Annotated in this window: 52 protein-coding genes and 1 pseudogene (2 of these 53 cut by a window edge); 35 read left to right on the top strand and 18 right to left on the bottom strand. The window is 64.1% G+C overall.

Annotated elements, in window-relative coordinates; all coding sequences use genetic code 11:
- The 6 genes and pseudogenes from RAM80_RS22685 to RAM80_RS22660 form a co-directional block, all read left to right on the top strand.
- Positions 1–1064: the 3' end of a TonB-dependent receptor gene (locus tag RAM80_RS22685; protein ID WP_416422660.1), read on the top strand. The gene continues 1510 nt to the left of window position 1, outside the view; only the last 1064 of its 2574 coding nucleotides appear in the window; the start codon falls outside the window, past its left edge; the stop codon is at positions 1062–1064.
- A 114-nt stretch (positions 1065–1178) separates the two neighbouring features.
- Positions 1179–1793 carry a biliverdin-producing heme oxygenase gene (locus tag RAM80_RS22680; protein ID WP_416422659.1) on the top strand — a complete coding sequence of 205 codons (615 nt, stop codon included), beginning with the start codon at positions 1179–1181 and terminating at the stop codon, positions 1791–1793.
- A 58-nt stretch (positions 1794–1851) separates the two neighbouring features.
- Positions 1852–2247, top strand: a complete 396-nt coding sequence (locus tag RAM80_RS22675) for a YbaN family protein (protein WP_416422658.1) — start codon at positions 1852–1854, stop codon at positions 2245–2247.
- 107 nt (positions 2248–2354) lie between these two features.
- A pseudogene (locus tag RAM80_RS22670) lies at positions 2355–3635 on the top strand (HAMP domain-containing protein); the annotation flags it as partial.
- A gap of 102 nt (positions 3636–3737) precedes the next feature.
- Positions 3738–4493: a methyl-accepting chemotaxis protein gene (locus RAM80_RS22665; protein ID WP_416427539.1), complete on the top strand. Its 756-nt coding sequence runs from the start codon at positions 3738–3740 to the stop codon at positions 4491–4493.
- Between the two features lie 79 nt (positions 4494–4572).
- Positions 4573–5934 (top strand): CoA transferase, encoded by a 1362-nt coding sequence (locus tag RAM80_RS22660; RefSeq protein ID WP_416422657.1) that lies wholly within the window; start codon positions 4573–4575, stop codon positions 5932–5934.
- 93 nt (positions 5935–6027) lie between these two features.
- Here RAM80_RS22660 and arcD (RAM80_RS22655) read toward each other — a convergent pair whose 3' ends face one another.
- The gene (gene arcD, locus RAM80_RS22655) at positions 6028–7455 is read right to left on the bottom strand and encodes an arginine-ornithine antiporter (RefSeq protein WP_416422656.1); all 1428 of its coding nucleotides are present in this window, start codon (positions 7453–7455) and stop codon (positions 6028–6030) included.
- 425 nt (positions 7456–7880) lie between these two features.
- Between arcD (RAM80_RS22655) and arcD (RAM80_RS22650) the strand changes: the two genes are divergently transcribed.
- The 14 genes from arcD (RAM80_RS22650) to RAM80_RS22585 all read left to right on the top strand — a co-directional run bounded on the left by arcD (RAM80_RS22650) (position 7881) and on the right by RAM80_RS22585 (position 23308).
- Positions 7881–9308, top strand: coding sequence for an arginine-ornithine antiporter (gene arcD / locus RAM80_RS22650; protein WP_416422655.1), 1428 nt, complete (start codon positions 7881–7883; stop codon positions 9306–9308).
- A 31-nt stretch (positions 9309–9339) separates the two neighbouring features.
- Complete coding sequence (gene arcA / locus RAM80_RS22645; protein WP_416422654.1) at positions 9340–10596, top strand: arginine deiminase; 1257 nt, start codon at positions 9340–9342, stop codon at positions 10594–10596.
- A 27-nt stretch (positions 10597–10623) separates the two neighbouring features.
- Complete coding sequence (locus RAM80_RS22640; RefSeq protein ID WP_416422653.1) at positions 10624–11634, top strand: ornithine carbamoyltransferase; 1011 nt, start codon at positions 10624–10626, stop codon at positions 11632–11634.
- A gap of 114 nt (positions 11635–11748) precedes the next feature.
- Positions 11749–12678 (top strand): carbamate kinase, encoded by a 930-nt coding sequence (gene arcC / locus RAM80_RS22635; protein WP_416422652.1) that lies wholly within the window; start codon positions 11749–11751, stop codon positions 12676–12678.
- A gap of 60 nt (positions 12679–12738) precedes the next feature.
- Positions 12739–13110: a DUF5064 family protein gene (locus tag RAM80_RS22630; RefSeq protein WP_416422651.1), complete on the top strand. Its 372-nt coding sequence runs from the start codon at positions 12739–12741 to the stop codon at positions 13108–13110.
- Between the two features lie 116 nt (positions 13111–13226).
- On the top strand, positions 13227–13628 hold the full coding sequence (locus RAM80_RS22625; protein ID WP_416422650.1) for an MbcA/ParS/Xre antitoxin family protein: 402 nt from the start codon (positions 13227–13229) through the stop codon (positions 13626–13628).
- Positions 13628–14308, top strand: a complete 681-nt coding sequence (locus RAM80_RS22620; protein WP_416422649.1) for an RES family NAD+ phosphorylase — start codon at positions 13628–13630, stop codon at positions 14306–14308. Before RAM80_RS22625 ends, RAM80_RS22620 begins: the two co-directional genes overlap by 1 nt.
- 139 nt (positions 14309–14447) lie before the next feature.
- Entirely contained in the window at positions 14448–15956 is a 1509-nt protein-coding gene (locus RAM80_RS22615; RefSeq protein ID WP_416422648.1) for a sigma-54-dependent transcriptional regulator, read from the top strand.
- 288 nt (positions 15957–16244) lie between these two features.
- Positions 16245–16622 carry a glycine cleavage system protein GcvH gene (gene gcvH, locus RAM80_RS22610; protein ID WP_416422647.1) on the top strand — a complete coding sequence of 126 codons (378 nt, stop codon included), beginning with the start codon at positions 16245–16247 and terminating at the stop codon, positions 16620–16622.
- A gap of 9 nt (positions 16623–16631) precedes the next feature.
- The gene (gcvP, locus tag RAM80_RS22605) at positions 16632–19481 is read left to right on the top strand and encodes an aminomethyl-transferring glycine dehydrogenase (RefSeq protein WP_416422646.1); all 2850 of its coding nucleotides are present in this window, start codon (positions 16632–16634) and stop codon (positions 19479–19481) included.
- Positions 19482–19622: 141 nt separating this feature from the next.
- Entirely contained in the window at positions 19623–20999 is a 1377-nt protein-coding gene (locus RAM80_RS22600; RefSeq protein ID WP_416422645.1) for an L-serine ammonia-lyase, read from the top strand.
- A 28-nt stretch (positions 21000–21027) separates the two neighbouring features.
- Entirely contained in the window at positions 21028–22149 is a 1122-nt protein-coding gene (gene gcvT, locus RAM80_RS22595; RefSeq protein ID WP_416422644.1) for a glycine cleavage system aminomethyltransferase GcvT, read from the top strand.
- Between the two features lie 371 nt (positions 22150–22520).
- The gene (locus RAM80_RS22590) at positions 22521–22733 is read left to right on the top strand and encodes a cold-shock protein (RefSeq protein WP_007931076.1); all 213 of its coding nucleotides are present in this window, start codon (positions 22521–22523) and stop codon (positions 22731–22733) included.
- Between the two features lie 89 nt (positions 22734–22822).
- On the top strand, positions 22823–23308 hold the full coding sequence (locus tag RAM80_RS22585) for an RDD family protein (protein ID WP_416422643.1): 486 nt from the start codon (positions 22823–22825) through the stop codon (positions 23306–23308).
- Positions 23309–23358: 50 nt separating this feature from the next.
- On the opposite strand, the gene lptG is transcribed toward RAM80_RS22585, so the two are convergent.
- Both lptG and lptF read right to left on the bottom strand, forming a co-directional pair.
- Positions 23359–24420: an LPS export ABC transporter permease LptG gene (gene lptG, locus RAM80_RS22580; protein ID WP_416422642.1), complete on the bottom strand. Its 1062-nt coding sequence runs from the start codon at positions 24418–24420 to the stop codon at positions 23359–23361.
- On the bottom strand, positions 24413–25528 hold the full coding sequence (lptF, locus tag RAM80_RS22575; protein ID WP_416422641.1) for an LPS export ABC transporter permease LptF: 1116 nt from the start codon (positions 25526–25528) through the stop codon (positions 24413–24415). The genes lptG and lptF overlap by 8 nt, the downstream gene beginning before the upstream one ends.
- 301 nt (positions 25529–25829) lie before the next feature.
- Between lptF and RAM80_RS22570 the strand changes: the two genes are divergently transcribed.
- From RAM80_RS22570 to rlmF, 5 genes are all read left to right on the top strand, one after another.
- Positions 25830–27320: a leucyl aminopeptidase gene (locus RAM80_RS22570; RefSeq protein WP_416422640.1), complete on the top strand. Its 1491-nt coding sequence runs from the start codon at positions 25830–25832 to the stop codon at positions 27318–27320.
- 91 nt (positions 27321–27411) lie between these two features.
- Positions 27412–27840 carry a DNA polymerase III subunit chi gene (locus tag RAM80_RS22565; RefSeq protein WP_416422639.1) on the top strand — a complete coding sequence of 143 codons (429 nt, stop codon included), beginning with the start codon at positions 27412–27414 and terminating at the stop codon, positions 27838–27840.
- 7 nt (positions 27841–27847) lie between these two features.
- Complete coding sequence (locus RAM80_RS22560) at positions 27848–28237, top strand: DNA polymerase III subunit chi (protein ID WP_416422638.1); 390 nt, start codon at positions 27848–27850, stop codon at positions 28235–28237.
- 179 nt (positions 28238–28416) lie between these two features.
- On the top strand, positions 28417–31263 hold the full coding sequence (locus RAM80_RS22555) for a valine--tRNA ligase (RefSeq protein ID WP_416422637.1): 2847 nt from the start codon (positions 28417–28419) through the stop codon (positions 31261–31263).
- A 99-nt stretch (positions 31264–31362) separates the two neighbouring features.
- Positions 31363–32301 carry a 23S rRNA (adenine(1618)-N(6))-methyltransferase RlmF gene (rlmF, locus tag RAM80_RS22550; protein ID WP_416422636.1) on the top strand — a complete coding sequence of 313 codons (939 nt, stop codon included), beginning with the start codon at positions 31363–31365 and terminating at the stop codon, positions 32299–32301.
- A 137-nt stretch (positions 32302–32438) separates the two neighbouring features.
- On the opposite strand, the gene RAM80_RS22545 is transcribed toward rlmF, so the two are convergent.
- On the bottom strand, positions 32439–32720 hold the full coding sequence (locus tag RAM80_RS22545; protein ID WP_416422635.1) for an HU family DNA-binding protein: 282 nt from the start codon (positions 32718–32720) through the stop codon (positions 32439–32441).
- Positions 32721–33130: 410 nt separating this feature from the next.
- Between RAM80_RS22545 and yejK the strand changes: the two genes are divergently transcribed.
- Positions 33131–34138, top strand: a complete 1008-nt coding sequence (gene yejK, locus RAM80_RS22540) for a nucleoid-associated protein YejK (protein WP_416422634.1) — start codon at positions 33131–33133, stop codon at positions 34136–34138.
- Positions 34139–34142: 4 nt separating this feature from the next.
- A complete protein-coding gene (locus tag RAM80_RS22535; RefSeq protein WP_416422633.1) occupies positions 34143–34499 on the top strand; it encodes a glutaredoxin family protein in 357 nt (118 codons plus the stop codon).
- A 114-nt stretch (positions 34500–34613) separates the two neighbouring features.
- On the opposite strand, the gene RAM80_RS22530 is transcribed toward RAM80_RS22535, so the two are convergent.
- The 9 genes from RAM80_RS22530 to RAM80_RS22490 form a co-directional block, all read right to left on the bottom strand.
- Positions 34614–35549 carry a glutathione S-transferase family protein gene (locus RAM80_RS22530; protein ID WP_416422632.1) on the bottom strand — a complete coding sequence of 312 codons (936 nt, stop codon included), beginning with the start codon at positions 35547–35549 and terminating at the stop codon, positions 34614–34616.
- A gap of 96 nt (positions 35550–35645) precedes the next feature.
- Positions 35646–36101, bottom strand: coding sequence for a DUF2442 domain-containing protein (locus RAM80_RS22525; protein WP_416422631.1), 456 nt, complete (start codon positions 36099–36101; stop codon positions 35646–35648).
- Positions 36102–36218: 117 nt separating this feature from the next.
- Positions 36219–36524 (bottom strand): GIY-YIG nuclease family protein, encoded by a 306-nt coding sequence (locus RAM80_RS22520; protein ID WP_416422630.1) that lies wholly within the window; start codon positions 36522–36524, stop codon positions 36219–36221.
- 12 nt (positions 36525–36536) lie between these two features.
- Positions 36537–37007, bottom strand: coding sequence for a nuclear transport factor 2 family protein (locus tag RAM80_RS22515; RefSeq protein WP_416422629.1), 471 nt, complete (start codon positions 37005–37007; stop codon positions 36537–36539).
- A gap of 38 nt (positions 37008–37045) precedes the next feature.
- Positions 37046–38272: a CynX/NimT family MFS transporter gene (locus RAM80_RS22510; RefSeq protein ID WP_416422628.1), complete on the bottom strand. Its 1227-nt coding sequence runs from the start codon at positions 38270–38272 to the stop codon at positions 37046–37048.
- A gap of 347 nt (positions 38273–38619) precedes the next feature.
- Positions 38620–39384, bottom strand: coding sequence for an amino acid ABC transporter ATP-binding protein (locus RAM80_RS22505; protein WP_158157103.1), 765 nt, complete (start codon positions 39382–39384; stop codon positions 38620–38622).
- 10 nt (positions 39385–39394) lie between these two features.
- Entirely contained in the window at positions 39395–40492 is a 1098-nt protein-coding gene (locus RAM80_RS22500; RefSeq protein ID WP_416422627.1) for an amino acid ABC transporter permease, read from the bottom strand.
- A gap of 10 nt (positions 40493–40502) precedes the next feature.
- Entirely contained in the window at positions 40503–41681 is a 1179-nt protein-coding gene (locus tag RAM80_RS22495) for an amino acid ABC transporter permease (protein ID WP_416422626.1), read from the bottom strand.
- A gap of 69 nt (positions 41682–41750) precedes the next feature.
- Positions 41751–42779, bottom strand: coding sequence for an amino acid ABC transporter substrate-binding protein (locus RAM80_RS22490; protein ID WP_416422625.1), 1029 nt, complete (start codon positions 42777–42779; stop codon positions 41751–41753).
- Between the two features lie 476 nt (positions 42780–43255).
- Between RAM80_RS22490 and RAM80_RS22485 the strand changes: the two genes are divergently transcribed.
- Both RAM80_RS22485 and rhlB read left to right on the top strand, forming a co-directional pair.
- Entirely contained in the window at positions 43256–43912 is a 657-nt protein-coding gene (locus RAM80_RS22485) for an alpha/beta hydrolase (protein ID WP_416422624.1), read from the top strand.
- A 204-nt stretch (positions 43913–44116) separates the two neighbouring features.
- Entirely contained in the window at positions 44117–45586 is a 1470-nt protein-coding gene (rhlB, locus tag RAM80_RS22480; protein ID WP_416422623.1) for an ATP-dependent RNA helicase RhlB, read from the top strand.
- 105 nt (positions 45587–45691) lie between these two features.
- On the opposite strand, the gene moaE is transcribed toward rhlB, so the two are convergent.
- From moaE to moaC, 3 genes are read right to left on the bottom strand one after another with little or no spacing between them, the layout of a single operon-like run.
- Positions 45692–46150, bottom strand: a complete 459-nt coding sequence (gene moaE, locus RAM80_RS22475; RefSeq protein WP_416422622.1) for a molybdopterin synthase catalytic subunit MoaE — start codon at positions 46148–46150, stop codon at positions 45692–45694.
- A gap of 2 nt (positions 46151–46152) precedes the next feature.
- Positions 46153–46398: a MoaD/ThiS family protein gene (locus RAM80_RS22470; protein WP_416422621.1), complete on the bottom strand. Its 246-nt coding sequence runs from the start codon at positions 46396–46398 to the stop codon at positions 46153–46155.
- Positions 46395–46868, bottom strand: coding sequence for a cyclic pyranopterin monophosphate synthase MoaC (gene moaC / locus RAM80_RS22465; protein ID WP_416422620.1), 474 nt, complete (start codon positions 46866–46868; stop codon positions 46395–46397). Before moaC ends, RAM80_RS22470 begins: the two co-directional genes overlap by 4 nt.
- A 167-nt stretch (positions 46869–47035) precedes the next feature.
- Here moaC and RAM80_RS22460 point away from each other — a divergent pair, with 167 nt between their 5' ends.
- Positions 47036–48202 (top strand): hypothetical protein, encoded by a 1167-nt coding sequence (locus RAM80_RS22460; RefSeq protein ID WP_416422619.1) that lies wholly within the window; start codon positions 47036–47038, stop codon positions 48200–48202.
- 50 nt (positions 48203–48252) lie between these two features.
- Here RAM80_RS22460 and RAM80_RS22455 read toward each other — a convergent pair whose 3' ends face one another.
- Positions 48253–49647, bottom strand: a complete 1395-nt coding sequence (locus RAM80_RS22455) for a PhoH family protein (protein WP_416422618.1) — start codon at positions 49645–49647, stop codon at positions 48253–48255.
- A 360-nt stretch (positions 49648–50007) separates the two neighbouring features.
- Positions 50008–51132, bottom strand: coding sequence for a polysaccharide deacetylase family protein (locus tag RAM80_RS22450; RefSeq protein WP_416422617.1), 1125 nt, complete (start codon positions 51130–51132; stop codon positions 50008–50010).
- A 212-nt stretch (positions 51133–51344) separates the two neighbouring features.
- Here RAM80_RS22450 and yaaA point away from each other — a divergent pair, with 212 nt between their 5' ends.
- The 5 genes from yaaA to algK form a co-directional block, all read left to right on the top strand.
- Positions 51345–52124, top strand: coding sequence for a peroxide stress protein YaaA (gene yaaA / locus RAM80_RS22445; RefSeq protein WP_416422616.1), 780 nt, complete (start codon positions 51345–51347; stop codon positions 52122–52124).
- 829 nt (positions 52125–52953) lie between these two features.
- Positions 52954–54270: a nucleotide sugar dehydrogenase gene (locus tag RAM80_RS22440; RefSeq protein WP_416422615.1), complete on the top strand. Its 1317-nt coding sequence runs from the start codon at positions 52954–52956 to the stop codon at positions 54268–54270.
- A 78-nt stretch (positions 54271–54348) separates the two neighbouring features.
- Positions 54349–55830: a mannuronan synthase gene (gene alg8, locus RAM80_RS22435; protein WP_416422614.1), complete on the top strand. Its 1482-nt coding sequence runs from the start codon at positions 54349–54351 to the stop codon at positions 55828–55830.
- Between the two features lie 35 nt (positions 55831–55865).
- Entirely contained in the window at positions 55866–57032 is a 1167-nt protein-coding gene (locus RAM80_RS22430; protein WP_416422613.1) for a PilZ domain-containing protein, read from the top strand.
- Positions 57033–57053: 21 nt separating this feature from the next.
- Positions 57054–57671: the 5' end (the start) of an alginate biosynthesis TPR repeat lipoprotein AlgK gene (gene algK, locus RAM80_RS22425; RefSeq protein WP_416422612.1), read on the top strand. Its footprint extends 801 nt past the window's final position; only the first 618 of its 1419 coding nucleotides appear in the window; its start codon is at positions 57054–57056; its stop codon lies off the right edge, out of view.

Raw genomic sequence — 57671 nt, 5'->3', positions numbered from 1 at the left:
TCGGCGCGGTGAGCACCAACACCTCCGACACCCTGACGCCTGCCAGCGACTTCCCGGACCCGACCGTCAACACCTACAGCCTGTTCGCCCAGGACGAGATCAAGTGGGACCAGTGGACCTTCCTGCCGGGTATTCGCTACGACTACACGCAGATGAAGCCGCACATCACCCAGGAGTTCCTCAACACTGCGGCCCAGAGCGGCGACGACGTCAGCGCCGAAGAGAAAACCTGGCACAAGGCTACCCCGCGCCTGGGCGTGACCTATGCCTTCAACGAGAACTACACCTGGTACGGCCAGTACGCCGAGGGCTTCCGCACGCCGACCGCCAAGGCGTTGTACGGCCGTTTCACCAACACCTCCCAGGGCTACACCGTGGCGCCCAACCCGAACCTCAAGCCTGAGAGCAGCAAGAGCTTCGAGACCGGCCTGCGTGGCCAGTTCGAACACGGCACCTTCGACCTGGCGGTGTTCTACAACAAGTACCACGACTTCATCGACGAGAACTCGCTGACCCCCGGCTACACCGAGACCACCTTCCAGAGCGTCAACATCAAGAAGGCCACCATCAAGGGCGCCGAGGCCAAGGGCCGCCTGAACCTGGACACCTTCGGCCTGGCCAGCGGCCTGTACACCCAAGGCTCTGTGTCCTACGCCTACGGCCGCAACGACGACACCGGCGAGCCGCTCAACAGCGTCAACCCGCTGACCGGGGTGTTCGGCCTGGGCTACGACCAGGACAACTACGGCGGCCTGCTGAGCTGGACCGTGGTGAAGAAGAAGGACCGCGTGGACAGCAGCAGCTTCCACACCCCGGACGGCACCAGCACCCAGTTCAAGACCCCTGGCTTCGGCATCCTCGACCTGACCGGCTACTACAAGGTCACCAAGGACGTCACCGTCAGCGCCGGCCTGTACAACCTGACCGACAAGAAATACTGGCTGTGGGATGACGTGCGCGGCTACGACAGCGTGGGCGAGGCCTCGGTGACCCAGCCGGCCAACCTCGACCGCCTGACCCAGCCTGGCCGCAACTTCTCGGTCAACCTGGTGTGGGACATCTGATGTCAATCGCGGTACCGTTGCCCTGGGCAACGGTACCGCAGCATTTTTTTTACTGAGTTTGCCCGGCTGATTCGTCTAGTAAGGCAGCCTTTCCCTTTTTTCAGGATCCTGCATATGAGTGCCATCGAAACCAACGCCGCCCCGGCCGCCGAGCAGCCGGCCCTGCGCTCGCTGCGCCTGCGCCAGGCCAGTGCCGTGCTGCACGACCAACTGGAACACGCCGTGGGCGCCCACGCGCCGTTCGAAAGCCGCGAAAGCTACGGCCGTTTCCTGCAGATGCAGTACCTGTTCCAGTCCGAACTCAAGGGCCTGTACACCGACCCGGAACTGAACCAGCTGTTCCCCGACCTGGCCTCGCGCTGCCGCGCCGACGCAGCCCTGGCCGACCTTGCCGACCTGGGCCTGGAGGTGCCGGCCGCCGTGCCGGGCGCCCTGGCGAACCCCAACCGCGCCACGGCGCTGACCTGGATCCGCGTGTCGGAAGGCTCGAAGCTGGGCGCCGCCATCCTGATCAAGCGCGCCGAGGCCATGGGCCTGAGCGAAACCTTCGGCGCCCGCCACCTGGCCGAGCCTGAAGGCGGCCGCATGCGCGGCTGGAAAGCCTTCAACGCCATCTTCGACGCCCTGCCCTTCACCCCAAGTGAAGAAGCCGACGCCGATCGGGCCGCGGTTGACGCCTTCGCGCGCCTGCAAATACTCTTGCAGCACACGTATTCCGCTCACGCTTGAGTCGACACCGGCCGGTGGCGTGCCACCGGCCGGCGAACACCTTTTACACGCTGATTCCATGACCCGCCCACTGCCCTCCAAAACCGCGCGCATCCTGTTTGGCCTGCTCGCCTACGTCAGCCTGGGCATTGGCCTGGTGGCCATCGTCATTCCCGGCCTGCCCACCACCGAATTCATCCTGCTGGCCGCCTGGGCCGCCACCCGCAGCTCGCCGCGCCTGAGCGCCTGGCTGGAAAACCACCGCCTGTTCGGGCCCATCCTCAGCAACTGGCGCAACGGCAAGATCGTCGCGCGCCGGGCCAAGGTCAGCGCCACCCTGAGCATGCTCGCCTGCTCGGTGATCATGCTGCTGACGCTCAAGCACGCCTGGCCAGTGTTCGCCGCCATCGGCTGCATGCTGGTGGTGAACCTGTGGATTTGGTCGCGCCCCGAGCCTTCTGTCAAAAATATTTAAAGTTAGACGCGTATACGCCGATCTCCCGGTATCGCTGAAGTGCTTCGGCGGGCGGGGTCGTGCTCGACCCCCGCTGTCCCGACTGGTCAACTTGTGAGTGCGCGCCCATGTTCGACAACCTTTCGATACGTCTGAAAATAGTATTGCTGGCCGGCCTTTGCCTATTGGGCGTGGCGGGCTTGATCGTCGGGATAAACCTGTACCAGACCAGCCAGAATGATGCGCTGGTGAGCGCGTCCAGCCGCAAGATGCTGACCGAAAGCGTCCAGAATTTGCTACAGAGCAAGGCCGCGGAAAAAGCCGCGCAGATGCAGAAGACCTTCGGCGACAACCTGCTGGTGGCCAACGCCGCCGCCGACCAGATCATGGGCCTGCGCGCCCTGGCGGTGAAGCGTGGCCTGCCGCCGGCGGCCCTGCGTGAAGAGCTCAACCAGGCGCTGAAAGCGGTGTTCGAACGCAACCCGAAAGTGCTGGGCGTGTGGACCTCGTTCGAGCGCCAGGCGCTGGACGGCCACGACGCCGAATTCGTCAACGACGACAAGCGCACCTCCAACGAAAGCGGGCGTTTCGCCCCCTACTGGAGCCGCTCCAACGGCACCGCGCTGAACACCGTCACCTCCGAAGGTGACATGAACAAGACCGAGCTGAACCTCACCGGCACCCCGTACAACATTTGGTACACCTGCGCCCGCGACAGCGGCAAGCCGTGCCTGCTGCAGCCCTACACCGACACCGTGGGCAACAAGCTGATGCTGATGACCAGCATCGCCGTGCCGCTGCTGGACCAGGGCAAGGTAGTGGGCGTGGTGGGCGTGGACCTGGCGCTGGACTCGCTGCAGACCTCGGCGGAAAAAGCCCAGGCCGACCTGTTCAACGGCGCCGGGCGCATCATGATCGCCTCCACCGCCGGCGCCCTGGCGGCCAACAGCGGCGACGCCAGCCTGCTGGGCAAGAAGATCGACCAGGTGCTGGGCGCCGACGGCAGCGAGATCATGCGCCTGATCGCCAGCGACCAGCCCAAGGTGCTGAAACAGGGCGACACCATTCGCGCCGTGTACCCGGCCGCGCCGATCACCGGTGGCACGCCGTGGGGCGTGGTCATCGACCTGCCGGAAAAGGTCCTGCTGGCCGACTCGGTCAAGCTGCAGGGCGTGCTCGACGCCGCCCAGACCCGCGGCACCATCACCGCCATCCTGGTGGGCATCGTCGCCACCCTGGTCGGCCTGGTGCTGATCTGGTTGACCGCCAGCGGCGTGACCCGCCCGATCAACAGCGTGGCGGCCATGCTCAAGGACATCGCCAGCGGCGACGGCGACCTGACCCAGCGCCTGAAATACACCAAGAAGGATGAACTGGGCGAGCTGGTGAGCTGGTTCAACCGCTTCCTCGACAAGCTGCAACCCACCATCGCGCAGATCAAGCAGAGCGTCACCGACGCCCGCACCACCGCCGACCAGTCTTCGGAAATTGCCCGCCGCACCAGCGACGGCATGCAGGTGCAGTTCCGCGAGATCGACCAGGTGGCCACCGCCTCCAACGAAATGAGCGCCACCGCCCACGACGTCGCCAACAGCGCGTCCAACGCTGCCAGCGCCGCCCGTGGCGCCGACCAGTCGGCCAAGGACGGCATGTCGATCATCGAGCGCAGCACCCGCGACATCAACCTGCTGGCCGAGGAAGTCAGCAAGGCCGTGGGCGAGGTCGAGACCCTGGCGGTGAACAGCGAGCAGATCGGCAGCGTGCTGGAAGTGATCCGCAGCATCGCCGAACAGACCAACCTGCTGGCCCTGAACGCTGCCATCGAGGCCGCCCGCGCCGGCGAAAGCGGCCGAGGCTTCGCCGTGGTGGCCGACGAGGTGCGCAACCTGGCCAAGCGCACCCAGGACTCGGTGGAAGAGATTCGCCACGTGATCGAGCGCATCCAGAGCGGCACCCGCGGCGTGGTGCAGACCATGCACTCCAGCCACGCCAAGGCCCAGGAGAACGCCGGGCAGATCCACCAGGCCGTGCAGGCCCTGGGCAAGATCAGCCAGGCGGTGACGGTGATCAGCGACATGAACCTGCAGATCGCCAGCGCCGCCGAGGAACAGAGCGCGGTGGCCGAAGAGGTCAACCGCAACGTCTCGGCCATTCGCACGGTGACCGAGACCCTGACCGGCCAGGCCACCGAGTCGGCCCAGGTCAGCAGCCAGCTGAACGCGCTGGCCACCCAGCAGATGAAATTGATGGATCAATTCCGCGTTTGATGGTCCAACCCTGTGTATTGTTGCTGCAATGCACAGGGACTGTTGCCCCACGGTCCTTCACCTTGGAGGGCCGTTTGCGATGTCCGAACTACTCGCCACTTTCGCCCAGGCGCTGCAGCTGCCGCTGGAGCGACTGCCCGCCACCAGTTTTCCCGGCATGGGCGCCCTGCCCTCGACCTTCGCCGTCAGTGACCTGGCCAGCGCCAGCATTGGCGCGGCAGGCCTGGCCGTGGCCGACCTGCTGCGCCAGCAAGGCGTGCCCGCAGGCAGCCTCAGCGTCGACCGCCGCCTGGCCTCGTTTTGGTTCGCCAGCAGCCTGCGCCCCATGGGCTGGGCGCCGCCACCGCCCTGGGACCCGATCGCCGGCGACTACGCCACCCGCGACGGCTGGATTCGCCTGCACACCAATGCGCCCCATCACCGCGCCGCGGCCCTGCAGGTGCTGGGCCCGTGCGAGGACCGTGACAGCGTGGCCAAGGCTGTCAGCCAGTGGGACGCCGAGGCACTGGAGCGCGCCGTGGTCGAGGCCAATGGCTGCGCGGCGCAGATGCTGCAGTTGGCGCAGTGGGCCGGCCATGCCCAGGGCCAGGCCGTGGCCGGCGAGCCGCTGGTGCAGCTTGAACAGTTCGATGCGCAGGGCGTGCAGGGCTGGCGTGGCAGCCGCGCGCAGCCGCTGGCCGGGATCAAGGTGCTGGACCTCACGCGCATCCTCGCAGGGCCTGTGGCCACGCGCTTCCTCGCCGCAATGGGCGCCGACGTGCTGCGCATCGACCCGCCGGGCTGGGAAGAGCCGTCGCTGGCCCCGGAGGTGACCCTGGGCAAACGCTGCGCGCGCCTGGACCTGCACGACAGCCTGGACCGCATCAGCTTCGAGCGCCTGCTGGCCCAGGCCGATATATTCGTCCACGGTTACCGCGCAGACGCCCTGGAGCGCCTGGGCTTCGGCGCCGAACGGGTGCGCCAGCTGAACCCCGGGCTGATCGACATCAGCCTGAATGCCTACGGCTGGACCGGCCCGTGGCGCAACCGGCGTGGCTTCGACAGCCTGGTGCAGATGAGCACCGGCATCGCCGCCGCCGGCCAGCAGTGGCGCCAGGCGGACAAGCCCGTGCCCTTGCCGGTGCAGGCGCTGGACATGGCCACCGGCTACCTGGCCGCCGCAGCCGCCATCAATGGCCTGCGCGAGCGCCTGGCCAGCGGCCGCGGCAGCGCGGCGCGGTTGTCACTGGCGCGCACCGCCAAGGCGCTGATCGACCATGGCCAGGTCACCACCGACCTGCCCCTGGCCGCAGAAACCGGCGCCGACCTGGCCAGCCAGATCGAGCACACCCCCTGGGGCCCGGCCCAGCGCCTGACGCCGCCGCTGGCCCTCGCCGGCACGCCCATGCAGTGGGCCTGCCCCGCCGGCCAGCTGGGCGCCAGCCCTGCGAGCTTCAGCTGAACCGCGGCGCAGTCGTTGTGGGAGCTGGCTTGCCAGCGAGCTTTACGGGGGCGAAAAACTCGCTGGCAAGCCAGCTCCCACAAAGGCCATTGCTCACAACGCCAGCACCCCGCTGTACAACCCATACGCCGCCAACCCGGCTCCCACCAGCACCGCCGCGAATATCAGTTTCTCCCACCCCGTGAACAACGGCTGCCCCTGCTCGCGCTTGGCCTTGGCGAACAAAATCACCCCCGGCGCGTACAACAGCGCCGACAGCAGCAGGTATTTCAACCCGCCCGCGTACAGCAGCCAGATCGCATACAGCAGCGCCACCGCCGCAATCAGCAGGTCACGCTGGCGCACCGCTGCCAGCCCCTCGTAGGTCTCGCCCCGCACTGCCAGCAGCACCGCATAGGCCGCCGACCACAGGTACGGCACCAGGATCATCGACGACGCCAGGTAGATCAGGCTGTTGTAGGTGCCCGCCGACACCAGGGTGATCAGCAGGAACAGCTGGATCATCAGGTTGGTCATCCACAGCGCGTTCACCGGCACGCCGTTGGCGTTTTCCTTTTTCAGGAAGCGCGGCATGGTGGCGTCGCGTGCGGTGGCGTAGAGGATTTCCGCGCATAGCAGCGCCCACGACAGCAGCGCGCCGAGCAGCGACACCGCCAGCCCCAGGCTGATCAGCAGCGCGCCCCAGCGCCCGACGAGATGCTCCAGCACCGCCGCCAGCGACGGGTTCTGCAGGCCGGCGAGTTCGCCCTGGCTCATCACCCCCAGGCTCAGCACGTTCACCAGCACCAGCAGCGCCAGCACGCCCAGGAACCCCAGCACCGTGGCCCGGCCCACGTCCGCGCGACGCTCGGCGCGCCCCGAATACACGCTGGCGCCCTCGATGCCGATGAACACGAACACCGTCACCAGCATCATGTGCCGCACCTGCTGCAGCACGCTGCCCAGGCCGGGGTTGCCGGCGCCCCAGATGTCCTGGGTGAAGATGTCCGCCTTGAACGCCACGGCGGCGATGACAATGAACATCACCAGCGGCACCACCTTGGCCACGGTGGTCACCTGGTTGATGAACGCGGCCTCCTTGATGCCCCGCAGCACCAGGAAATGCACCGCCCACAGCAGCAGCGACGCACAGCCGATGGCCAGCGGCGTGTTGCCCTGGCCGAACACCGGGAAGTAGTAACCCAGGGTGCTGAACAGCAGCACGAAGTACCCCACGTTGCCCAGCCAGGCGCTGATCCAGTAGCCCCACGCCGACGAGAAGCCCATGTAGTCGCCAAACCCGGCCTTGGCGTAGGCGTACACCCCGGAATCGAGCGCGGGTTTGCGGTTGGCCAGGTTCTGGAACACCAGCGCCAGCATCAGCATGCCCACGGCGGTGATGCCCCAGCCGATCAGCACCGCGCCCACCTCGGCGCGTTCGGCCATGTTCTGCGGCAGGGAGAAGATACCACCGCCAATCATCGAGCCCACCACTAGCGCGATCAATGCGCCCAATCGCAACTTCTGTCCATGTTCCGCCATGCAATTCTCCAGTGGCTAGTTGGGGCTACCCCGCGCAGTTAAATATATAAACAAGGGCCGCGCCGACAGTTTTAAGACTAAAAGAATATTATTTCAATCGCCACCAGCACTAAGAAAAGATAGCCAGCTAATTAACCATTCAGTACGATTTTCTAAGCACTGAACAAATGGTAAAAATTCTCGATAAAGGTTGCGAAATCGAAAAACCGGGCTAACTTGAAAGCTCTCGGCATCGCCAGCCCATGGCGAAGCATCGCACGGAAGCCCCACAGCACAAGGCTTCCGTGCGACCGAGATTCATCTTTCCGCAAAACAAACGAACTTCCATTGCAACATGGAATAAGCACATTAGATGACCTGGATCATGCTCGAAGGTTAGGAACGGACTTACCCTATCGCCTCTTCTCCTAGCGTGGAGTCAAGCAATGTCAGCAGCTAACGACAAACTAAGGCTCGGCGCATTGGTAGCGCTGGTCGTGGGTTCGATGATTGGTGGCGGAATATTCTCACTGCCGCAAAACATGGCCGCCAGTGCCGACGTGGGCGCAGTATTGATTGGTTGGGCAATCACCGCCGTGGGCATGTTGACCCTGGCGTTCGTGTTCCAGACCCTGGCCAATCGCAAGCCCGACCTGGACGGCGGCGTGTACGCCTACGCCAAGGCCGGCTTCGGCGCCTACATGGGTTTTTCCTCGGCCTGGGGCTACTGGATCAGCGCCTGGCTGGGCAACGTCGGCTACTTCGTGCTGCTGTTCAGCACCCTGGGTTACTTCTTCCCGGTGTTCGGCGAGGGCAACACCCCGGTTGCCATCGTCTGCGCGTCCATTCTGTTGTGGGCGGTGCACTTCCTGGTGCTGCGCGGCATCAAGGAAGCGGCGTTCATCAACCTGGTGACCACCGTCGCCAAGGTGGTGCCACTGGTGCTGTTCGTGCTGATCGCACTGTTCGCCTTCAAGCTGGACATCTTCACCGCGGATATCTGGGGGCGCATGAACCCTGACCTGGGCAGCGTGATGAACCAGGTGCGCAACATGATGCTGGTCACCGTGTGGGTGTTCATCGGCATCGAGGGTGCGAGCATTTTTTCCGCCCGCGCGGAAAAACGCTCGGACGTGGGCAAGGCCACAGTCATCGGCTTTATCACCGTGCTGCTGTTCCTGGTGCTGGTGAACGTGCTGAGCCTGGGCATCATGACCCAGCCGGAGCTGGCCAAGTTGCAGAATCCGTCCATGGCCGCCGTGCTGGAGCATGTGGTGGGCCACTGGGGCGCGGTGCTGATCAGCGTCGGCCTGATCATTTCGCTGCTGGGCGCCCTGCTGTCGTGGGTGCTGCTGTGCGCCGAGATCATGTTCGCCGCCGCCAAGGACCACACCATGCCGGCGTTCCTGCGCAAGGAAAACGCCAACCAGGTGCCGGTCAACGCGCTGTGGCTGACCAATGCCATGGTGCAGGTATTCCTGGTGATCACCCTGTTCTCGGCCAGCACCTACCTGTCGCTGATCTACCTCGCCACCTCGATGATCCTGGTGCCCTACCTGTGGTCGGCAGCCTATGCGCTGCTGCTGGCGGTGCGCGGGGAAACCTATGAACAGGCCCTGGCCGAGCGCCGCAAAGACCTGTTCATTGGCGCCATCGCTCTGATCTACGCCATCTGGCTGCTGTACGCCGGCGGCGTCAAATACCTGCTGCTTTCGGCCCTCCTGTACGCCCCCGGGGCGCTGCTGTTCGCCAAGGCCCGGCGCGAGGTGGGCCAAGCCATTTTTACCAACGTGGAGAAATTGATATTCGCCCTGGTGATCGTCGGTGCCCTGTTCGCGGCCTACGGGCTGTATGACGGGTTCTTAACGCTTTAACCCCTGTTTGTGAATCTGGAGGAACACTGCAATGTCCACGGAAAAAATCAAATACGGCGTGCATTCCGAGGCGGGCAAGCTGCGCAAGGTGATGGTCTGCTCCCCAGGCCTTGCCCACCAGCGCCTGACCCCCAACAACTGTGACGAACTGCTGTTCGACGATGTGCTCTGGGTGAACCAGGCCAAGCGCGACCACTTCGACTTCGTGACCAAGATGCGCGAGCGCGGCATCGACGTGCTTGAAATGCACAACCTGCTGACCGATATCGTCGGGCAACCCGAAGCCCTGGACTGGATACTGTCGCGCAAGGTAGTGCCCAACCAGGTCGGCGTCGGCCTGGTGGACGAGGTGCGCAGCTGGCTGCGCAGCCTGGAGCCGCGCAAGATCGCCGAATTCCTGATCGGCGGGGTGTCGGCCGACGACCTGCCCGACAGCTTCGGTGGCAAGACCATACAGATGTTCCGCGACTTTCTTGGCCACTCCAGCTTCATCCTGCCGCCGCTGCCCAACACCCAGTTCACCCGCGACACCACCTGCTGGATCTACGGCGGCGTAACGCTGAACCCCATGTACTGGCCGGCGCGCCGCCAGGAAACCCTGCTGACCAGCGCCATCTACAAGTTCCACCCCGAGTTCACCGACGCCGACTTCCAGGTGTGGTACGGCAACCCCGACGAGGACCACGGCAGCGCCACGCTGGAGGGCGGCGACGTGATGCCTATCGGCAACGGCGTGGTGCTGATTGGCATGGGCGAGCGCACCTCGCGCCAGGCCATCGGCCAGCTGGCGCAGAACCTGTTCAAGCACAAGGCGGTGGAGCGGGTGATCGTCGCCGGCCTGCCCAAGTCCCGCGCCGCCATGCACCTGGACACCGTATTCAGCTTCTGCGACCGCGACCTGGTGACCATCTTCCCGGAAGTGGTGAAGCAGATCGTCGCCTTCACCCTGCGCCCTGACGACAGCAAACCGGGCGGCATCGACATCCGCCGCGAGGAAAAGCCGTTCCTCGACGCCGTGGCCGCGGCCCTCAACCTCAAGGCCCTGCGCGTGGTGGAAACCGGCGGCAACAGCTTCGCCGCCGAGCGCGAACAGTGGGACGACGGCAACAACGTGGTGGCCGTGGAGCCCGGCGTGGTCATCGGCTACGACCGCAACACCTACACCAACACCCTGCTGCGCAAGGCCGGTGTCGAGGTCATCACCATCAGCGCCGGCGAGCTGGGCCGCGGCCGCGGCGGCGGCCACTGCATGACCTGCCCGATTGTCCGCGACCCTATCGACTACTGATCGACCCTGTGCCAAAGGAGATCCATCATGGCTTTCAACATTCGCAACCGCAGCCTGCTCAGCCTGGAACACCACACCACTCGCGAGCTGCGTTACCTGCTGGACCTGTCCCGTGACCTCAAGCGCGCCAAGTACACCGGCACCGAGCAGCAGCACCTGAAGGGCAAGAACATTGCGCTGATCTTCGAGAAGACCTCGACGCGCACCCGCTGCGCCTTTGAGGTGGCCGCCTACGACCAGGGCGCCAATGTCACCTATATCGACCCCAATTCCTCGCAGATCGGCCACAAGGAGAGCATGAAAGACACCGCCCGCGTGCTCGGGCGCATGTACAACGCCATCGAGTACCGCGGCTTCAAGCAGGACATTGTCGAGGAACTGGCAAAATACGCTGGCGTGCCGGTGTTCAACGGCCTGACCGACGAATACCACCCCACCCAGATGATCGCCGACGTGCTGACCATGCGCGAACACAGCGACAAGCCGCTGCATGACATCAGCTACGCCTACCTGGGCGATGCGCGCAACAACATGGGCAATTCGCTGCTGCTGATCGGCGCCAAGCTGGGCATGGACGTCCGCATTGCCGCGCCCAAGGCGCTGTGGCCCCACGAAGACCTGGTGGCGCGCTGCAAGCAGTACGCCGAGGAAAGCGGCGCGCGCCTGACCCTCACCGAAGACCCGAAAGCCGCCGTGAAGGGGGTGGACTTCGTGCACACCGATGTCTGGGTGTCCATGGGCGAGCCCGTGGACGCCTGGGGCGAGCGCATCAAGCAGCTGTTGCCCTACCAGGTGAACGCCGAGCTGATGAAGGCCACCGGCAACCCGCGCAGCAAGTTCATGCACTGCCTGCCGGCGTTCCACAATTCGGAGACCAAGGTGGGCAAGCAGATTGCCGAGCAGTACCCGCACCTGGCCAACGGCATCGAGGTAACCGACGACGTGTTCGAGTCGCCGGCGTGCATCGCCTTCGAGCAGGCGGAAAACCGCATGCACACCATCAAGGCGATCCTGGTGGCGACCCTGGCGGACCTGTAGACACCCGCGTAGCAGCTGCCGCCAGGCTGCGTCCGAACGCACGACCGAGGTGCCTGCGGACGCAGCCTTCGGCAGCTGCTACGAGGGATCATTTGCTGACGAGAGGAATCTTCCATGCGTATCGTCGTTGCACTGGGCGGTAACGCCCTTCTGCGGCGTGGTGAACCCATGACCGCCGACAACCAGCGCGCCAATATTCGCATCGCCACCGAGCAGATCGCCAAGATAGCTCCCGGCAACGAACTGGTGGTGGCCCACGGCAATGGCCCGCAGGTGGGCCTGCTGTCGCTGCAGGCCGCGGCCTACACCTCTGTCACGCCCTACCCCCTGGACGTGCTGGGCGCCGAGACCGAGGGCATGATCGGCTACATGATCGAGCAGGAACTGGGCAACCTGCTGGACTTCGAAGTGCCATTCGCCACCTTGCTCACCCAGGTGGAAGTGGACCGCAACGACCCGGCGTTCCAGCACCCCACCAAGCCCATCGGCCCGGTGTATTCCAAGGAAGAGGCAGAGCGCCTGGCGGCGGAAAAAGGCTGGAGCATCGCCGCCGATGGCGACAAGTTCCGCCGCGTGGTCGCCAGCCCCAAACCCAAGCGCATCTTCGAAATCCGCCCCATCAAGTGGCTGCTGGAAAAAGGCAGCATCGTCATCTGCGCCGGTGGCGGCGGCATCCCCACCCTGTACGGCGAGGGCCGCAAGCTGCAGGGGGTGGAAGCGGTGATCGACAAGGACTTGTGCTCGGCGCTGCTCGCCGAGCAACTGGACGCCGACCTGCTGGTGATCGCCACCGACGTGCAGGCTGCATTCATCGACTGGGGCAAACCCACCCAGCAAGCCATCGCCCAGGCGCACCCTGACGCCCTGGAACAGCTGGGCTTCGCCGCCGGGTCCATGGGGCCCAAGGTGCAGGCAGCCTGCGAGTTCGCGCGCAATACCGGCAAAGTAGCGGTGATTGGCTCCCTGGCCGACATCGACGCCATTGTCCAGGGCAGCGCCGGCACACGCATCAGCACTGCCACGCCGGGCATCCGCTACCCGTAGTCGAACCAGAGGATGGGCCCCAGGGTCTATCCTCTACTTTTTCCGTGAAGGAGCCCCGCCATGGCCCAGTTCGAACCCGGTCACCTGCACATCCAGCGCACCGCGCTGCAACCCACCGACTTCAGCTACGACATCAAGCTCGACTACCAGGTGCTGCACGAGGCCAGCCGCGGCAAATACGTGCAGTTCGACGTCGAAGGCCACATCAACGACAAGACCTTCAAGGACCAGTTCGAACTGGGCAAGGACGACTGGTACAACTTCGCCAGCGCCGCCGACCACATCGCCCGCAAGAACGGCCTGCCCACCACCAGCGTGTTGTCACTGTCGATGCACAGCCATTACGACGCGGTGTTCGAGGACATTCGCAGCAAGATTGGCGCGCAGTCGGGGGATGCGGTGTCGCCTGAGCATCTTGACCCCTATGGTTGATTGAGAAACGCCTGACAAGAATCTGGGACCTTGCCTTCATCCGAATATGAATCATCTGATTTAATTCATTCGTATCGGGAGTATGATCATTTCACCTGTCATATTCGGAGAAGACCATGACCTCCTCGGCCCCCTTGAAACATCCTGCCAGCGACAACGCTGAAATGGGTCGAGTGGCGCTTACATTCTTCTTCAACCTGATGGAGCACTGGCAATGCACGGCCGACCAGCAAAGGGTGCTGCTGGGCAGCATCGGCAACACCACCTACTTCAATTGGAAAAAACGTCCAACCGTGCGGCTGCCCCATGACACCCTGGAGCGTATTTCCTACCTGATGGGCATTCACAAAGCCCTGCGCATTCTGTTCAGCAACCAGCCGGAACGCAGCTATGAATGGCCCAGGCTGGCGAATTCGGCAGCGCCGTTCAACGGTCGCTCCGCGTTGGACTACATGCTGGGTGGGCGCGTGGTGGACCTGGCTGATGTACGGCGCTACCTCGACGCAGTGCGCGGTTGATGGCCCCCCCTGTGCTGCCTGATTGGGACCAGGCCTTTCGCATCGTCAACAGCGCCTTCCCGCCCATCAGCGTTTTCGAGGACACCCTAGATCCCGCAGACCTGGAAACAGCGTTTCTTATCGAGGGGCTGACCAACGATCGTTTGTGTGATGAAGCGGGGCAAATCCAGCGTGTCCCCCCGCAGGACCGAATGTGCGGGCCAGGGGCCACGCCTGTCATGGCGGCGTTCACCCATATCGGCCGGGCGAGCCGCTATACCGATGGAAGTTTTGGCGTTTACTACTGCGCCAATGCGATTGAGGCGGCGATCGCCGAGACTCGCCATCACCAGGAAGCGTTCTGGCGCGCCACCGCGCAGGACAACATCGAGGTGACCATGCGGACTTACATCAACAAGGTCACCAAACCTCTGGTGGATGTAAGAGACCGCGAGGACTTTCATTCCCAGGATGCTTCGAGCTACCCCTCGACTCAAGCACTCGCCCGTCAGCAACGCGATGAACAGGCATGGGGACTGCTGTATCGCAGCGTGCGCTCGCCGCGACATGAATGCGTGGCAGCCCTGCGACCACCGGCACTATCTCCCACCACCCAAGGCCCGCATTTCCGTTACTGCTGGGACGGCAAATCGCAAACCTTCAGCCACGTACTCGAAATCCGAGAGCTCCCCAACCCGTAGCAGCGGCCACAGTCCGCGTCCCCTGCCCCACCCATCAAGTACGTCCGGACGCAGCCTTCGGCAGCCGCCACGGGGGTGCGCGAAGCAGGCCAGACAAGGCATACTCGCCCTCCCTGCTGTCCAGATTCCCTGCCTGCCCATGCGCATTCACGTCAGTTTCATCGATCGAGTCGGTATCACCCAGGAAGTCCTCGCCCTGCTGGGGGCGCGCAATCTCAACCTCGATGCCGTGGAGATGGTGCCGCCCAACGTCTACATCGATGCCCCGACGCTGAGCCCCAAGGTGCTGGACGAGCTGCGCGAGGCGCTGCTGAGCGTGCGCGGCGTGCAGAACGTCAACGTGGTGGACATTCTTCCCGGCCAGCGCCGCCACCTGCAGCTGGACGCGCTGCTGGCGGCCATGACCGACCCGGTGCTGGCCCTGGACAGCGCCGGCAACGTGTTGCTGGCCAACCCGGCGCTGATCAGCCTGTATGGTCGGGAGCCTGCGGGCGAGTCGGTGACCGAGCTGTTCCGCGACCCCAACCTGCTCGACACCCTGCTGGACCAGGGTTTCCGCCTGCCGCTGCGCGAAGTCAGCGTCAACGGCGAGACCCTGCTGCTGGACGCCACGCCCATCACCGACGCCGGCGCGCTGCTGACCCTGTACCCGCCCAACCGCATCGGCGAGCGCCTGGCAGCGCTGCACCACGACCACGCCGAAGGCTTCGACTCGCTGCTGGGCGATTCGCCGCCGATTCGTACCCTCAAGGCCCGCGCCCAGCGCGTGGCGGCACTGGACGCACCGCTGCTGATCCAGGGCGAGACCGGCACCGGCAAGGAGCTGGTGGCGCGTGCCTGCCACGCCATCAGCGCGCGCCACAGCGCACCGTTCCTGGCGCTGAACTGCGCGGCCTTGCCGGAGAACCTCGCTGAAAGCGAGCTGTTCGGTTATGCCCCCGGCGCCTTCACCGGTGCCCAGCGCGGCGGCAAGCCGGGGCTGATGGAGCTGGCGCACCAGGGCACGGTGTTCCTCGACGAAATTGGCGAGATGTCGCCGTACCTGCAAGCCAAGCTCCTGCGTTTCCTCAACGACGGCAGCTTCCGCCGGGTAGGTGGCGACAAGGAAGTGAAGGTCAACGTGCGCATCCTCAGCGCCACCCACCGCGACCTGGAAAAGATGGTCAGCGAGGGCGCGTTCCGCGAAGACCTGTTCTACCGCCTCAACGTGCTCAACCTCGACGTGCCGCCCCTGCGCGAACGCGGCCAGGACATCCTGCTGCTGGCGCGCTCGTTCATGCAGCAGGCCTGCACGCAGATCCAGCGCCCCATCTGCCGCCTGGCGCCGGCCACCTACCCGGCGCTGCTGGGCAACCGCTGGCCGGGCAACGTGCGCCAGTTGCAGAACGTGATCTTCCGCGCGGCGGCCATCTGCGAAGGCTCGCTGGTGGACATCGGCGACCTGGACATCGCCGGCACCGCGGTGGCGCGGCACACCAGCGACGGCGAGGTGGACAGCCTGGAGCAGGCCGTGGGCGATTTCGAAAAGGCCCTGCTGGAAAAGCTGTACGCCAGCTTCCCCTCGACCCGCCAGCTGGCCACCCGCCTGCAGACCTCGCACACGGCCATCGCCCACCGCCTGCGCAAGTACGGCATCGGCGGGAAATAAATCATGGAATGATATCGTTACATCGTACCGATATCATTCCACTTCGTTCCAGAGGCCCATTCCCAAGGGCCTGATCCCCCAAGGCTTTTTTTCTCCGCCGACCCCGTAGCGATTTCGCTACACCCGCAAATTGCCAAACTTCCCCCGAACCCGCTAAAACCCTGATTTCAAAGGCTAAAGCCCGGGTTGGCAACGAACTTGCTATGTAACTCTCAGACCCCGTCCGGTGCCCTGCCCCGGACACATCCATTGCGTAGGCCAGCCGTCATCTGGCCCCGAGGAGTTTCCATGAGCGAGTTGCGTTTTACTGTCGAACACGAATGGCTGCGCGTTGAAGCGGACGGCAGTGTCACAGTCGGCATCACCCCCTTTGCCCAGAACGCCCTGGGTGACGTGGTGTTCGTGCAATTGCCGGAACTGACCACCTACGCCAAGGATGCCGAAGTCTCGGTGCTGGAATCGGTGAAGGCCGCCAGCAGCATCAACATGCCGCTGGACGGCGAAGTGGTCGAAGTGAACAACGAACTCGACGCCAGCCCCGAGCTGGTCAACGAAGACGCCCTGGGCGCCGGCTGGTTCTTCCGCTTCATCCCGGCTGATGCCAGCCAGGTCGGCGAGCTGCTGGACCAGCAGGCCTACGACAACCTGATCGCCGCCCAGGCCTGAGGATTCACGATGACCACCTCGCTGACCACCACCAACGAATTCATCGCCCGTCACATCGGCCCGCGCGCCGCCGACGAGCAGGCCATGCTGGCCACCCTGGGCTATGACAACCTCGACGCGCTGACCGCCAGCGTCATCCCCGACAGCATCAAGGGCACCGCCGTGCTCGACCTGCCGGCCGGCCAGGGTGAAGCCGAGGCCCTGGCCGCCATCAAGGCCATCGCCGCGCAGAACCAGCTGTTCAAGACCTACATCGGCCAGGGCTACTACAACTGCCACACCCCGGCGCCGATCCTGCGCAACCTGCTGGAAAACCCGGCCTGGTACACCGCCTACACCCCGTACCAGCCAGAAATCTCCCAGGGCCGCCTGGAAGCGCTGCTGAATTTCCAGACCCTGATCAGCGACCTCACCGGCCTGCCGATCGCCAACGCCTCGCTGCTGGACGAAGCCACCGCCGCCGCCGAAGCCATGACCTTCTGCAAGCGCCTGAGCAAGAACAAGGGCAGCCACCGGTTCTTCGCCTCCGCCCATTGCCACCCGCAAACCCTGGACGTGCTGCGCACCCGTGCCGAGCCCCTGGGCATTGAAGTGGTAGTGGCCGACGAGGCCCAGCTGGATGACGTCAGTGAGTACTTCGGCGCGCTGCTGCAGTACCCGGCCAGCAACGGCGACATCTTCGACTACCGCGCGCTGGTGGAGCGCTTCCACGCCGCCAACGCCCTGGTAGCCGTGGCCGCCGACCTGCTGGCCCTGACCCTGCTGACCCCGCCGGGCGAGTTCGGCGCCGACGTGGCCATCGGCAGCGCCCAGCGCTTCGGCGTGCCGCTGGGCTTCGGTGGCCCGCACGCGGCCTACTTCTCCACCCGCGACGCGTTCAAGCGCGACATGCCCGGCCGCCTGGTGGGCGTGTCCATCGACCGCCACGGCAAGACCGCCCTGCGCCTGGCCATGCAAACCCGCGAGCAGCACATCCGCCGCGAGAAGGCCACCAGCAACATCTGCACCGCCCAGGTGCTGCTGGCCAACATCGCCAGCATGTACGCCGTGTACCACGGCCCGGCTGGCCTGGTGCAGATTGCCCGCCGCACCCACAGCCTGACCGCCATCCTGGCCCAGGGCCTGAGCGCCATGGGCGTCACCGTCGAGCAGCAGCACTTCTTCGACACCCTCACCCTGGCCACCGGCAGCGCCACTGCCGAGCTGCACGCCAAGGCCCGCGCCGCCGGCCTCAACCTGCGTGAAATCGACGCCCAACGCCTGGGCCTGTCGCTGGACGAGACCACTCGCCAGGCCGACGTCGAAGCCCTCTGGGCACTGTTCCCAGGCCAGCAGCCTGCATTCGACGCCCTGGCTGCCAGCGTCGCCGACGCCCTGCCGGCCGGCCTGCTGCGCCAGTCGCCGATCCTCGCCCACGAAGTGTTCAACCGCTACCACTCCGAAACCGAGCTGATGCGCTACCTGCGCAAGCTGGCCGACAAGGACCTGGCGCTGGACCGCACCATGATCCCGCTGGGCTCGTGCACCATGAAGCTCAACGCCGCCAGCGAGATGATCCCCATCACCTGGCCGGAATTCGGCAGCCTGCACCCGTTCGCCCCGGCCGAGCAGAGCAAGGGCTACCAGCTGCTGACCGACGAGCTGGAAAGCATGCTGTGCAAGGCCACCGGCTATGACGCCGTGTCGCTGCAGCCCAACGCCGGCTCCCAGGGCGAGTACGCCGGCCTGCTGGCCATTCGCGCCTACCACCACAGCCGTGGCGACGAGCGCCGCGACATCTGCCTGATTCCGTCGTCGGCCCACGGCACCAACCCCGCCACCGCCCACATGGCCGGCATGCGCGTGGTAGTGACCGCCTGCGACGAGCGCGGCAACGTCGACATCGAAGACCTGCGCGCCAAGGCCATCGAGCACCGCGAGCGCCTGGCCGCGATCATGATCACCTACCCGTCGACCCACGGCGTGTTCGAGGAAGGCATCCGCGAGATCTGCGCCATCGTCCACGACAACGGCGGCCAGGTGTACATCGACGGCGCCAACATGAACGCCATGGTCGGCCTATGTGCCCCGGGCAAGTTCGGCGGCGACGTCTCGCACCTGAACCTGCACAAGACCTTCTGCATCCCGCACGGCGGTGGCGGCCCGGGCGTCGGCCCGATCGGCGTGAAGTCGCACCTGGCACCCTTCATGCCCGGCCACGGCACCATGGCGCGCAAGGAAGGCGCCGTCTGCGCCGCTCCGTTCGGCAGCGCCTCGATCCTGCCAATCACCTGGATGTACATCCGCATGATGGGCGGCGAAGGCCTCAAGCGCGCCTCGCAGTTGGCCATCCTCAACGCCAACTACATCTCGCGCCGCCTGGAAGAGCACTATCCTGTGTTGTACACCGGCAGCAACGGCCTGGTGGCCCACGAGTGCATCCTCGACCTGCGCCCGTTGAAGGACAGCAGCGGCATCAGCGTCGACGACGTGGCCAAGCGCCTGATCGACTTCGGTTTCCACGCCCCGACCATGTCGTTCCCGGTGGCCGGCACGCTGATGATCGAGCCGACCGAAAGCGAATCCAAGGCTGAACTGGACCGCTTCTGCGACGCCATGATCCGCATCCGCGAAGAGATTCGCGCGGTGGAAAGCGGCGCCCTGGACAAGGACGACAACCCGCTGAAGAACGCGCCGCACACCGCTGCCGAACTGGTGGGCGAGTGGACCCACGCCTACAGCCGCGAACAGGCGGTGTACCCGCTGGCCTCGCTGGTGGAAAGCAAGTACTGGCCGCCGGTCGGGCGCGTCGACAACGTGTTTGGCGACCGCAACCTGGTGTGTGCCTGCCCGTCGATCGAGGCGTATCAGGACGTTTGAGGAAATTGCCTGGGGGCACCCTGCCCCCATCGCAAGGATTGACGATTGTGGGAGCTGGCTTGCCAGCGAGATTTTTGCGCCGCCGAAAAGCTCGCTGGCAAGCCAGCTCCCACAATGCCCGCAAGGCTCTGGAGAACTTGTATGTCCCTAAGCGTTTTCGACCTCTTCAAGATCGGCATCGGCCCCTCCAGTTCCCACACGGTGGGGCCCATGCGCGCCGCCGCGCGCTTCGTCGAGGGCCTGCGCCGCGACGACCTGCTGCTGGCCACCGCCACCGTCAAGGCCGAGCTGTACGGCTCGCTGGGCGCCACCGGCAAGGGCCACGGCAGCGACAAGGCGGTGCTGCTGGGCCTGGAAGGCTCGCACCCCGACACCGTCGACACCGCGACCGTGGACGCCCGCCTGCAGGCTATCCGCGCCAGCGGGCGCCTCAACCTGCTGGGCGAACACAGCATCGCCTTCGTCGAAAAACAGCACCTGGCGATGATCCGCAAACCCCTGCCCTTCCACCCCAACGGCATGATCTTCCGTGCCCTGGACGAACACGGCCTGGAGATTCGCAGCCGCGAGTACTACTCAGTGGGCGGTGGCTTCGTGGTGGATGAGGGCGCGGCGGGTGCCGACCGCATTGTCGAAGACACCACGGTGCTGCCCTTCCCGTTCAAGACCGGCAAGGAACTGCTGGCCCATTGCGCGGCGCAGGGCATGACCATCAGCCAGCTGATGCTGGCCAATGAAAGCGCCTGGCGCCAGGAAGCCGAGACCCGCGCCGGCCTGCTGAACATCTGGCAGGTGATGCAGGACTGCGTCGAGGCCGGTTGCCGCAACGAAGGCATCCTGCCCGGCGGCCTGAAGGTCAAGCGCCGTGCCGCGGCGCTGTACCGGCAGCTGTGCAAGAACCCCGAGGCCGCCCTGCGCGACGCGCTGTCGGTGCTGGACTGGGTCAACCTCTACGCCCTGGCGGTGAACGAGGAAAACGCCTTCGGTGGCCGCGTGGTCACCGCCCCCACCAACGGCGCGGCCGGTATCGTGCCGGCGGTGCTGCATTACTACATGCGCTTCGTGCCCGGTGCCAACGAGGACGGCGTGGTGCGCTTCCTGCTCACCGCCGCCGCCATCGGCATCCTGTACAAGGAAAACGCCTCCATTTCCGGCGCCGAGGTGGGCTGCCAGGGTGAGGTCGGCGTGGCTTGCTCCATGGCTGCCGGCGCCCTGTGCGAGGTGATGGGCGGCAGCGTGCAGCAGGTCGAGAACGCCGCCGAAATCGGCATGGAACACAACCTGGGCCTGACCTGCGACCCCATCGGCGGCCTGGTGCAGGTGCCCTGCATCGAGCGCAACGCCATGGGCTCGGTGAAGGCCATCAACGCCGTGCGCATGGCCCTGCGCGGCGACGGCGTGCACTACGTGTCGCTGGACAAGGTTATCCGCACCATGCGCCAGACCGGCGCCGACATGAAAAGCAAATACAAAGAGACCGCCCGTGGCGGCCTGGCCGTCAACATCATCGAGTGTTGAGGTACCCTTTCGAATTCAGGAGTCAACGATGTCCGAAGCACTGCAACACACCCCGCTGCACGCCCTGCACCTGGAACTGGGTGCCCGCATGGTGCCCTTCGCCGGCTACGACATGCCGGTGCAATACCCGCTGGGCGTGATGAAGGAGCACCTGCACAGCCGCGAGCAGGCCGGCCTGTTCGACGTGTCGCACATGGGCCAGATCCGCCTGGTCGGCAGCGACGCCGCCAAGGCCCTGGAAACCCTGGTGCCGGTGGACATCGTCGACCTGCCCGTGGGCATGCAGCGCTACGCCATGTTCACCAACCCGCAGGGCGGCATCCTCGACGACCTGATGGTCGCCAACCTGGGCGACGACACCCTGTTTCTGGTGGTCAACGCCGCCTGCAAGGACCAGGACCTGGCCCACCTGCGCGCGCACATCGGCGACCGTTGCCAGATCCAGCCGCTGTTCGAGGAACGCGCCCTGCTGGCCCTGCAAGGCCCTGCTGCAGTCACCGTGCTGGCGCGCCTGGCGCCGCAAGTGGCGCAGATGACTTTCATGCAATTTGCCCCGGCGCAGCTGCTGGGCGTGGCCTGCTATGTCAGCCGCTCGGGCTACACCGGTGAAGACGGCTTCGAGATCTCGGTGCCGGCCGCCAGTGCCGAGGCCCTGGCGCGCTGCCTGCTGGCCGAGCCGGAAGTAGCGGCCATCGGCCTGGGCGCGCGCGACTCGCTGCGCCTGGAAGCCGGCCTGTGCCTGTACGGCCACGACATGAACGAGCAGACCACGCCGATCGAGGCCAGCCTGCTGTGGGCCATCTCCAAGGCTCGCCGTGCCGACGGCGCCCGTGCCGGTGGCTTCCCTGGCGCCGAGGCGATCTTCGCCCAGCAACAGGCCGGCGTGGCCCGCAAGCGCGTGGGCCTGCTGCCCCAGGAACGCACGCCAGTGCGTGAAGGCGCCGAGATCGTCGATGCCAGCGGCGCCATCATCGGCACCGTGTGCAGCGGCGGCTTTGGCCCTACCCTGGGCGGCCCGGTAGCCATGGGCTACGTGGACAGCGCCCACGCGGCGCTGGACACCCCGGTGTGGGCCATCGTGCGTGGCAAGAAAGTGGCCATGAAGGTCAGCAAGATGCCGTTCGTGCCGCAGCGCTACTACCGCGGCTGAGGGGCCGGCAATGACAGCTCAGGGCGGGCTGTCATTTTGCCGCAACGTGCAGGGTGTTCTATTCGATTTCGAACTGGCGTTAGACCATTCGAAAATACCTGAATGAAAGAGTCGGAAACCCCCGTAGGAAAAGGCTCGAACGGTCGTAAAAAAGGTGAAAAACCTGCGTGGCTCAGGGCTTGTTTTTCTGGCTGAAGTTAGCGTAGAGTTTCCTCACTGTGTTTGCATGGGTCGCTATGGTTCGTGACCTGGGCAGTAGCTCTGTGTATTGCTACAACCCGTTCGACGTCTCTTACTTTCCTGCAACCAGCCCAGTATCTCTTTCACCTGAAAGAAGCTGTCATCAATTCAAGTTCCAAGGAAATAAGAAAATGTCCCAACGTCAGAGCGGTACCGTCAAGTGGTTTAACGACGAGAAAGGTTTTGGTTTTATCACTCCAGAAAGCGGTCCGGATCTGTTCGTGCACTTCCGCGCTATCCAGGGCAACGGCTTCAAGAGCCTGAAAGAAGGCCAAAAAGTGACTTTCATCGCCGTTCAAGGCCAGAAAGGCATGCAAGCTGACGAAGTACAAGCCGAAGGCTGATTCGTCCAGTTGCGCAAAAAGCCCCTGCCGGGAACGCCAGGGGCTTTTTTGTGCCCGCGATTTGCTCGCACCCACACGGAGAGGCAAGGATGACCCGACGACTGACCCCACAAGGTGACTTCGCCCCCGCCGCCTTTGGCCGGCGCATGGCGGCCGTGCTGTATGACTTCCTGCTGTGCGTTGCGCTGCTGATGGTGACCACGCTGGTGTACAAGCTGATCATGATGGCGTTCATCGGCGAGGCACGCCTGCGGGCGCTGTCGGAGTCCGGCTCGCTGGACGGCGACCCCTTCCTGTCGACCCTGCTGTTCTGCGCCCTGTTCGCCTTCTTCGCCAAGTTCTGGATGCACGCCGGGCAGACCCTGGGCATGCAGGTGTGGGGCGTGCGCGTACAGAACGCCGACGGCACCGCCATCAGCTTGTGGCAGGCGCTACTGCGCTTCATCGTCGCCATTGGCTCGTGGCTGTGCTTTGGCGCCGGGTTCTGGTGGGCCCTGGTGGACAAGCAGAAGCGTGGCTGGCATGACCTGTATTCAGGCACGCAGCTGGTGTATATCCCCAAGAAGGCCCGTTGATGGGCACAAAAAAACCGACCCAAGGGTCGGTTTTTTCATGAGGCGAAGGCTTACCCCGCGCGGCGCAGCAGCCACCAGCCCACCGCCGCACACACCAGCGACGGGATGACCACCGCCAACAGCGGCGGGAAGCCGAACACTAGGCTCGAGGGGCCCAGCAGGTCCTGGACGATGCGGAAGGTGAAGCCCACCAGCACGCCGGTGAACACACGCTGGCCCAGGGTTACCGAACGCAGCGGGCCGAAGATGAACGAGATCGCCATCAGCACCAGCGCGGCGGTCACCAACGGCTGCAGGATCTTGGTCCAGAACGCCAGCCAGTAGGTGGAGTTGCTCAGGCCCTGGTCCGCCAGGTAGTGGATGTAGCTCCACAACCCGGTGATGGACAACGATTCGGGAGCCATCACCACGGTGCTCAGCAGCTGCGGCGTGACGGTCACGTCCCACTGTTCGGTGGGGTTGCTGATGACCTCGGTGCGGTCGTCATGGAACACCGTGGTGGCCACGTCGGTGAGGTTCCAGTGGCCATCGGCGTACTGGGCCTTCTTGGCGAAGCTGGCGGTCTTGATGTGGCGCTCGTTGTCGAAGGTGTAGCGGGTCACGCCATACAACAGGCCGGCAGGCTGCACGGTGTTGATGTGGATGAACTGCTCGCCCTCGCGGTGCCACAGGCCGTGGCGACCGCTTTGCGCGTCGCCGATGCCCTGGGCCAGCGAGCGGTCGGCCTGGGCCTTGGCCTCGGTGACCGGGGCGACGTATTCGCCTATCAGCAGGCCGCAGACCATCAGCACCAGCATGGGCTTCATCACTGCCCAGACGATGCGCGACACCGACACGCCGGCCGCGCGCATGATGGTCAGCTCGCTGTTGCTGGCCAGGGTGCCCAGGCCGATCAGGCAGCCGATCAGCGCGGCCATCGGCAGCATGTCGTAGAGCCGGCGTGGTGCGGTCAGCAGCACGAACCAGGCCACGTCGGCGAGGCCGTAGGTGGGGCTGATGTCGCTCATCTCGTCGATGAAGGCGAACAGCGTGGCCAGGCCGAGGATAACCCCCAGCACGGCGAGGATTGCCATCAGCACGCTGCTGCCGATGTACCGGTCGAGCTTAACCATGGGCCACCTCCGTCGCCGCGCGACGGCTGGCCAGCTTCAGGCGCAGCGGTTCCCAGTACATCAGCGCCAGGCCGATGGCCAGGAACAGCCCGTGCACCCACCACAGCCCCAGGGCGGAATGGATCTTGCCTTTTTCCAGGGCACCACGCGCCGAGATCAGGATGGTCAGGTAGGCCATATACAGGAGAATCGCCGGCAGCAATTTGAGGAAGCGGCCCTGGCGCGGGTTGACCCGGGCCAGCGGCACGGCCATCAGGGTGACGATGAACACCAGCAACGGCAGCGACAGGCGCCATTGCAGTTCGGCAGGGTCATTGACCTCGCCGGAGAACAGCTTGGCGCTGGGGATGGCGTCGCGGTCGGTGACTTCTTCACTGACCTCGGGCTTGGGCAGCATCACGCCGTAGGTGTCGTACTTGATGGCACGGTAGTCGGCCTGGCCGGGGATGCCGTCGTAGCGGTAGCCGTTGGTCAGGATCAGGTAGCGGCTGCCATCGGGGTGGCGGTCCTGGCGGCCCTTCTCGCCCAGAAGCAGGGTGATGCCGCGGTCCTTGGCGTCCTGGCCCAGGCGCTTCTGCGAGATGAACACGCCGCCCAGGTTGATGCGGTCGTCGCTCATGCTCTCGGTGTAGGTCACCCGGCTTTCGTCACGCAGGGCCTGGAAGCGGCCTGGCTCGAGGGTGTCGAACTCGGTCATGGCGTCCTGCTGGTTGAGCACCATGGAGAACTGCTGCGCGCCCAGGGGCGCCAGGCTCAGGCTCAGCCAGGCGACGATGACGGCCACTACCGCGGCAGGTGCCATGGTGATGGCCAGCAGGCGCTGCTGGCTCATGCCGGTGGCCGCCAGCACGGTCATCTCGCTTTCCAGGTACAGCCTGCCGTAGGACAGCAGGATGCCCAGGAACAGGCCCAGGGGCAGGATCAGCTGCAGGAAGCCCGGCAGGCGGTAGCCCATGATGAGGAACAGCACGCCTGGGTCCAGGGCGCCGGAAGCGGCCTGGGCCAGGTACTTGACGAAGCGCCCGCTCATGATGATCACCAGCAGGACCGCGCTGACGGCACTGAGGGTGAGCATGACTTCGCGGGACAGATAACGGAAGACGATCAAACCGGACACTCCAGGGTTGTCAGGCTCAGACGGCCGAACAAGGGATACATAGCTGACACTTCTACGGGTGGATTCGCACCAGGCGAACCGGAAAAAAGTTGGCGCATTATCCTGTGATTGGGCCTGCCTGTCACTTCGCGTGCATACCCAGTTACGCAAAGCCTGCGCGAAGGGTTGTCAGGCTCCGTCGGCAGGGCTCAAACTGGGGACTTTGACCCGGCCCGCCACGGGCAGTGCCGGGGGCTGTATTCGCACGACCAACGCTGCCGTGCACACCAATAGATCATTAGGGGACCCGGAAATGGAACTGGTTGTAAAAAGCACAAGCGCCGAAAGCCTGAAGACCGCGACCCTGGTCGTCGCCGTGGGCGAAGGCCGCACCCTGGGTACCGTCGGCAAGCAGGTCGACGAGCTGAGCAGCGGCGCCCTGACCGCCGTGCTCAAGCGTGGCGACCTGGCCGGCAAGCCGGGCCAGACCCTGCTGCTGCACAACCTGCCGGGCCTCAAGGCCGAGCGCGTGCTGCTGGTAGGCACCGGCGCCGACGAACTGCTGGGCGACCGCGCCTGGCGCAAGCTGGGCGCCGCCGTGCTGGGCGCACTCAAGGGCCTGGGCGGCAGCGACGCCGTGGTGGCACTCGACGAGCTGGGCGTGAAAGGCCGTGACGCCTACGGCAAGACGCGCCTGCTGGCCGAGACCCTGCTGGACGGCGAATACGTGTTCGACCGCTTCAAGAGCAAGAAGGCCGAGCCCCGCGCCCTGAAGAAGATCACCCTGGTGACCGACAAGGCCAGCCAGGCCGACGTCGAGCGCGCCGTGACCCACGCCAGCGCCATCGCCGCGGGCATGAGCTTCACCCGTGACCTGGGCAACCTGCCGCCGAACATCTGCCACCCAAGCTACCTGGCCGAGCAGGCCAAGGAACTGGGCAAGGAACACAAGAACCTCAAGGTCGAGATCCACGACGAGAAGAAGCTCAAGGAACTGGGCATGGGCGCCTTCATGGCCGTGGCCCAGGGCAGCGAGCAGCCACCGCGCCTGATCGTGCTCAACTACCAGGGCGCCAAGAAATCCGAGAAGCCGCACGTGCTGGTGGGCAAGGGCATCACCTTCGACACCGGTGGCATCAGCATCAAGCCGGCCGCCGGCATGGACGAGATGAAGTACGACATGTGCGGCGCCGCCAGCGTGTTCGGCACCCTGCGCGCCGTGCTGGAGCTCAAGCTGCCAATCAACCTGGTGTGCCTGCTGGCCTGCGCCGAGAACATGCCGAGCGGCGGCGCTACCCGCCCTGGCGACATCGTCAGCACCATGAGCGGCCAGACTGTGGAAATCCTCAACACCGACGCCGAAGGCCGCCTGGTGCTGTGCGACACCCTGACCTACGCCGAGCGCTTCAAGCCGGCTTCGGTGATCGACATCGCCACCCTGACCGGCGCCTGCATGGTTGCCTTGGGCGCCCATACCTCGGGCCTGATGGGCAACAACGAGGAACTGGTGGCCCAGCTGCTGGAAGCCGGCCAGCAGGCCGACGACCGCGCCTGGCAGCTGCCGCTGTTCGATGAGTACCAGGAACAGCTGGACTCGCCGTTCGCCGACATTGCCAACATCGGCGGCCCGAAAGGCGGCGCCATCACCGCTGGTTGCTTCCTGTCGCGCTTCGCCAAGAGCTACCCCTGGGCGCACCTGGACATCGCCGGCACCGCCTGGGTCAGCGGTGGCAAGGACAAGGGCGCCAGTGGCCGCCCAGTGCCCCTGCTGACCCAGTACCTGCTGGACCGCGCTGGCGCGTGATGCCCCTGACGCGGCCTGGCGCCCGCTGCTACGCACCTCCGTGTAGCTGCGGCCGCCAGGCCGCGTCACCAGCGCCGCACATGGACCCAACATGACCAAAGTCGACTTCTACATTTTGCCCAGCCCGCTGCCCGCAGCGCGCCTGGACTTCGCCTGCAAGCTGGTGGAAAAGGCCTGGCGCCTGGGCCACCGGGTGTACCTGCACTGCAGCGACGCCGAGCAGCGCGAGCAACTCGACGCCCGCCTGTGGGCCTTCAAGGGCGAAAGCTTCGTGCCCCACAGCCTGGCTGAACAAGACCCGGACGCCGTCATCGCCCTGGGCCTTGCCGACGCACCCGCCAGCCACCAGGACCTGCTGGTGAACCTGGACCTCAAGGTACCGGCCTTCGCCGGCCGCTTCGCCCGCGTGGCCGAGGTGGTGGTCGAAGACCCTGCTATTCGTCAGGCCGCACGGGAGAGTTTCCGTTTCTACCGTGAACAGGGCTATCCTCTGCAAGATCACCGCTTACAGCGACTCTGAGCCAACGATGGACACTGCAAACAAGCTGCCCAAGTCCGTGCACCTGCTGGACGACCTCGAGTCGATCCGCAAGCTGCTCGGCGATGACACCCTGCAACCGCCGCTGCTGACCGACACCGTGGTCAGCGCCGAACAGATCCCGCTGCTCTTCGACCAGCTCGAAGCCCAGCAACGCGCCGAGGCCCAGGCCCAGGCCGCACCACCCGAGCCGCCGCCCGCCGCCGAGCCGGCCACCCCCGCGCAGAACCGCCAGGACACCCTGCTGCACCTGGACGCCGAACTGCGCGCCGCCGCGCAATTGATCATGCAGGACGTGATCGACGACTTCGCGCCGCACATCGAGACCGAGATCAAGCGCCGCCTGGAAGCGCGCATGGAACGGCTGCTCAACCCGTAAGCTCCCATTGCCGTAGCCGCTGCCGCAGGCTGCGCTGGCCCTCTACCTCGCTGAAGATCTCCAGCGCACTCAGGGGCCAGCGCAGCCTGCGGCAGCGGCTACATGCCTACCGATCCCGGCCTATCCCCGTTATACTAATCGGCTTTCCTGAATAAATGCCTATTAGGGTCCCGCCGAGCATGGATAAGACCTACCAGCCGCACGCCATTGAAACTTCCTGGTACCAGACCTGGGAGTCCGAGAACTATTTCGCTCCGCAAGGCGCGGGCGACTCGTACACCATCATGATCCCGCCGCCGAACGTCACCGGCAGCCTGCACATGGGCCATGGTTTCAACAACGCGATCATGGACGCCCTGATCCGTTTCCGCCGCATGCAGGGCCGCAACACCCTGTGGCAGCCGGGCACCGACCACGCCGGTATCGCCACCCAGATGCTGGTGGAGCGCCAGCTCGAAGCCCAGGGCCAGAACCGTCATGACCTGGGCCGCGAGAAGTTCCTGGAGAAAGTCTGGGAATGGAAGGACCAGTCGGGTGGCAACATCAGCCGCCAGATCCGCCGCCTGGGCTCGTCCGTGGACTGGAGCCGCGAGCGCTTCACCATGGACGACGGCCTGTCGGAAGCGGTGAAGGAAGCCTTCGTGCGCCTGCACGAAGACGGCCTGATCTACCGCGGCAAGCGCCTGGTCAACTGGGACACCAAGCTGCACACGGCGATTTCCGACCTGGAAGTGGAGAACCACGACGAGAAAGGCTCGCTGTGGAACCTGCGCTACCCGCTGGCCGACGGCGCCAAGACCGCCGAGGGCCTGGATTACCTGATCGTCGCTACCACTCGTCCGGAAACCATGCTGGGTGACGCGGCCGTGGCCGTGAACCCGAACGATCCGCGCTACCAGGCCCTGATCGGCAAGTTCGTCGAGCTGCCGCTGGTTGGCCGCCGCATCCCGATCATCGCCGACGACTACTGCGACCCTGAATTCGGCACCGGCTGCGTGAAGATCACCCCGGCCCACGATTTCAACGACTACGAAGTCGGCAAGCGTCACAACCTGCCGCTGCTGAACATCTTCGACAAGAACGCCAACGTGCTGCCGGCTGCCCAGGTGTTCAACCTGGACGGCACGCTGAACGACAGCGTCGACGGCACTCTGCCGGCCGAATACGCCGGCCTGGACCGCTTCGAGGCGCGCAAGCAGATCGTCGCCGCCTTCGACGCCGCCGGCCTGCTGGTGAGCGTCGACGACCACGCGCTTAAAGTGCCGAAGGGCGACCGCTCGGGCACCATCATCGAGCCGTGGCTGACCGACCAGTGGTACGTGTCCACCAAGCCGCTGGCCGAGCCTGCTATCGCCGCCGTGGAAGACGGCCGCATCCAGTTTGTGCCCAAGCAGTACGAAAACATGTACTTCTCGTGGATGCGCGACATCCAGGACTGGTGCATCAGCCGCCAGCTGTGGTGGGGCCACCGCATTCCAGCCTGGTACGACGAGTCCGGCAAGGTCTACGTCGGCCGCAGTGAAGAAGAAGTGCGCGCCAAGCACGGCCTGGGCGCCGACGTGGTCCTGAACCAGGACAACGACGTGCTCGACACCTGGTTCAGCTCGGGCCTGTGGACCTTCTCCACCCTGGGCTGGCCGGAACAGACCGAGTTCCTGAAGAAATTCCACTCCACCGACGTGCTGGTCACCGGCTTCGACATCATCTTCTTCTGGGTCGCCCGGATGATCATGCTGACCATGCACCTGGTGAAAGACCCGGATGGCACCCCGCAGGTACCGTTCAAGACCGTCTACGTGCACGGCCTGGTGCGTGATGGCCAGGGCCAGAAGATGTCCAAGTCCAAGGGCAACGTCCTCGACCCGCTGGACATCATCGACGGCATCGAGCTGGAAGCCCTGGTGCAGAAACGCACCAACGGCCTGATGCAGCCGAAACTGGCGAAGAAGATCGAGAAGCAGACCCGCGACGAGTTCGCCGACGGCATCGCCAGCTACGGCACCGACGCCCTGCGCTTCACCTTCTGCTCGCTGGCGTCCACCGGCCGCGACATCAAGTTCGACATGGGCCGCGTGGAAGGCTACCGCAACTTCTGCAACAAGATCTGGAACGCCACCCGCTACGTGCTGGACAAGGGCGAGGACTGCGGCCAGAACGGCGAGGCCTACGAGCTGTCCCTGGCGGACCGCTGGATCATCTCGCAGCTGCAGCGCACCGAAGCCGAAGTGACCCGCCAGCTGGACCAGTTCCGCTTCGACCTGGCCGCCCAGGCCCTGTACGAGTTCATCTGGAACCAGTACTGCGACTGGTACCTGGAGCTGTCCAAGCCTGTGCTGTGGGACGAGAACGCCCCGGTGGAGCGCCAGCGCGGCACCCGTCGCACCCTGGTGCGCGTGCTGGAAGTGGCCATGCGCCTGGCACACCCGTTCATGCCGTTCATCACCGAGGAAATCTGGCAGCGCCTGGCGCCGCTGGTCGGTGCCGAGGGCAAGACCATCATGCTGCAACCTTGGCCAGTGGCCAACGAAGCACGCATCGACGAGGCCGCAGAGCAGGACATCGAGTGGCTGAAAGGCCTGATGCTGGGCGTGCGCAACATCCGTGGCGAAATGAACATCGGCCCGGGCAAGCCCCTGGCGCTGTTCCTGAAGAACGCCAGCGCCGAAGACAAGCGCCGCCTGGTCGAGAACGAAGCCCTGCTGAAGAAGCTGGCCAAGCTCGAAGCCATCACCGTGCTGGAAGCCGGCGCCGAAGCCCCCCTGAGCGCCACCGCGCTGGTGGGCGAGCTGGAAGTGCTGGTGCCCATGGCCGGCCTGATCGACAAGGACGCTGAACTTGCGCGCCTGGACAAGGAAATCCAGCGCCTGCAGGGTGAAGTGGCCCGCGTGGGCGGCAAGCTGTCCAACGCCGCCTTCGTCGACAAGGCACCGCCTGCGGTGATCGACAAGGAGCGCGCGAAGATGGCCGAGGCCGAGCAAGCCCTGAGCAAGCTGGCCGAGCAGCACGCGCGCATCGCCAGCCTGTAAACCCTCCGGCGGCCCCATCGCGACCAAGGTCGGCTCCTACCCTGTAGGAGCCGACCTTGGTCGCGATGGGGCCAGCACGGACAACGGAAGTTTCCCCTCATGTCCGCCCCCAGCAAGCCCACCTTCCACCCCCGCAACCGCCATCAAGGCCGTTACGACTTCCCGCAACTGATCAAGAGCAGCCCCGAGCTTGGCCAGTACGTGATCCTCAACCCCTACGGCAAGGAAAGCATCGACTTCGCCAACCCGGCGGCGGTCAAGGTGTTCAACCGTGCCCTGCTCAAGGCCCTGTACGGCATCCAGCATTGGACGATCCCGGAAGGCTACCTGTGCCCGCCCATTCCCGGGCGCGCCGACTACATCCACGCCGCCGCCGACCTGCTGGCCGAAACCAACGGTGGCGAGATCCCCCGTGGCAGCTCGGTGCGCGCGCTGGACATCGGCACGGGTGCCAACTGCATCTACCCGCTGCTGGGCCACAGCGACTACCGCTGGCAGTTCACCGGCTCCGACATCGACAGCGTGGCCCTTGCCTCGGCCAAGGCCATCGTCCAGGCCAACAAGCTGGACAAGGGCATCAGCCTGCGCCAGCAGGGCAACCCGAAGCACATCCTCACCGGGCTGCTCAAGCCCGACGAGCGCTTCGACCTGACCCTGTGCAACCCGCCGTTCCACGCCTCACTGGAAGAAGCCACCCGCGGCAGCCAACGCAAATGGCGCGCCCTGGGCAAGGCCGACCCCAAGCGCAAGCTGCCGGTGCTGAACTTCGGTGGCCAGAGCAACGAGCTGTGGTGCGAGGGCGGCGAGATTCGGTTCGTCACCCAGCTGATCAACGAGAGCGTGGCGGTGGGCCAACAGGTGCTGTGGTTCAGCACCCTGGTGTCCAAGGCCTCGAACCTGCCACCAATCCAGTCGGCGCTGAAAAAGGCCGGCGCGCTGCAGGTGCGGGTGGTTGAAATGGGCCAGGGGCAGAAGCAGAGCCGCTTCGTGGCCTGGACCTTCCAGACCGACGCCCAGCAGCAAGCCTGGTACCCGTAGCAGCTGCCGAAGGCTGCGTCCGGGGCCACCGCGGTGCCCAGGACGCGGCCTGGCGGCCGCTGCTACGGGGATTGCGGGCACAAAAAAGCCGTGACCGGGTCGCCCCGGTCACGGCTTTTTCATGACGGGTTACAAGATTACTTGTTAACCGAATCAGTCAGCACTTTGGCTGGAACAAACTTGACGACTTTCTTGGCAGCGATTTCGATCGGTGCGCCAGTCGAAGGGTTACGGCCGGTGCGAGCTGGGCGCTCGGAGATTTTCAGCTTGCCAATGCCTGGCAGGGTGATTTCGCTGCCATTTTCCAGCTGGTCGGCAACGATCTGGCCCAGTTGCTCGAGAGCATTGCGCGCGGTGGTTTTCGGCGCGTCGATGGCTTCAGCGATGTCGGCGATCAGTTGGTCTTTGGTCAATGCCATGGTGGTGTTCCTTCCCTATCAAATTCAGTTGGATTGCAGAGTGCAACATCAGTCAAAAACGCCGTAACCCCTGGGGTTCGGCAATCGGTCTACAGTCACGCCAATCGCGAATGTAGATGCACAAATCGGTATTTGGTTCGACCTGACGGCAGCTATCTGCGGGCGATGCGCCCTTGTGGAGCGCAAGACCGGGCAAAACTAGCACACAGAACCAGAAATATCCGCCTCTACCTGGCCATTTGTTCAGGTTTATCACTGGTTTGGTTGAAAAATAGACAAAAGTCTCTAAATCACAGGCTGAAACGGCCCAGCCGGGCCGCCAAACCCCCAGTTGCGTTACACTTGGCGCCTTTGCGCACGGCCGACCTGCTCGCCCCTGCCCTGCCCCTTTCGACGAACCGAGAAGCCCCATGCCGATCCGTCACTGCATTGTCCACCTGATCGAAAAGAAACCCGACGGCACCCCTGCCGTGCTCCACGCCCGCGACTCGGAACTGGCCGAATCCCAGGCCATCGAGAACCTGCTGGCCGACCTCAACGACAGCTACAACGCCAAGCAAGGCAAAGCGTGGGGCTTCTTCCACGCCGAGTCCGGGGCCCACCCGTTCAGCGGCTGGCTGAAGCAGTACATGGACGCCGAGCAGGACTTCACCGCGTTCAGCCGCACGGCGGTGGAACACCTGCAGAAGCTGATGGAAGAGTCCAACCTGTCCACCGGCGGCCACGTGCTGTTCGCCCATTACCAGCAAGGCATGACCGACTACCTGGCCATCGCCCTGCTGCACCACAGCGAAGGCGTGGCGGTGAACGCCGAGCTGGACGTGACCCCGTCTCGCCACCTGGACCTGGGCCAGTTGCACCTGGCGGCGCGCATCAACATTTCCGAGTGGCAGTACAACAAGAACTCCAAGCAGTACATCTCGTTCATCAAGGGCAAGAACGGCAAGAAGGTCTCGGAGTACTTCCGCGACTTCATCGGCTGCCAGGAAGGCGTCGACGGCCCTGGCGAGACCCGCACCCTGCTCAAGGCCTTCAGCGACTTCGTGGAAAGCGAGGACCTGCCCGAGGAAGCCGCCCGCGAGAAGACCCAGGCGCTGGTGGACTACGCCACCACCCAGACCAAGCACGGCGAGCCCGTGGCCCTGGAAGAGCTCTCCGGGCTGATCGACGAAGACCGCCCGCGCGCCTTCTACGACCACATCCGCAACAAGGACTACGGCCTGTCGCCGGAGATCCCGGCGGACAAACGCACCCTCAACCAGTTCCGCCGCTTCACCGGCCGCGCCGAGGGCCTGTCCATCAGCTTCGAGGCGCACCTGCTGGGCTCCAAGATCGAATACGACGAAGAAGCCGGCACCCTGATCATCAAGGGCCTGCCCACCCAACTCACCGACCAGCTCAAGCGTCGCAAGGACTGAGCGGGTGCTGAATAAGACCCTCAAGCGCATGCTGCCCATCCTGCTGGTGGTGGTGATCTTCCAGCAGTGGGGCAAGATCGAGGCCTTCTTCAACCCCACCTCGCAGCTCTCGGCGCAGGCGCGCGCCAACGCCCAGGTCACCCTGTACGCCACCGACTGGTGTGGCTACTGCAAGGACTTCAGGCGCTTGCTGGACCGCCAGGGCGTGGCCTACAAGGAGTTCGACATCGACAAGGACGTGGAAGCACGCAAGCGCTACGAGACGCTGGGCGGGCGTGGGATACCGATGCTGGACGTGAATGGCACGCTACTGCGCCAATACGACGAAGCACAAATCCTGCAAGCCCTCCAGCACCCGTAACACCACACCCTCGTAGCCGCTGCCGTCAGGCTGCGCTGGCCCTGGAGTACACTGAAGCTCTCCAGCGTGGGCGCAGCCTGACGGCAGCGGCTACAGGATAAGCATGAATCGAGATTAATGTTTCTCCAGCTTGAACCCCAGCCGCGGGAAGTGCACGTGCACCACGCCCGCCCTGGGGTCTTCGCGGCGCACTATCAGCTCCTCGGCACCGGCGTACAGCAACTCGCCCACCACCGGGTCGACGCCATAGTCGATGGCCGCAACGCTAACCGGGTCGCCCACCTTGAAACCGTTCGGGTCGATAAAGCCGTCTTCCGGCAATGGCGCCGGCGCAGTGGAGCGGGCAATTTCCAGGGCCTCTTCGGCACTCAGTTCACTATAGGCACCGTGCCCGAAGCCCAGCACCCGGCCCAGCCAGGCATGCACGGCCGGGTACTCATCCACCAGCGGCGAGGTCACCGGCGTGCCCTTGAGGAACCACAGCGGGTGGGCCACGGCGAAGTCTGCAATCGACGGCTCGCCAAACAGGTAGTCGCTCTCCTCGCGCTGCAGCTGCTGCTCCAGGCGCGCCATGAACACCGGCCACTGGTGCTTGGCCTGCTCCAGCGGCAGCCTGCTGGCAGTGCCGCCGCTAAACAGCTGGGCACGGTCGGCGACGAACGCCTTGATCGCTTCCGGCGGCAGGCGGGCAAAGCGCACCGCCACCGACTCGGGCTGGAACACCAGGCTGACGGCGTGCTGGAACAGCACCGAATCGGCCCAGGCGGCAAAGGTGGCGACGGTAAATTCCTGGCCTTCGGGGAAGAACGCCGGCAGGGCTTTTTCCTGGTCCAGGCGACGGGCGATCAACGCCGTGTCACAGTAGATATCCGCGCCCACCTGCAGCACCGGAGTCTTGCGGTAGCCGCCGGTCAGCGCCACCAGGTCAGGCTTGGGCATCACCGGCGAAATCAGCACCGAGCGCCATGACAGGCCCTTGAAGCCCAGCATCAGGCGAGTCTTTTCGGCGAACGGGGATGTTGGGTAGTGATGCAGGATCAGCTCGGTCATCGTCGGCTCCGCCACGAGGGGTAAACCCCAAGCTTACCCGTGTGGGCGGGGATGGCCTACCTGATCAGGCTGATAGGGGGTCATCACTTCCAGTGATCAGGCAGCGTGCGCATGCTCAAGCGTTTCCCAGCCCAGGCACGCTAAAGCCAATGTCCTCGGAACAGGCTCGCGTCCACTGCTATACCGGCTGATGCTACGCGAACTCACGCCTAAAGCTTCTGCGGCCTGTTCCAGCGTCATTCGGTGCCGCAGCCGCCAGCGAATGAACAGACGGGTATTTTCATCTGGCGCCGCTTGGGCAAGGGCATCAAGAAACAGCGTATCGGCACCTATTTGAATATCGAGCTCGGGCCACTCCACTGTCCAGCCAGCGTCGCCCAGGACTGCACCGCTGAATGCCTCGGCATCGGACAGGGGCTTGAGGCCTGGATAACACTTGAGGCTATCACGCATATCCAGCTTGAACTGCTGCCCATTGGTAAAGGTCAGTGCCAGGGCTGCACCGGAAAGTGCCTGCACAGCCCGCAGGCGGGGGCGTTTCATCGATGCCATTTATTCCACTCCTTTACCCTTTCCTACCGATAATGCACTCGCGAGTCATGAACGTATCGCCATTTTGGCGATACGCAAACAACGAAACCGTCGCCGAATATTACGACCTAGTCCGCGTCAGCCCGTCAGCGCCTCATCACTCACATCAATCGCCACATACGACGCCACCAACCGCTCCTTCGCGCTCTTGCGCAGCCGCTTGATCAGCCGCTCCTGGCGCAGGGCCTCGCCCTTGTCGGGCCAGCACTCCACGTACACCAGCGCGGTGGCGGGGCTGGAGGCGAAGAAGCGCGCGCCCTTGCCGCTCTGGTGCTGGGCGAAGCGGCGCTGGGGGTTGTCGCTAATGCCGCAGTACAGCGCGCCATTGGCAGCGCGCACCAGGTAGACATACCAGGGTTTGCAGATTGTTTGCACTTCAGTCATCGGTTCTTGCGCTCAACGGCCTGCCTGAAACCCCCGCAAGCCCTTCAACGCCTGCTGCCGGACCTTGCCCTTGAGTAGCGGCGACCAGCCCAGCAGCATGCCCGGAGTGCCCAAGGCCTGGCGCGACCAGCGCCAGAAGTCGAAGTGGTCGTGGTGCTCGCAGATCTTGCCGTCGCGGAACACGAAGCGGGCGTGGATGTGGTTGACCACGGTGCGGCCGGTCTGGCTGAACAGGTAGGTGGCCACCCAGCGCGCGGCGCCGGTGCTGTCGCCGGCGTGCACGTGGTCGAAGGTCAGGGAGAAGTCCTTGGCGCGTGCGGCCAGCATGCGCCACATGTCGCCGGCGTCCTTGCCGCGCAGCGTGCCGAAGGCCGGGTCGCTGAACACCACGTCATCGGTGTAGCAGGCCGCCATGGCCTCGGCGTCCAGGCGCTGGAAGGCCAGGTAGAAACGGGTGATCTGGGCTGCGTTGGCTTCGCTCATGGGCGGCACTCTCCTTGGTAGAGTGCCATCCTAGCAGGTCAGATCTTCTCGCTGGTGACCTGCACGTGCAACGAACGCCCGGCGCCCATGCCGGCGATGATCGCCAGGCTGCCGATCACGGCGAAGATCCAGCCCACGGCGCTCCAGCCGCCGGTCCAGTCGTGCACCAGGCCCACCGCCAGCGGGCCCATGGACGCCAGGGTATAGCCTACGCCCTGGGCCATGCTCGACAGGTTGGCGGCCACGTGGGAGTCGCTGGCGCGCAGCACGATCAGGGTCAGCGCCACGGCGAACATGGCGCCCTGCCCCAGCCCCAGCACCACGGCCCAGGCCCACAGGCCAGCCAGCGGCGCATACAGGCAGCCGAACAGCCCGGCCAGGGTCAAGCCCATCACCGTGACGATGGCGATGCGCTGGTCCTTGCCACGGGTGGCCAGCCAGGGCGCGATCAGCGAGCTGCCGAGTTGGATGATGATCGAGAACGACATCACCAGCCCCGCTTCGGCGGCGCCCAGGCCGCGGCCCATGAGCATCGACGGCAACCAGCCGAAGACGATGTAGGCCAGTGACGACTGCAGCCCCATGAACAGCGTTACCTGCCAGGCCAGGCGGTCACGGAACAGGCCGCGCACGCGGTAGGCGGCATGGTGCGCGCCGTGCTTCTGGCGTGCCTGGGGCAGCCAGAACACCGCGGCCGCCAGCGCCGGCAGCACCCAGAAGCCCAGGCCCACGGTCCAGCGGTTGTCGAATACCTCGGCCAGCGGCACGCTGCTACCGGCCGCCAGCGCGGCGCCCAGGCACAGCGCCATGGTGTAGACGCCGGTCATGGTGCCGGCGTTCTTCGGGAAGTCGCGCTTGACGATACCCGGCAGCAGCACGCCGATGATGCCGATGCTGGCCCCCGACAACACACTGCCGGCGAACAGCCCGACCACCGCGAACTGGCTGCGCAGGGCGATACCCGCCGCCAGCAGCAACAGCACGCCCAGCACCACCCGCTCGGCGCCGAAGCGCCGCGAGAGAATCGGCGCCAAGGGCGCGAACAGCCCCAGGCACAGCACCGGCAGCGTGGTCAGCAGGCCGGCAGTGGCGGCGCTCAGGCCCAGGCTGTCGGACACCTGGTCCAGCAGCGGCGCCATGCTCGACAGCGCCGGGCGCAGGTTCAGGGCCACCAGCACCAGGCCCAGCAGCAGGAGCCAGGGTTTGGGCAGGGCGGCGGGTTGGTCGGCGGAGGCGCTGAGCGTCTCGGTGGTTTGGCTGGACATAAGGCAGGTTCCTGGAATTGCAGAGGCCCCGCTTTGAATATCTATAGGTAATCGCGGGCAAGACAGAAGGGTAAAGTTTGAGGAAAGGCGTAGCAAGGTAAATTGCTAGCTATCTGTTGAGCGGTCGCCCAGGATGCCGCAAAAAAGGCGGGCAACGCCGCCCCCACAGGCCATGGCACGTTGCAACAAATGTAGATGCTGCCGCCAGGCTGCGTCGCGCCGCGCGGGCGGCGCTCGATCTCAAGGGCCCCAGAACAACATCGGCCTGCATCCAAGAGCCATGACGCGTTTTCAAGCCCCATAAAAAAACCCGGCACCAGTGCCGGGTTTTCATCACATCAACAGCATCAATGCAGAATCTGGCTCAGGAACAACTTCGTCCGCTCGTTCTGCGGGTTGTCGAAGAAGTCGTTCGGCGCTGCCTGCTCGACGATCTCGCCCTTGTCCATGAAGATCACCCGGTTGGCCACGGTGCGGGCGAAGCCCATCTCGTGGGTCACGCAGAGCATGGTCATGCCGTCTTCCGCCAGGCCGATCATGGTGTCCAGTACCTCTTTCACCATTTCCGGGTCGAGCGCCGAGGTCGGTTCGTCGAACAGCATGATCTTTGGCTTCATGCACAGGGCGCGGGCGATGGCCACGCGCTGCTGCTGGCCGCCCGAGAGCTGGCCGGGGAATTTGTTGGCCTGCTCCGGGATGCGCACGCGCTCCAGGTAATGCATGGCAATTTCCTCGGCCTTGCGCTTGGGCATCTTGCGCACCCACATGGGCGCCAAGGTGCAGTTCTGCAGGATGGTCAGGTGCGGGAACAGGTTGAAGTGCTGGAACACCATGCCCACTTCGCGGCGGATGGCTTCGATCTGCTTGAGGTCGTTGGTCAGCTCCACGCCGTCCACCACGATGCGGCCCTGCTGGTGTTCTTCCAGGCGGTTGAGGCAGCGGATGGTGGTGGACTTGCCCGAGCCCGACGGCCCGCACAGCACGATGCGCTCGCCCTGCTTGACGTTCAGGTTGATGTCTTTCAGTACGTGGAACTGGCCGTACCACTTGTTCACGCCCTGCATCTGGATAATGCCATCGGCGCCCACAGGCTGTTTGATTGCTTCGCTCATGATGACACTCCTAACGCTTGTGGCCAGTGTCCAGCTTGCGCTCCAAATGCACGGAGTAGCGGGACATACTGAAACAGAAAATCCAGAAAACGGCGGCGGCAAACACATAGCCTTCGGTGGCCATGCCCAGCCATTTGGGGTCGGCACCGGCTTGCTTGACGCTGTTGAGCAGGTCGAACAGGCCGATGATGATCACCAGGCTGGTGTCCTTGAACAACGCGATCAAGGTGTTGACGATGCCGGGAATCACCAGCTTGAGCGCCTGCGGCAGGATCACCAGGCCCATGCTGCGCCAGTAGCCCAGGCCCATGGCGGAAGCCGCCTCATACTGGCCCTTGGGAATGGCCTGCAGGCCCCCGCGCACCACTTCGGCCACGTAGGCGGACTGGAACATGATCACGCCGATCAGCGCACGCAGCAGCTTGTCGAAGCTCATGCCTTCGGGCAGGAACAGCGGCAGCATCACCGACGACATGAACAGCACGGTGATCAGCGGCACGCCGCGCCAGAACTCGATGAAGGTCACGCACACCACCTTCACCGCCGGCATCTTCGAGCGCCGGCCCAGGGCCAGCAAAATGCCCAGCGGCAACGCGCCGGCAATACCCACGGTGGCGATCACCAGGGTCAGCATCAGGCCGCCCCATTGGCTGGTGGCCACGTTTTCCAGGCCCAGGTAGCCGCCGTGCAGCAGGGTGTAGGCCACGATCGGGAAGATCACCAGGAAGCTCAGGCCATACACCGCCTTGCGTGGCACGCGCGGGATGAACAGCGGCGCTGCCCCCAGCACGGCCAGCCACACGGTGAGGTCGACGCGCCAGCGCAGTTCCTGCGGGTAGTAGCCGTACATGAACTGGCCGAACCGCTGCTCGATGAACACCCAGCAGGCGCCGGCCTTGGTGCAGTCCTCGCGGGTGGTGCCGGTCCAGTTGGCGTCCAGGAACGCCCAGCTCAGCAGCGGCGGTATCACCAGCCACACCAGGTACAGCGCCAGCAGGGTCAGCAGCGTGTTGAACCAGCTGGAAAACAGGTTGGCGCGCATCCATGCGACAGGGCCGACCGCCAGGTTGGGCGGTGGCATGTTGGGTTTGAATACATGCGACGTCATGGCCGTTTCCTCACCGCTCGATCAGCGCAATGCGCTTGTTGTACCAGTTCATCAGCAGGGAAATGCTGATGCTGATCGCCAGGTACACGCTCATGGTAATGGCGATGACTTCGATCGCCTGCCCGGTCTGGTTGAGCACCGTGCCGGCAAACAGCGAAACCATTTCCGGGTAGCCGATACCGGCCGCCAGCGAGGAGTTCTTCGCCAGGTTCAGGTATTGGCTGGTCAGCGGCGGAATGATCACCCGCAGCGCCTGGGGAATGATCACCTTGCGCAGCGTAGGCCCGGGGCGCAGGCCCAGGGAACGCGCGGCCTCGGTCTGGCCGTGGCTGACCGACTTGATGCCCGAGCGCACGATCTCGGCGATGAACGCCGCGGTGTACACCGTGAGCGCCAGGGTCAGGGCCAGCAGTTCAGGGATCATCACCCAGCCGCCAACAAAGTTGAAACCGCGCAGCTCGGGCATTTCCCAGTGCAGCGGCGCGCCGAACACCAGCGCGCTGAGCGCCGGGATCACCACCAGCAAGGCCAGGCCGACCCAGAACTTGTGGAACGGCTCGCCGGTGTCCTCGAAGCGCTTGTTGGCCCACTTGACCATCACGACGATGGCAACGATGGCCACCACCACGGCGATCAGGAACGGGTACAGGCCATCGGCCTTGAGCGCCGCCGGCATGTTCAGGCCACGGTTGCTCAGGTAGAAGGTGTTCCACAGGTTATGGCTGCCGCGCGGGCCAGGCATGGTCAGGAACACGGCGAAATACCAGAACAGGATCTGCAGCAGTGGCGGGATGTTGCGGAAGGTCTCGACGTAGACGGTGGCCAGCTTGTTGACCATCCAGTTGGACGACAGGCGTGCCACGCCGATGACGAAGCCCAGCAGGGTCGCCAGGATCACGCCGATGAAGGTCACCAGCAGCGTGTTCAGCAGCCCGATCACGAAGACCCGCGAGTAGGTGTCCGACTCGGTGTACGGGATCAGGTGCTGGGCAATGCCGAAGCCGGCACTGCGTTCAAGGAAGTCGAAGCCCGAAGTGATGCCGCGGTGTTGCAGGTTGGTCTGGGTGTTGTGGAACAGGTACCAGCCCAGCGAGACCACCGCCACGATGGTGATGATCTGAAACAGCCACGCACGCACACGTGGATCGGTCAGGGAGAACCCTTTGGGTGCGCCGATTTGATTTTGCATGAAGTGCCCCGGAAGAAAGGGAATGTAACAGCGCCTGGCGGCATACGGGCCGCCAGGCGCGGGGCTTGCTTAACGTACTGGTGGGGCGTACTGGATGCCGCCGTTGTTCCACAGCGCGTTCAGGCCGCGGTCGATGGCCAGCGGGGTGCTCTTGCCCAGGTTCTTCTCGAACACTTCGCCGTAGTTACCCACTTGCGAGACGATCTTCACTACCCAATCCTTTGGCAGCTTGAGGTCCTTGCCGTACTCGCCGTCGCCGCCCAGCAGGCGTGCCACGTCAGGGTTCTTGGTGGACTTGGCTTCTTCCACGACGTTCTTGGAAGTGATGCCAGCCTCTTCGGCGTTGAGCATGGCGAACAGGGTCCACTTGACGATGCTGAACCACTCTTCGTCGCCTTTACGCACCACCGGGCCCAGGGGCTCCTTGGAGATCGTTTCCGGCAGGACCACGTAGTCGCCCGGCGAGGCCAGCTTGGAGCGCTGTGCGTAGAGCTGCGACTTGTCGGAGGTCAGCACGTCGCAACGGCCGCTTTCCAGGGACTTGGCGCTTTCGTCGGAGGTGTCGAAGGTGATCGGGGTGTACTTCAGGCCGTTGGCGCGGAAGTAGTCCGAGACGTTCAGTTCGGTGGTGGTACCGGCCTGGATGCAGATGGTTGCACCGTCCAGTTCCTTGGCCGACTTCACGCCCAGCTTCTTGTTGGCCAGGAAGCCAACGCCGTCGTAGTAGGTGACACCGGTGAACATCAGGCCCATGCCGGCGTCACGGGAGCTGGTCCAGGTGGTGTTGCGCGACAGCACGTCGATTTCCCCGGACTGCAGGGCGGTGAAGCGCTCCTTGGCGTTCAGCTGGCTGAACTTGACCTTGGTGGCGTCGCCGAACACGGCAGCGGCCACGGCGCGGCAGACGTCGGCGTCGATGCCCTGGATCTTGCCGGTGGAGTCCGGAACGGAGAAGCCAGGCAGGCCATCACTGACGCCGCACTGAATGAAACCTTTCTTCTGAATCGCGTCCAGAGTGGCGCCTGCCTGGGCAAAGCCGCTTACCCCCAGAACGGTGGCGGCGGTCAGGACAGCCAGGGTGGATTTCAGCATTTTCATTCAAACCTCCAAATTGCTCTTGTTGTGTCGAGCTGTGTTCTGCCGCACCCTTTTGAGGCGATTTCGACCCGTTGCTGGCTTGTTTTTGGGTCAAGCGGTACAGAACTCATTTTTTGATTGTGTAAGTGCAGTTCACCTTCGGGATTCCTGCAAACTCACGGCTCCTTGATCGGTCGAACAGATGAGGCGTTATGGTTCGCCCCTGTCGTTTCGCATGACCCGTGGAAGGGCTGCAATCCGCTTGAATACCATCCCGCTTTCGCCATGGGGCGTACAGCCTGATAGTGTTACCGGATACATCTTTCCTTCCACTTGGCGGATACATAGCAAAGCGCGTACCACGTTACAGAGCGCAAGCGTTTCAGCGCCCGTCAATAGGAAAACGTGTAGCCTTGCGACATCTTTTTCCGGTATCGCCCCGATACGCCCTTTTGCAATGCACTTTATGAGAGCGTTCGCCCAATTTTGGAGCAGTCATGAGCAACCCGATGATCCTTGAACCTACCCAGCCAGCCGACGCCTGTGTGATCTGGTTGCACGGCCTGGGCGCCGACCGCTACGACTTCCTGCCGGTGGCCGAGGCCCTGCAGGCCAGCCTGCCCGGCGCCCGCTTCATCCTGCCCCAGGCGCCCACGCGCCCGGTGACCATCAACGGCGGCTATGAAATGCCGAGCTGGTACGACATCAAGGCCATGACCCCGGCGCGGGCCATCGACGAGGCGCAACTGGACGAGTCGGCCGACATGGTCAAGGGCTTGATCGAAGCGCAAGTGGCCGCCGGTGTGCCAGAACAGCGCATTTTCATCGCCGGGTTCTCCCAGGGTGGCGCCGTGGTGCTGCACACCGCGTTCCTGCGCTACCCGGGCACCCTGGGCGGGGTGCTGGCGCTGTCCACCTACGCGCCCACCTTCAATGAGCAGGTGCAACTGAGCGCCACCCAGCGCGCCACGCCGGTGCTGTGCCTGCACGGTGACCAGGATGACGTGGTGTTCAACGCCATGGGCCGCAGCGCCCACGACCACCTCAAGCAGTGGGGCGTGGCGGTGGAGTGGCTGGAATACCCGATGGGCCATGAAGTGGTGATTGAAGAGATTCGCGACATCGCCGCGTGGCTCGCAAAGAAACTCGCCTGAAATAACATCCCGTAGCCGCTGCCGCCAGGCTGCGCTGGCCCGCGTGAACCCTGAAGATCTACAGCGTGGCACAGGGCAAGCGCAGCCTGCGGCAGCGGCTACGGCGAGGTTGCAGCCCTGTGTATCGGCAGCTGCTACTACGCGCCCGATTCTTGCATTACACTGCCCCGCGTACATTCCTTAATCAAATATAATGAGAAGACCGTGCTCAAAGCACTCAAGAACCTGTTCGGAAAAAGCGAGGCTGAGCCGCTCGCAGCCGAAATGACTGCTCCTGTAGCACCGAGCCCAGCTCGGGAAGCGGCCATCCCCACGCCCGTGGAAACCATCAAGGAAACCGAGACCCTGTCAGCCCCAACGCCCGCCCCCGCCCCCGTTACCAACGCCGAAGCCGAAGCCGAAGCCGAACTGGTCAAGCCCTCCCCCCGCGAACGCAAGCCCAAGCCGGCCGCCGCGCTGTGGAAACTGGAAGACTTCAAGGTCGAACCCCAGGAAGGCAAGACCCGCTTCCACGACTTCAAGCTCTCCGCTGAGCTGATGCACGCCATCCACGACCTGGGTTTCCCCTACTGCACGCCCATCCAGGCGCAGGTGCTGGGCTACACATTGAAGGGCAAGGATGCGATCGGCCGCGCCCAGACCGGCACCGGCAAGACCGCGGCGTTCCTGATTTCCATCATTACCCAGCTGCAGCAGACCCCGCCGCCCAAGGAACGCTACATGGGCGAGCCACGGGCGCTGATCATCGCCCCCACCCGCGAGCTGGTGGTGCAGATCGCCAAGGACGCGGCCAACCTGACCAAGTACACCGGCCTGAACGTGATGACGTTCGTCGGCGGCATGGACTTCGACAAACAGCTCAAGCAGCTGGAAGCCCGCTACTGCGACATCCTGGTGGCCACCCCGGGCCGCCTGCTGGACTTCAACCAGCGCGGCGAAGTGCACCTGGACATGGTCGAGGTGATGGTGCTGGACGAAGCCGACCGCATGCTCGACATGGGCTTTATCCCGCAAGTGCGCCAGATCATTCGCCAGACCCCGCCGAAAAGCGAGCGCCAGACCCTGCTGTTCTCCGCCACCTTCACTGACGACGTGATGAACCTGGCCAAGCAGTGGACCACCGACCCGGCCATCGTCGAGATCGAGCCGGAGAACGTCGCCAGCGAAACCGTGGAACAGCACGTCTACGCCGTGGCCGGCAGCGACAAGTACAAGCTGCTGTACAACCTGGTGAACGACAACGGCTGGGAACGGGTGATGGTGTTCGCCAACCGCAAGGACGAAGTGCGGCGCATCGAGGAAAAGCTGGTGCGCGACGGCGTCAACGCCGCGCAGCTGTCAGGCGACGTGCCCCAGCACAAGCGCATCAAGACCCTGGAAGGCTTCCGCGAAGGCAAGATTCGCGTGCTGGTGGCCACCGACGTGGCCGGGCGTGGGATTCACATCGATGGCATCAGCCACGTGATCAACTTCACCCTGCCGGAAGACCCGGACGACTACGTACACCGTATCGGCCGTACGGGCCGTGCGGGCATGAGCGGCGTGTCGATCAGCTTCGCCGGCGAGGACGACTCCTATCAGCTGCCGTCGATCGAGGCGCTGCTGGGGCGCAAGATCAGCTGCGAGATGCCGCCGACCGAGCTGCTGCGCGCCGTGCCGCGCAAGCATTCCTGAAACACCGCGGCGACGCCATCGCGACTAAAGTCGGCTCCTACGCTGTCCGTGGTAGGAGCCGACTTTAGTCGCGATGCAGACGACGCGGTCTAAAGAAGGTCGCAGCTAAGCAGGCAAGTCCCAGCGGTCAGCCGCCTGGTTGTCGCTGGCCTTGCCCTCTACCCAGCGCTCCCCTGCCCCGGTCTGCTCCTTCTTCCAGAACGGCGCGCGGGTCTTCAGGTAGTCCATGATGAAGTTGCAGGCGTCGAACGCCGCCTGCCGGTGGGCGCTGGCCACGCCGACGAAGACGATGGGCTCGCCCGGCGCCAGGGCGCCGATGCGGTGCAGCACCTCGACCTTCAGCAGCGGCCAGCGCTGCTCGGCCTCCACCACGATCTTGCCCAGGGCCTTCTCGGTCATGCCCGGGTAATGCTCAAGGAACATGCCGGCCACATCCAGGCCATCATTAAAGTCCCGCACGTACCCCACGAAGCTCACCACCGCGCCCACGCCGACGTTGGCAGCGTGCATGGCGTTCACTTCCACGCCTGGGTCGAACGGCTCGGGCTGCACACGAACGGTCATGGTCAACCCCCGGTCACGGGCGGAAAGAACGCCACTTCGTCGCCGTCGGCCACCGGCTCGTCGAGCTTGCACAGGTCCTGGTTGCGCGCGCACATCAGGTTGGCTTCGCCCAGCACGCTCCAGTTGCCGCCGCGTTCCAGCAGCTCCTGGCGTACGTCTTCGAGGGTGCTGAAGGTGCCCACCAGCGCTTCGCCATCCATGCCCATGGCTTCACGGTAACGGGCGAAATAAACGATGTTGACGTTCATGCCTGCTCCGCCTGGTAGTGGCCGCTCTTGCCGCCGATTTTCTCCAGCAGGCGCACGCTCTCGATGGTCATGCCCTTGTCCACGGCCTTGCACATGTCGTAAATGGTCAGCGCGGCGACGCTGGCGGCAGTCAGCGCCTCCATTTCCACCCCGGTCTGCCCGGCCAGCTTGCAGCGCGCCACGATCAGCACGGCGTCGTCGCCGTCGGCGCTCAGTTGCACCTTGACGCTGGTGAGCATCAACGGGTGGCACAGCGGAATCAGGTCGCTGGTCTTCTTCGCTGCCTGGATGCCAGCAATGCGCGCCACGGCAAACACGTCACCCTTGGGGTGGTCGCCGTCGACGATCATCTGCAGGGTGGCGGGCAGCATGCGCACCCGCGCCTGGGCCACGGCTTCGCGGGACGTCACGGCTTTTTCGGTGACGTCGACCATGTTGGCATGGCCTTGGGAATCGAGATGGGTCAGCACTTGCCTTGCTCCTGGGGGCGGAGGGGGGATTGTAAACCCGGGGCGGTGGCGATGCACCTGCGGGACTGCCGTCGGATATTTCCCGGCGTTGCTTCGGATTTGTCCGGCTTCCCGTTGCACGACAGCCCGCAATAATCCGGGCTTTCCTGGTCCTCCGGAGCATCGTCATGCCAGATCTCATACCCTTGGCGCGCTTGCGCGCCCTGCTGCTCGGGCTATTGTGCCTGGGCCTCGATACCGCCTTTGCCTCGGAGGTGCTGATCAGCGCGCGCGTGGAGGACCAGAAGCTCGTAAACACCACCCCGCGGTCCAGATGGTGCTCGATCTATAATCTGTGTTCGGGCCATAACACCATCGATGTCCCCTTCGAGATGAGCAAGCAAATCAACCTGGCATCTCCGGATGATCGTGATAAAGCGTACGTGCACCTGCCGCCGCGGCAAAGCTTTACCCTGACCAACCGCTCGACCCAGGAAACTGCGAGGATGCAGTTGGGCTACCGCTTCGTCAGCATGAAATACACCTACCAGACGCAAGATGTTATCGGAAGGAGCGTCCGTAATTGCCGATTCGAAAGCGTCAGCGGCAGCCCCAATGCAAGCAAATTCCTGTGGTCGGTGTACAACTCCGATGCCCCCGCCGCCTGCGTTTCCGTGGCCGGCTCCAGCGATGAGCTGCAGCTATCTGTGTTCAACGAACTGATGCTTACGTACCTTGCTGACTTTCCATCCGCGGCATCCCTGAGCCCTGGCATCTGGGAGGGTTACATCGACTACCCCATCGGCAGCTCCAACGGCTTCGACTTCGGCAACGTCTTGCAGCTCAGCAGCAACAACATCCGCTTCCGGGTCGAAATCCAGGTGAAGCACGACATGCAGGTGGAATTTCCCGCCAGCGGCAGTACAGTGGAAGTGATTCCTCCGGGCGGCTGGAAACAGTATGAGACCACCAACCAGATACCGCCGAAGCTGGTCCATGACAGCCCGTTGAAGATCTGGGCCGCCAGCCCGTTCGCTGTCTACGTGACCTGCCAATACAGCCCGAATCCCACGCACTGCGCCATGCAACACCCGCGCGTCACGGACCGGGCAGCGGTGTATACCACACTGACCCTGCCGGCCACGTTCAACTTCAACGGCCAGCCGGTGACTCGCCTACCCCTGGGCGTTGGCGCAGCCAATGCAAAAATGATCACCCCCGTGGGCAATGTCTCCAGCCAGCCGGGGCAGGTGCATTTCGAGGTGCCGCAAAGCGACATCCGGCGGATGTTGACGTATTTTCGCGGGGCGACCTACAGCGGGGACGTGACCTTGATGTTTGACGTAAACATTTAGGGAAACGCCGCCATTGCCTGCGCAATGGCGGACGTTAACTGCAACATGCGTTACAGATGCGACTCCGCGTACTCCGCCAGAATCGAGCGCGGTACCCCTTGAAGGGTGATGTGCACCCCATTGGGGAAGTCCTTGAAACGCTCGGTCAGGTAGGTCAGGCCCGAGCTTGGCGCCGACAGGTACGGGGTGTCGATCTGCGCCAGGTTGCCCAGGCAGATCACCTTGGAACCGGCGCCGGCACGGGTGATGATGGTCTTCATCTGGTGCGGCGTGAGGTTCTGGCACTCATCGATCAGGATCAGGCTCTGCTGGAAGCTGCGGCCACGGATGTAGTTCAGCGACTTGAACTGCAGCGGCACCTTGCTGAGGATGTAGTCGACACTGCCGTGGGTGTTTTCATCGTCCATGTGCAGGGCTTCGAGGTTATCGGTGATGGCCCCCAGCCAAGGTTCCATCTTCTCCGCCTCGGTGCCCGGCAGGAAGCCGATCTCCTGATCCAGCCCCTGCACGCTGCGCGTGGCGATGATACGGCGGTAGCGCTTGCTCACCATGGTCTGTTCGATGGCCGCCGCCAGGGCCAGGATGGTCTTGCCCGAACCGGCGGCGCCGGTCAGGTTGACCAGGTGGATGTCCGGGTCCAACAGCGCGAACAGCGCCAGCGCCTGATGAATGTCACGCGGTTTCAGGCCCCAGGCTTCCTGGTGCAACAGCGGTTCCTGGTGCAGGTCGAGCAGCACCAGCTCATCGTCCTTCACGCCCTTGATCCAGCCGACGAAGCCCTGCTCATCAATGACGAACTCGTTGATGTGCACGGCCGGCAGCTGTTCCTGCAACTGCACGCGGTGCCAGGTGCGGCCATGGTCCTGGCGGGTTTCGACCTTGCTGACGCGGTCCCAGAACGAGCCGGTCATTTCGTGGTAGCCGCGCGACAGCAGGGAGACGTCGTCCACCAACTGGTCGGTGCTGTAGTCCTCGGCCGCGATGCCGCAGGCACGGGCCTTGAGGCGCATGTTGATGTCTTTGGTGACCAGGACCACGTCCCAGTCTTTCTTGCGTTGGTGCAAGTCAACCAGCTGGTTGATGATGATGTTGTCGTTGAGGTTGCCCGGCAGCACGGTGGTAGGCGGGCCGCCCTTGGTCATGAGAATGGACAGGAAACCTTTCGGTGCACCCTTGCCACGCTGGATCGGCACCCCCAGCTCCACGTCCGCAGGGCAGGCGTCGCCCAAGGTCTGGTCGATCAGGCGGATGGCTTGCCGACACTCGGCAGCCACCGACTGCTTGCCGCTCTTGAGCTTGTCCAGCTCTTCCAGCACCGTCATGGGGATGGCGACGTGGTGTTCCTCGAAGTTCAGCAACGCGTTTGGATCGTGGATCAGTACATTGGTATCGAGCACATAAAGGATTGGCTTGTCGGAAGAAATGGTGCGTCCTTGATCATCCATACTCGGTCACCTTTGAGAGAGCCGTTCGACGCAATACCTGAACGGTGCTGCGCCGCGAAGTGACCGCCGTTTCCGCACCTCCCAGAGGGCTGTGGACGTGTGGAACTGCAACTGCGGTGGGCCGGGTGACGACGCCACCTGTGCTGCAGGGTTCGGCGATCTAACTTCGTAATACCGCAAAACCCATGACGTTAAAAAGCACTTTGACGCTTTTTTGAAGTTTATTTTTCTGCATGACGAATAACGCTTGGCGTGGGTCAAAACCACCGGTAAAGTCAGAAGTCCACCCCCCTCCTGCTGCCCTGGAAATTTTACCGTTCCAGCCTCGCCGTGCCCGTAAACATTGGCTGTGACGCCCGGTTACTGAAACTGCCGGCAATCCTGCCAGCCGATGCCCGCCTGGGCCGTCTGGGTGAGCAGCCAGGGCAACGCCACCTGCACTTTGGCCTGGGTATCGTGAAAATCGATCACGCCATGGCGCCACAACAGCATCAGGGTCAGCACGCGCTGGGCGCTCTGCTCGGCGGTGAGCTGGGCGTTGCTGTCCTGGGAGTCGATGTCCCACAGCGCCACCTTCATCTGTTGCGTGCCCAGGAAGGTATCGGCGTCGGCGCGACGGGTGCCGTAGGGCGGGCGGAACAGCGGCACATAGTTGTCCGGCAGTTCGTTTTCCACCAGGGTGGTGCTACGGGTGATGGAGCCCTGCCAGTCGTTCCAGTCGGCGTGGGAGCGGTACTGCCAGCCCTGCACGCCCACGCACTGGCCTTTATAAAGAGCAACCAGGCTGCCCGGCTCGCCCTTGTCGCGACGGTTGCTGAAGCTCTGCCCGAGCACGAAGAAGGTGGCGTTGATGCTCTGCTTGCGCAGGTAGTCGGTGACCCATTCGGTGCCGCCCACGGCGACGCTGGGGCCACTGTCGAACGTCAGCAGGAACACCCGGTCGTTGAAATCACTGCCGTTCAGCTCATTATCGGAGATTTTCAGCACTTCGCTGCTGATCTGTGGCGCCAGCGCAGCCTTGCGCAGCAGCTCGTCGACGTAGATCAGGTCGAACACCCGCGCCGGCGCCCCCCAGTTGGCATAGAAGGAATCCGGCGCCACGGCGAAATTGTTGGCCTGGGTGCGCAGGTCGTCGAGGCTGTCGATGGCGAAACAGAATGAAGCGTCCTGGTCGCAGCTCTGCTGCGCCGCGTCGTAGTTCTTCCACAGGCGCTGCCACAGCTGCTGGCGCAGGTCGTTGATGGCCACCATGTTCACCGTGCGCAGGTCCAGGCGGTCGGCCAGGTCGGCTTCGCCCAGGGCTTCGGATTGCAACAGCACGTGGGCGAACATGAGGATTTCCGCACGCGAGGCCACGTCGAACAGCGCCGGGGTGCTCAGCGTCTCGGGCCAGGCGCTGCGCTCGATGGTGGCGACCGGCGGCGGCACGGCGGCCTGGGCGCCAAGGCTGGCAAGGGCGGCAAATAGCAGGCAGGCAAGGCGCAAGGGCGGATCTCCATCCAAGGGGGCGGTGCCATGATAGACCGCGCGGGCGCCGGACGCAGCCTGCGGCAGCTGCTACGGGGCGGGGAAACCCTCCCTGTAGCAGCGGCCGCGGGCCGCGTCCGGCAGCACCGCCGATCCTCTATCGCCCTAATAGATGGAGTTCCCCGCCCCCACCCCCTAAAATCGCGGCCACGATAAATGGAGACGATTTCATGCTGACGGTGATTTCCCCCGCCAAGACCCTGGATTACGAAACGCCCCCCGTAACCGATCGCTTCACCCAGCCGCAGTACCTTGACCACAGCCAGGAACTGATCCAGATCCTGCGCGAGCTGGCCCCGGCGCAAATCAGCGAGCTGATGCACCTGTCCGACAAACTGGCCGGCCTGAACGCCGCGCGCTTCGGCAGCTGGAACCCGGCCTTCACGCCCGACAACGCCAAGCAGGCCCTGTTGGCCTTTAAAGGCGACGTGTACACCGGCCTCGACGCCAACAGCCTCACCGACGCCGATTTCAGCTACGCCCAGGACCACCTGCGCATGCTCTCGGGCCTGTACGGCCTGCTGCGCCCGCTGGACCTGATGCAGCCCTACCGCCTGGAAATGGGCACCAAGCTGGCCAACGCCCGCGGCAAGGACCTGTACGCCTTCTGGGGCACGCGCATCAGCGAATGGCTGAACGACACCCTGGCTGAGCAGGGCGACGACCTGCTGCTGAACCTGGCCTCCACCGAGTACTTCTCGGCGGTCAAGCGCACGGCCCTCAAGGCCCGCATCATCAACACCGAGTTCAAGGATTTGAAGAACGGCCAGTACAAGATCATCAGCTTCTACGCCAAGAAGGCCCGGGGCATGATGAGCCGCTTCGTCATTCAGGAACGCATCAACGACCCGCAGCAGCTCAAGCAGTTCGACCAGCAGGGTTACTACTTCAGCGCCGAACAGTCGAAACCCGACAATCTGGTTTTCCTGCGCGACCACCCCGCCGACTGAGCCTCCTTTCGGTGCACCGTTTTGTCCTACAAAACGGGCACCGCTACCCCTGCAAAAAAGTGCAGAGTGCCACCACCCGCCAACCGAATGGCGTCAAATAGTCGTCAAATTAGATGATTGCCGTCCTTCATTCAGCTCCCGTTCAGAAAACTTCGCTTTTTTTGACGACTTTTTTTTGAATGCTGGCACAAAAACATGATAGCTCCGCAAGTCCCCAGCCCCGCAGGATAAAACCCTACAGTGCTATCAGAATGAAAGCATTTGTAACCATGAATTTCTTGAAGATTTTGTCATCCGAGCGGAATGACATCAGGAACTAATTTCAAATCCAATAGCTCATACCACCCGTAACGATTCTCGAGCGCTATGTGAGAGATGACCTACAGCGAAACAGGGAACGATTCGAGCCTTATCGTTCGAACAACTTGCAAACAACGGTCATGGTTATGACCGGAAGTTGATCTCAGGAGAGAACGCACCAAAAGTAATCTTTGACATGGCCACGCCAGAGCCTCGTATACCGAGCTCCTGCAAAGCGTCTTAGTGCTTGATTTCATTGGCGGATAGCCAAGACAGCAGTCAGCACTGCAAGCTAGGAAGTCGTCTTTGTACTACAGGCTGGCTACACACTAGGGCACAAGCCCACGACACGGCCACGTGCTGCGCTACTTGAGTGCATTATTGCGCACTCACTTTTAAATATATGCCTGCAAGCGGGAGCATGACATTCAATTGTCACACTTCCGAGTGCGCGAATACTGCTGGTTAATTAAACCCGGTCTGGCTCTTACTTGTTTGAGTCGGCGCGATAACACATGAGGTGAATGCGATGCGTATCAGCATCTTCGGTTTGGGTTATGTCGGTGCAGTCTGTGCCGGTTGCCTGTCTGCACGCGGTCACGACGTGGTTGGCGTGGATATTTCCAAGGCCAAGATTGACCTTATCAACAACGGTAAATCGCCTATTGTCGAACCGGGTCTGGAAGAGCTGTTGGCACAGGGAATTCAAAGTGGCCGCCTGCGTGGCACCACCGACTTCTCCGAAGCCATTCGTGACACGGATCTGTCGATGCTGTGCGTCGGCACGCCGAGCAAGAAGAACGGCGACCTGGAACTGAACTACATCGAATCGGTGTGCCGTGAAATCGGTTTCGTGCTGCGCGACAAGACCACCCGCCACACCATCGTGGTACGCAGCACCGTGCTGCCAGGCACCGTCAAGAACGTGGTGATCCCGATCCTCGAAGACTGCTCGGGCAAGAAGGCCGGCGTCGACTTCGGCGTGGCCGTGAACCCCGAGTTCCTGCGCGAATCCACCGCCATCAAGGACTACGACCACCCACCGATGACCGTCATCGGCGAGTTCGACACCGCCTCCGGTGATGCCCTGCAGTCCCTGTACGAAGAGCTCGACGCGCCGATCATCCGCAAGGACATCGAAGTGGCCGAGATGATCAAGTACACCTGCAACGTGTGGCACGCCACCAAGGTCACCTTCGCCAACGAAATCGGCAACATTGCCAAGGCAGTCGGCGTCGATGGCCGCGAAGTGATGGACGTGGTCTGCCAGGACAAGGCCCTGAACCTGTCGCAGTACTACATGCGCCCAGGCTTCGCCTTCGGCGGCTCGTGCCTGCCCAAGGACGTACGCGCCCTGACCTACCGCGCCAGCTCCCTGGACGTGGACGCGCCGCTGCTCAACTCGCTGATGCGCAGCAACGTGTCCCAGGTGCAGAACGCCTTCGACATCATCTCCAGCCACGACAAGCGCAAGGTCGCCCTGCTGGGCCTGAGCTTCAAGGCTGGCACCGACGACCTGCGCGAAAGCCCGCTGGTAGAGCTGGCCGAGATGCTGATCGGCAAGGGCTTCGACCTGAAGATCTACGACAGCAACGTCGAGTACGCCCGTGTCCACGGCGCGAACAAGGACTACATCGAATCGAAGATCCCCCACGTGTCGTCGCTGCTGGACTCGGACTTCGAGGGCGTCATCGACAACTCCGACGTGATCATCCTGGGCAACCGCGACGAGAAATTCCGTGCGCTGGTGCAATCGGTGCCACACGGCAAGCAGGTCATCGACCTGGTGGGCTTCATGCCCAACACCACCTGCCCGGAAGCCCGCACTGAAGGCATCTGCTGGTAAGGCCTACGGGCCTGCCGGTTCGCCGGCAGGCCCGCTCCCCTACCCCGCAATGACCGACAATCGATACGGACGCAGATCATGCACAGGCTAAAACACGGTCTACTCCAGGCCGCCGGATGGTTGTTCTACCTGACATTGCTGATGGCACTCGCCCTGGCGTTGCCAACCACTCTTTTCGACTCGCAGTCGAAAGACTTCATTTTCCTGATTGGCGCCGTGGGTATCTGGCGCTATTCGATGGGCGCCACGCACTTCGTGCGCGGCATGCTGTTCCTGTACGTGGTGTACCCGCACCTGCGCCGCAAGGTCCGCAAGCTGGGCGCCGCGGCAGACCCCAGCCATGTGTTCCTGATGGTCACCAGTTTCCGCATCGACGCCCTGACCACCGCCCAGGTGTACAGCTCGGTGATCCGCGAAGCCATCAACTGCGGCTACCCCACCACCGTGGTGTGCTCGCTGGTGGAGATGTCCGACGAACTGCTGGTCAAGGCGCTGTGGGCCAAGATGGCTCCCCCTGACCGCGTCTCCCTGGACTTCGTGCGCATCGCCGGCACCGGCAAGCGCGACGGCCTGGCCTTCGGCTTCCGCGCCATCTCCCGCCACCTGCCCGACGACAACGCGGTAGTAGCGGTGATCGACGGCGACACCGTGCTGGCCGACGGCTGCGTGCGCAAGACCGTGCCCTGGTTCAAGCTCTACGACAACGTCGGCGGCCTGACCACCAACGAGTTCTGCGAAGTGCGCGGCGGCTACATCATGAGCGAATGGCACAAGCTGCGCTTCGCCCAGCGCCACATCAACATGTGCTCCATGGCCCTGTCCAAGCGCGTGCTGACCATGACCGGGCGCATGTCGGTATTCCGCGCCACCGTGGTCACCAACCCCGAGTTCATCGCCGACGTGGAAAGCGACTCCCTGGAGCATTGGCGCCTGGGCCGCTTCAAGTTCCTCACCGGTGACGACAAGTCCAGCTGGTTCAGCCTGATGCGCCTTGGCTATGACACCTTCTACGTGCCCGATGCCGCGATTAACACCGTGGAGCACCCGCCCGAGAAGAGCTTCCTCAAGGCCAGCCGCAAGCTGATGTACCGCTGGTACGGCAACAACCTGCGCCAGAACTCCCGCGCGCTGGGCCTGGGCGTACGCCGCCTGGGGGTGTTCACCAGCATCGTGCTGTTCGACCAGCGTGTGTCCATGTGGACCAGCCTGCTGGGCCTGACCGCGGCCATCATCGCCACGCTCAAGTTCAACATCGCGTTCCTGCTGGGTTACCTGCTGTGGATCGGCATCACCCGATTGATCCTGACCATCATGCTGATGTGCTCGGGCCACTCGGTAGGGCCTGCCTATCCGGTGATCCTGTATTACAACCAGATCGTCGGCGCGATCATGAAGATCTACGTGTTCTTCCGCCTCGACAAGCAGTCCTGGACCCGCCAGCCCACCGTGCTCAAACGCGATCTCGCGAGCTTTCAACAATGGTTCAACACCTGGTCTTCACGGACCATGACGTTCTCGGCCGCCAGCATCTTCGTGGCTGTGCTGTTCGTGATGGTGTGAACCGGACACTAATGGATTAACCAGGAATTACCGCCATGAATAACGCCGTGAACGTGAATGTCGTGCATGAGTCCGAAGCCCAGCGCCAGCACGCCCGGGTCAAGCTGCCCGCCAAGCTGCGCTACCAGGGGCCCAACCGGGAAAACATCGAGGTGCGCATCGAGGACCTGTCGGCCGGTGGCCTGGCCTTCCACGCGCCCAAGCCGCTGAAGGAAGGTGAGGTACACCGCGGGCGCCTGATGTTCGTCATCGACACCCTGGGCCTGGGCATGGACATCGAGTTCCAGGTGCGTTCGTTCAACGACAGCACCGGCCGCGTCGGCTGCCAGTTCCAGAACCTGGAACAGCAGGACATCGCCACCATGCGCCACCTGATCACCTCGCACCTGAGCGGCGAGATCATCAGCGTCGGCGACGTGCTGGGCACCCTGCAGCGCGACAACTTCACCAAGGCGCGCAAGGACAAGAAACTGGGCGGTGGCCAGTCGGCGTTCGCCCGCCTGAAAGCCGTGACCTTCAGCGCCGGCGTGTTCGTGGTGGGCTTGGCGGCCTTCGGCTTCGTGCTGAAATCGGTGTACGGCCTGTACTTCGTGACCCACGCCCAGGCGGGCCTGGTCGCCGCACCATCGATGAACATCACCATGCCCCGCGACGGCACCGTGCAGAGCCTGGTGGGCGCCGACGGCGTGGCGCCAAAAGGCGCGCCGCTGGCCAGCTTCAGCACCAGCATGCTCGACGTGCTGAAAGGCAACCTGGACCCCGACCAACTGCAACCGGACAAGATCACCGAACTGTTCGGCAAGCAGATGACCGGCACCCTGACCTCGCCGTGTGACTGCACCGTGGGCCAACAGCTGGTTGCCGACGGCCAGTACGCCAGCAAGGGCGACGTGATCTTCACCCTGGTACCGCGCAACACTACCGCCAACGTCGAGGCGCGCTTCGCCTACCGCCAGTTCGGCGACGTGACCCCGGGTACCGCCGTGAACTTCCAGGTGGCCGGCGACAGCACCGTGCGCCAGGGCAAGATCATCAACGCCACCAGCATCAACCCGCTGGACCTGTCCTCGGACCTGCGCGTGCAGATCCAGCCCGACGAGCCACTGAACAGCAACCTCACCGGCCGCGCCGTGGACGTCAGCAGCGACCGTGGTCCGTCGCTGAACTGGCTGATGGACAAAGCCATGGCCGCCGGCCAGTAAGTGGGATCGAGGAGAACACCTGTGGCTAGCACTCTAAGAATATTGCCAGGATCTGCACTGCTGGGCCTGGCCGTGGCCATCGGCCTGGCCGGTTGCAGCGGCCTGCCGGACCAACGCCTGGCCAACGAAGCCTTGAAGCGTGGCGACACCGCGCTGGCCCAGCAGAACTATCAGCAACTGGCAGACCTGGGCTACACCGAAGCCCAGGTCGGCCTGGCCGATATCCAGGTGGGCACCCGCGACCCCGAGCAACTGCGCCAGGCCGAGGCGACCTACCGCGCCGCGGCCGACACCTCGCCACGGGCCCAGGCCCGCCTGGGCCGGTTGCTGGCCCTCAAGCCGCACCCCACCGAGGCGGAACAACGCGAAGCCGAAGGCCTGCTGAAGAAAGCCTTTGCCAACGGCGAGGGCAACACCCTGACGCCGCTGGCCATGCTCTACCTGCAATACCCCAACACCTTCCCTGGCGTGAACGCCCAGGCAAAGATCAACGAATGGCAGGCCGCCGGCTACGCCGAGGCCAACCTGGCCCAGGTGCTGGTGTACCGCATCCAGGGCACCTACGACCAGCACCTGGACGACGTCGAGAACCTGTGCCGCAAGGCGCTGACCGTGGCCGACGTGTGCTACGTGGAATTG

This window comes from Pseudomonas sp. App30, from assembly GCF_047947025.1.
In the GTDB taxonomy this organism is placed as follows: domain Bacteria; phylum Pseudomonadota; class Gammaproteobacteria; order Pseudomonadales; family Pseudomonadaceae; genus Aquipseudomonas.
This window is presented reverse-complemented; position numbering and strand designations above follow the sequence as displayed.

Bases quoted from the DNA above. Each gene is read 5' to 3' on its own strand.
- RAM80_RS22680 (WP_416422659.1), top strand. From the start codon at position 1,179: ATGAGTGCCATCGAAACCAACGCCGCCCCGGCCGCCGAGCAGCCGGCC.
- RAM80_RS22675 (WP_416422658.1), top strand. From the start codon at position 1,852: ATGACCCGCCCACTGCCCTCCAAAACCGCGCGCATCCTGTTTGGCCTG.
- RAM80_RS22665 (WP_416427539.1), top strand. From the start codon at position 3,738: ATGCAGGTGCAGTTCCGCGAGATCGACCAGGTGGCCACCGCCTCCAAC.
- RAM80_RS22660 (WP_416422657.1), top strand. From the start codon at position 4,573: ATGTCCGAACTACTCGCCACTTTCGCCCAGGCGCTGCAGCTGCCGCTG.
- arcD (WP_416422656.1), bottom strand. From the start codon at position 7,455: ATGGCGGAACATGGACAGAAGTTGCGATTGGGCGCATTGATCGCGCTA.
- arcD (WP_416422655.1), top strand. From the start codon at position 7,881: ATGTCAGCAGCTAACGACAAACTAAGGCTCGGCGCATTGGTAGCGCTG.
- arcA (WP_416422654.1), top strand. From the start codon at position 9,340: ATGTCCACGGAAAAAATCAAATACGGCGTGCATTCCGAGGCGGGCAAG.
- RAM80_RS22640 (WP_416422653.1), top strand. From the start codon at position 10,624: ATGGCTTTCAACATTCGCAACCGCAGCCTGCTCAGCCTGGAACACCAC.
- arcC (WP_416422652.1), top strand. From the start codon at position 11,749: ATGCGTATCGTCGTTGCACTGGGCGGTAACGCCCTTCTGCGGCGTGGT.
- RAM80_RS22630 (WP_416422651.1), top strand. From the start codon at position 12,739: ATGGCCCAGTTCGAACCCGGTCACCTGCACATCCAGCGCACCGCGCTG.
- RAM80_RS22625 (WP_416422650.1), top strand. From the start codon at position 13,227: ATGACCTCCTCGGCCCCCTTGAAACATCCTGCCAGCGACAACGCTGAA.
- RAM80_RS22620 (WP_416422649.1), top strand. From the start codon at position 13,628: ATGGCCCCCCCTGTGCTGCCTGATTGGGACCAGGCCTTTCGCATCGTC.
- RAM80_RS22615 (WP_416422648.1), top strand. From the start codon at position 14,448: ATGCGCATTCACGTCAGTTTCATCGATCGAGTCGGTATCACCCAGGAA.
- gcvH (WP_416422647.1), top strand. From the start codon at position 16,245: ATGAGCGAGTTGCGTTTTACTGTCGAACACGAATGGCTGCGCGTTGAA.
- gcvP (WP_416422646.1), top strand. From the start codon at position 16,632: ATGACCACCTCGCTGACCACCACCAACGAATTCATCGCCCGTCACATC.
- RAM80_RS22600 (WP_416422645.1), top strand. From the start codon at position 19,623: ATGTCCCTAAGCGTTTTCGACCTCTTCAAGATCGGCATCGGCCCCTCC.
- gcvT (WP_416422644.1), top strand. From the start codon at position 21,028: ATGTCCGAAGCACTGCAACACACCCCGCTGCACGCCCTGCACCTGGAA.
- RAM80_RS22590 (WP_007931076.1), top strand. From the start codon at position 22,521: ATGTCCCAACGTCAGAGCGGTACCGTCAAGTGGTTTAACGACGAGAAA.
- RAM80_RS22585 (WP_416422643.1), top strand. From the start codon at position 22,823: ATGACCCGACGACTGACCCCACAAGGTGACTTCGCCCCCGCCGCCTTT.
- lptG (WP_416422642.1), bottom strand. From the start codon at position 24,420: ATGGTTAAGCTCGACCGGTACATCGGCAGCAGCGTGCTGATGGCAATC.
- RAM80_RS22570 (WP_416422640.1), top strand. From the start codon at position 25,830: ATGGAACTGGTTGTAAAAAGCACAAGCGCCGAAAGCCTGAAGACCGCG.
- RAM80_RS22565 (WP_416422639.1), top strand. From the start codon at position 27,412: ATGACCAAAGTCGACTTCTACATTTTGCCCAGCCCGCTGCCCGCAGCG.
- RAM80_RS22560 (WP_416422638.1), top strand. From the start codon at position 27,848: ATGGACACTGCAAACAAGCTGCCCAAGTCCGTGCACCTGCTGGACGAC.
- RAM80_RS22555 (WP_416422637.1), top strand. From the start codon at position 28,417: ATGGATAAGACCTACCAGCCGCACGCCATTGAAACTTCCTGGTACCAG.
- rlmF (WP_416422636.1), top strand. From the start codon at position 31,363: ATGTCCGCCCCCAGCAAGCCCACCTTCCACCCCCGCAACCGCCATCAA.
- RAM80_RS22545 (WP_416422635.1), bottom strand. From the start codon at position 32,720: ATGGCATTGACCAAAGACCAACTGATCGCCGACATCGCTGAAGCCATC.
- yejK (WP_416422634.1), top strand. From the start codon at position 33,131: ATGCCGATCCGTCACTGCATTGTCCACCTGATCGAAAAGAAACCCGAC.
- RAM80_RS22530 (WP_416422632.1), bottom strand. From the start codon at position 35,549: ATGACCGAGCTGATCCTGCATCACTACCCAACATCCCCGTTCGCCGAA.
- RAM80_RS22525 (WP_416422631.1), bottom strand. From the start codon at position 36,101: ATGGCATCGATGAAACGCCCCCGCCTGCGGGCTGTGCAGGCACTTTCC.
- RAM80_RS22520 (WP_416422630.1), bottom strand. From the start codon at position 36,524: ATGACTGAAGTGCAAACAATCTGCAAACCCTGGTATGTCTACCTGGTG.
- RAM80_RS22515 (WP_416422629.1), bottom strand. From the start codon at position 37,007: ATGAGCGAAGCCAACGCAGCCCAGATCACCCGTTTCTACCTGGCCTTC.
- RAM80_RS22510 (WP_416422628.1), bottom strand. From the start codon at position 38,272: ATGTCCAGCCAAACCACCGAGACGCTCAGCGCCTCCGCCGACCAACCC.
- RAM80_RS22505 (WP_158157103.1), bottom strand. From the start codon at position 39,384: ATGAGCGAAGCAATCAAACAGCCTGTGGGCGCCGATGGCATTATCCAG.
- RAM80_RS22500 (WP_416422627.1), bottom strand. From the start codon at position 40,492: ATGACGTCGCATGTATTCAAACCCAACATGCCACCGCCCAACCTGGCG.
- RAM80_RS22495 (WP_416422626.1), bottom strand. From the start codon at position 41,681: ATGCAAAATCAAATCGGCGCACCCAAAGGGTTCTCCCTGACCGATCCA.
- RAM80_RS22490 (WP_416422625.1), bottom strand. From the start codon at position 42,779: ATGAAAATGCTGAAATCCACCCTGGCTGTCCTGACCGCCGCCACCGTT.
- RAM80_RS22485 (WP_416422624.1), top strand. From the start codon at position 43,256: ATGAGCAACCCGATGATCCTTGAACCTACCCAGCCAGCCGACGCCTGT.
- moaE (WP_416422622.1), bottom strand. From the start codon at position 46,150: ATGACCGTTCGTGTGCAGCCCGAGCCGTTCGACCCAGGCGTGGAAGTG.
- RAM80_RS22470 (WP_416422621.1), bottom strand. From the start codon at position 46,398: ATGAACGTCAACATCGTTTATTTCGCCCGTTACCGTGAAGCCATGGGC.
- RAM80_RS22460 (WP_416422619.1), top strand. From the start codon at position 47,036: ATGCCAGATCTCATACCCTTGGCGCGCTTGCGCGCCCTGCTGCTCGGG.
- RAM80_RS22455 (WP_416422618.1), bottom strand. From the start codon at position 49,647: ATGGATGATCAAGGACGCACCATTTCTTCCGACAAGCCAATCCTTTAT.
- yaaA (WP_416422616.1), top strand. From the start codon at position 51,345: ATGCTGACGGTGATTTCCCCCGCCAAGACCCTGGATTACGAAACGCCC.
- RAM80_RS22440 (WP_416422615.1), top strand. From the start codon at position 52,954: ATGCGTATCAGCATCTTCGGTTTGGGTTATGTCGGTGCAGTCTGTGCC.
- alg8 (WP_416422614.1), top strand. From the start codon at position 54,349: ATGCACAGGCTAAAACACGGTCTACTCCAGGCCGCCGGATGGTTGTTC.
- RAM80_RS22430 (WP_416422613.1), top strand. From the start codon at position 55,866: ATGAATAACGCCGTGAACGTGAATGTCGTGCATGAGTCCGAAGCCCAG.